Origin of the sequence: Actinoplanes sp. NPDC023936, assembly GCF_040639325.1 — a bacterium.
Lineage (GTDB): Bacteria > Actinomycetota > Actinomycetes > Mycobacteriales > Micromonosporaceae > Actinoplanes.
In genome coordinates this window covers 1-57,671 of record NZ_JBEZZR010000005.1, presented here as the reverse complement: position 1 = coordinate 57,671, position 57,671 = coordinate 1, and the positions used below count along the sequence as shown (strand labels likewise).

36 protein-coding genes (1 of these 36 running past the window's edge) are annotated in these 57,671 nt (G+C 72.6%); 10 read left to right on the top strand and 26 right to left on the bottom strand.

Annotated elements, in window-relative coordinates; translation table 11 throughout:
- The 3 genes from AB0F72_RS08210 to AB0F72_RS08200 form a co-directional block, all read right to left on the bottom strand.
- Positions 1-288 carry the 5' end (the start) of a sugar ABC transporter permease gene (locus tag AB0F72_RS08210; RefSeq protein WP_360427164.1) on the bottom strand. The gene continues 630 nt to the left of window position 1, outside the view, so the window shows 288 of its 918 coding nt (coding positions 1-288); the start codon lies at positions 286-288; the stop codon falls past the left edge of the window.
- Complete coding sequence (locus tag AB0F72_RS08205) at positions 285-1,595, bottom strand: ABC transporter substrate-binding protein (protein WP_360427160.1); 1,311 nt, start codon at positions 1,593-1,595, stop codon at positions 285-287. Before AB0F72_RS08205 ends, AB0F72_RS08210 begins: the two co-directional genes overlap by 4 nt.
- 151 nt (positions 1,596-1,746) lie before the next feature.
- The gene (locus AB0F72_RS08200; RefSeq protein WP_360427157.1) at positions 1,747-2,604 is read right to left on the bottom strand and encodes a substrate-binding domain-containing protein; all 858 of its coding nucleotides are present in this window, start codon (positions 2,602-2,604) and stop codon (positions 1,747-1,749) included.
- A gap of 55 nt (positions 2,605-2,659) precedes the next feature.
- On the opposite strand from AB0F72_RS08200, the gene AB0F72_RS08195 reads away from it, so the two are divergent.
- From AB0F72_RS08195 to AB0F72_RS08185, 3 genes are read left to right on the top strand one after another with little or no spacing between them, the layout of a single operon-like run.
- Complete coding sequence (locus AB0F72_RS08195) at positions 2,660-3,805, top strand: ROK family transcriptional regulator (RefSeq protein ID WP_360427154.1); 1,146 nt, start codon at positions 2,660-2,662, stop codon at positions 3,803-3,805.
- A gap of 50 nt (positions 3,806-3,855) precedes the next feature.
- Positions 3,856-4,635 carry a MerR family transcriptional regulator gene (locus AB0F72_RS08190; RefSeq protein ID WP_360427151.1) on the top strand — a complete coding sequence of 260 codons (780 nt, stop codon included), beginning with the start codon at positions 3,856-3,858 and terminating at the stop codon, positions 4,633-4,635.
- Entirely contained in the window at positions 4,635-4,985 is a 351-nt protein-coding gene (locus AB0F72_RS08185; RefSeq protein ID WP_360427148.1) for a VOC family protein, read from the top strand. Before AB0F72_RS08190 ends, AB0F72_RS08185 begins: the two co-directional genes overlap by 1 nt.
- A gap of 772 nt (positions 4,986-5,757) precedes the next feature.
- Here AB0F72_RS08185 and AB0F72_RS08180 read toward each other — a convergent pair.
- The 3 genes from AB0F72_RS08180 to AB0F72_RS08170 all read right to left on the bottom strand — a co-directional run bounded on the left by AB0F72_RS08180 (position 5,758) and on the right by AB0F72_RS08170 (position 8,114).
- Complete coding sequence (locus AB0F72_RS08180) at positions 5,758-6,111, bottom strand: STAS domain-containing protein (protein ID WP_360427145.1); 354 nt, start codon at positions 6,109-6,111, stop codon at positions 5,758-5,760.
- Entirely contained in the window at positions 6,101-7,315 is a 1,215-nt protein-coding gene (locus AB0F72_RS08175; protein ID WP_360427143.1) for a PP2C family protein-serine/threonine phosphatase, read from the bottom strand. Before AB0F72_RS08175 ends, AB0F72_RS08180 begins: the two co-directional genes overlap by 11 nt.
- Before the next feature lie 139 nt (positions 7,316-7,454).
- Positions 7,455-8,114, bottom strand: a complete 660-nt coding sequence (locus tag AB0F72_RS08170; protein ID WP_360427140.1) for a TetR/AcrR family transcriptional regulator C-terminal domain-containing protein — start codon at positions 8,112-8,114, stop codon at positions 7,455-7,457.
- 79 nt (positions 8,115-8,193) lie between these two features.
- Between AB0F72_RS08170 and AB0F72_RS08165 the strand changes: the two genes are divergently transcribed.
- Positions 8,194-9,165 carry an NAD(P)-dependent alcohol dehydrogenase gene (locus tag AB0F72_RS08165; RefSeq protein ID WP_360427136.1) on the top strand — a complete coding sequence of 324 codons (972 nt, stop codon included), beginning with the start codon at positions 8,194-8,196 and terminating at the stop codon, positions 9,163-9,165.
- Here AB0F72_RS08165 and AB0F72_RS08160 read toward each other — a convergent pair.
- Positions 9,149-10,342 (bottom strand): FxsB family cyclophane-forming radical SAM/SPASM peptide maturase, encoded by a 1,194-nt coding sequence (locus AB0F72_RS08160; protein ID WP_360427133.1) that lies wholly within the window; start codon positions 10,340-10,342, stop codon positions 9,149-9,151. The genes AB0F72_RS08165 and AB0F72_RS08160 overlap by 17 nt on opposite strands.
- Positions 10,343-10,455: 113 nt before the next feature.
- On the opposite strand from AB0F72_RS08160, the gene AB0F72_RS08155 reads away from it, so the two are divergent.
- A complete protein-coding gene (locus AB0F72_RS08155) occupies positions 10,456-12,894 on the top strand; it encodes a transglycosylase domain-containing protein (RefSeq protein ID WP_360427130.1) in 2,439 nt (812 codons plus the stop codon).
- Positions 12,895-12,989: 95 nt separating this feature from the next.
- Complete coding sequence (locus tag AB0F72_RS08150) at positions 12,990-14,573, top strand: peptide chain release factor 3 (protein WP_360427127.1); 1,584 nt, start codon at positions 12,990-12,992, stop codon at positions 14,571-14,573.
- Positions 14,574-14,666: 93 nt separating this feature from the next.
- On the opposite strand, the gene AB0F72_RS08145 is transcribed toward AB0F72_RS08150, so the two are convergent.
- The gene (locus tag AB0F72_RS08145; protein WP_360428368.1) at positions 14,667-16,010 is read right to left on the bottom strand and encodes a M1 family metallopeptidase; all 1,344 of its coding nucleotides are present in this window, start codon (positions 16,008-16,010) and stop codon (positions 14,667-14,669) included.
- Complete coding sequence (locus AB0F72_RS08140) at positions 16,007-19,906, bottom strand: Pls/PosA family non-ribosomal peptide synthetase (protein ID WP_360428366.1); 3,900 nt, start codon at positions 19,904-19,906, stop codon at positions 16,007-16,009. The genes AB0F72_RS08145 and AB0F72_RS08140 overlap by 4 nt, the downstream gene beginning before the upstream one ends.
- Positions 19,907-20,072: 166 nt before the next feature.
- Between AB0F72_RS08140 and AB0F72_RS08135 the strand changes: the two genes are divergently transcribed.
- Positions 20,073-20,738 (top strand): 4'-phosphopantetheinyl transferase superfamily protein, encoded by a 666-nt coding sequence (locus tag AB0F72_RS08135; RefSeq protein ID WP_360427124.1) that lies wholly within the window; start codon positions 20,073-20,075, stop codon positions 20,736-20,738.
- Here the strand turns inward: AB0F72_RS08135 and AB0F72_RS08130 are convergent, their stop codons facing one another.
- The 11 genes from AB0F72_RS08130 to AB0F72_RS08080 form a co-directional block, all read right to left on the bottom strand.
- Entirely contained in the window at positions 20,739-21,350 is a 612-nt protein-coding gene (locus AB0F72_RS08130; RefSeq protein ID WP_360427122.1) for an ATP-dependent Clp protease proteolytic subunit, read from the bottom strand.
- An 85-nt stretch (positions 21,351-21,435) separates the two neighbouring features.
- Positions 21,436-23,169 carry a 2-isopropylmalate synthase gene (locus AB0F72_RS08125; protein ID WP_360427118.1) on the bottom strand — a complete coding sequence of 578 codons (1,734 nt, stop codon included), beginning with the start codon at positions 23,167-23,169 and terminating at the stop codon, positions 21,436-21,438.
- Positions 23,170-23,190: 21 nt separating this feature from the next.
- Positions 23,191-23,808: a disulfide bond formation protein DsbA gene (locus AB0F72_RS08120; protein ID WP_360427116.1), complete on the bottom strand. Its 618-nt coding sequence runs from the start codon at positions 23,806-23,808 to the stop codon at positions 23,191-23,193.
- Positions 23,809-23,823: 15 nt separating this feature from the next.
- Positions 23,824-25,206 (bottom strand): DHA2 family efflux MFS transporter permease subunit, encoded by a 1,383-nt coding sequence (locus AB0F72_RS08115; RefSeq protein ID WP_360427112.1) that lies wholly within the window; start codon positions 25,204-25,206, stop codon positions 23,824-23,826.
- 63 nt (positions 25,207-25,269) lie between these two features.
- Entirely contained in the window at positions 25,270-26,436 is a 1,167-nt protein-coding gene (locus tag AB0F72_RS08110; protein WP_360427109.1) for an AMP-binding protein, read from the bottom strand.
- Positions 26,433-27,428, bottom strand: a complete 996-nt coding sequence (locus AB0F72_RS08105) for a hypothetical protein (protein WP_360427106.1) — start codon at positions 27,426-27,428, stop codon at positions 26,433-26,435. The genes AB0F72_RS08110 and AB0F72_RS08105 overlap by 4 nt, the downstream gene beginning before the upstream one ends.
- Positions 27,425-28,186 carry an alpha/beta hydrolase gene (locus tag AB0F72_RS08100; RefSeq protein WP_360427103.1) on the bottom strand — a complete coding sequence of 254 codons (762 nt, stop codon included), beginning with the start codon at positions 28,184-28,186 and terminating at the stop codon, positions 27,425-27,427. Before AB0F72_RS08100 ends, AB0F72_RS08105 begins: the two co-directional genes overlap by 4 nt.
- 32 nt (positions 28,187-28,218) lie before the next feature.
- Positions 28,219-29,667 carry a class I adenylate-forming enzyme family protein gene (locus tag AB0F72_RS08095; protein ID WP_360427100.1) on the bottom strand — a complete coding sequence of 483 codons (1,449 nt, stop codon included), beginning with the start codon at positions 29,665-29,667 and terminating at the stop codon, positions 28,219-28,221.
- Positions 29,667-30,344 carry a methyltransferase domain-containing protein gene (locus AB0F72_RS08090; RefSeq protein WP_360427098.1) on the bottom strand — a complete coding sequence of 226 codons (678 nt, stop codon included), beginning with the start codon at positions 30,342-30,344 and terminating at the stop codon, positions 29,667-29,669. Before AB0F72_RS08090 ends, AB0F72_RS08095 begins: the two co-directional genes overlap by 1 nt.
- A gap of 36 nt (positions 30,345-30,380) precedes the next feature.
- Complete coding sequence (locus AB0F72_RS08085; protein ID WP_360427095.1) at positions 30,381-34,529, bottom strand: amino acid adenylation domain-containing protein; 4,149 nt, start codon at positions 34,527-34,529, stop codon at positions 30,381-30,383.
- A 193-nt stretch (positions 34,530-34,722) separates the two neighbouring features.
- The gene (locus tag AB0F72_RS08080) at positions 34,723-35,667 is read right to left on the bottom strand and encodes a ParB/RepB/Spo0J family partition protein (protein WP_360427092.1); all 945 of its coding nucleotides are present in this window, start codon (positions 35,665-35,667) and stop codon (positions 34,723-34,725) included.
- A 464-nt stretch (positions 35,668-36,131) separates the two neighbouring features.
- Between AB0F72_RS08080 and AB0F72_RS08075 the strand changes: the two genes are divergently transcribed.
- Positions 36,132-36,323 (top strand): MbtH family NRPS accessory protein, encoded by a 192-nt coding sequence (locus tag AB0F72_RS08075; RefSeq protein ID WP_360427089.1) that lies wholly within the window; start codon positions 36,132-36,134, stop codon positions 36,321-36,323.
- On the opposite strand, the gene AB0F72_RS08070 is transcribed toward AB0F72_RS08075, so the two are convergent.
- Positions 36,320-36,934, bottom strand: a complete 615-nt coding sequence (locus AB0F72_RS08070) for a TetR/AcrR family transcriptional regulator (protein WP_360427086.1) — start codon at positions 36,932-36,934, stop codon at positions 36,320-36,322. The two genes, AB0F72_RS08075 and AB0F72_RS08070, sit on opposite strands and share 4 nt — an antisense overlap.
- 89 nt (positions 36,935-37,023) lie before the next feature.
- On the opposite strand from AB0F72_RS08070, the gene AB0F72_RS08065 reads away from it, so the two are divergent.
- Complete coding sequence (locus AB0F72_RS08065; RefSeq protein WP_360427083.1) at positions 37,024-37,959, top strand: ABC transporter ATP-binding protein; 936 nt, start codon at positions 37,024-37,026, stop codon at positions 37,957-37,959.
- Positions 37,943-38,677 (top strand): ABC transporter permease, encoded by a 735-nt coding sequence (locus AB0F72_RS08060; RefSeq protein ID WP_360427080.1) that lies wholly within the window; start codon positions 37,943-37,945, stop codon positions 38,675-38,677. The genes AB0F72_RS08065 and AB0F72_RS08060 overlap by 17 nt, the downstream gene beginning before the upstream one ends.
- Before the next feature lie 43 nt (positions 38,678-38,720).
- On the opposite strand, the gene AB0F72_RS08055 is transcribed toward AB0F72_RS08060, so the two are convergent.
- The 5 genes from AB0F72_RS08055 to AB0F72_RS08035 all read right to left on the bottom strand — a co-directional run.
- Positions 38,721-39,872, bottom strand: coding sequence for a hypothetical protein (locus AB0F72_RS08055; protein WP_360427077.1), 1,152 nt, complete (start codon positions 39,870-39,872; stop codon positions 38,721-38,723).
- Complete coding sequence (locus tag AB0F72_RS08050) at positions 39,835-43,080, bottom strand: amino acid adenylation domain-containing protein (RefSeq protein ID WP_360427074.1); 3,246 nt, start codon at positions 43,078-43,080, stop codon at positions 39,835-39,837. Before AB0F72_RS08050 ends, AB0F72_RS08055 begins: the two co-directional genes overlap by 38 nt.
- Before the next feature lie 5 nt (positions 43,081-43,085).
- On the bottom strand, positions 43,086-50,240 hold the full coding sequence (locus AB0F72_RS08045) for an acyltransferase domain-containing protein (RefSeq protein WP_360427071.1): 7,155 nt from the start codon (positions 50,238-50,240) through the stop codon (positions 43,086-43,088).
- An 11-nt stretch (positions 50,241-50,251) separates the two neighbouring features.
- Complete coding sequence (locus AB0F72_RS08040; RefSeq protein ID WP_360427068.1) at positions 50,252-56,083, bottom strand: amino acid adenylation domain-containing protein; 5,832 nt, start codon at positions 56,081-56,083, stop codon at positions 50,252-50,254.
- Positions 56,080-57,671 (bottom strand): acyltransferase domain-containing protein (locus AB0F72_RS08035; protein ID WP_360427065.1); only part of this gene is annotated, 1,592 nt, incomplete at its 5' end. The genes AB0F72_RS08040 and AB0F72_RS08035, both read right to left, overlap by 4 nt.

Below are 57,671 nucleotides of genomic sequence, written 5' to 3'. Positions count from 1 at the left end.
CTGCGCGAACGACGCCACGAAGTAGTACCCGCTGATCAGGAAGACCCGCCAGTACCGCTCGTCGGTGAAGACCCGCACGTAGTTGTCCAGGCCGACCGGCTCCATCGTGGCGTCCAGGCCGTCCCACGAGGTGAAGCTGTAGTACACCATGTTGCCGACCGGCACGTAGGTGAAGGCGACCAGCAGGCCGAGCGCGGGAGCCAGGTAGAGCCAGGGAAGCCATCGCCGGGTTTTCCGGGGCGCCACCGGCGGCGCTGTCACCGCCGGTCGCTGCATCGTCGTCGTCACTTCATGACCTGCGACTGGGCCTCGCCCCACCGCTTGTTCAGCTCGGCGAAGTACGACTCCTTGTCGCCCTTGGCCGCGCCGCGGGCGATGTCGATCAGCTTCTGGCGGTAGATGTTGCCGGCCAGGTCGATCTCGGAGACCTTGATGATCTCGTCCTCCTTGCCGGCGTTCCCGACCGCGGCCGGCAGCTCCATCAGCTCGACGCCGGTGCTCTGGAAGTCCTTGAGCACGGCCGGCAGCTCCTGGCCGATCGGCGTCGGGATGGACTGCTGGTCGGCGGCGAACCCGGACTCGTTGACGAACCACTCCAGCCACGCCTTCGCGGTCGCCTTGTTCTCGCTGGTCTTGCTGACCGCGCCCTTGTAGTCGCCCTCGATCCGGGCGTGGAACGTGCCGCCGGTCTGGTAGGGGAACGGCCAGAACACGATGTCGTCGGGGTTCGCGCCGGCGGCCTTCGCGGCGTCCTTCATCTGCGGCACCGCCCAGGAGCCGAGCAGCATGGCCGCGACCTTGCCGGTGCCGATCATCGGCTTGCTCCCCTCCCAGTTGGTGGTGAGCGGGTCCGGCTCGCTGAGCTTGCTCTTGACGATGTCGAAGAGCAGCCCGTCGGTGATGTGCTGGATCTTGCCGGGCTGCCACGGGCTGGGTTCGGCCGGGAACGTCTCGTTCGCGGCCGGGTCGCCGAGGATCGCCCGCTGGCTGTTGAAGAAGCTCAGCGGCCAGCCGTCCTTGTAGTTGGTGTAGAACGGGATCGCGTCGGTCTTGGCGTCGATCGCCGCCAGGCCGGCGAGGAAGTCCTCGGGCGTCTTCGGCGGCGCGGTGATCCCGGCCTGCTGCCAGACCCGCTTGTTGACCACGAAACCGTTCGCGACGCCGCCCAGCGAGAGGCCGTAGACCTGGCCGCCGAAGGCCTTCTCGTCGGCGAACCGGTACTTCGCCTTCAGCTCGTCGAGCGAGCCGAGCGGCTCGAAGAACTGCCCGAGCTGGTCGACCTTGACGGTGTTGGGGATGAGCAGCACGTCGCCGTACTCGCCGGAGCTGAGCTGAGTGGTGACGTCGCCCTCGTAGTTCGTGACCGGCTCGAACGTGACGGTGGTGCCGGGGTACTTCTCCTGGAACTTCTTGGCGTACGCCGGCAGGGCGGTGGTCGCCAGGTCGGTGCGGTTGGTCAGCACCGTGATCGCGCCGGTGATCTCGCCGGAGAAATCGGCCGCCGCCTCCTCCTCGTTCGCGCCGCCGGTGCACCCGGTGACCACGGCCAGCACGGCGGCCGCGCCGAGTGAGAGGAAGGTCCTTCTATCCGCCATGTCGCTCGTCCGTTCGTGAGGGATTTATCCGAGCGGATGCGATGACCGCCCGATGAGGGCACAGCATGGTCGGGTCGCAGCGATGTCGTCAAGGTTAAATTAATAATTTATGTAGTCTGAGGATGACGTTCGGCCGTTGCCGGATCCCGGCTCACCGAAGGGGGTGGGTGCTGTCCCGAACCACGATGTGCGCCGGCGGGGCCTGGTAGACCGCGGCCGGCTCCCCCGCCATGGCCGCCAGCATCGCCCGGCCCGCCAGCTCCCCGATCCGCTCCACGTCGTGGCTCATCGCCGACAGGGCCGGCACGGCCAGCTGGCACTGCGCCGAGTCGTCCCACGCCACCATCGAGAGGTCGGCCGGCACCTTCCGGTCCAGCTCGGACGCTGCGGCCAGACCACCGAGCGCCATCACGTCGTTGTCGAAGACGATCGCCGTGGGACCCTTCGCCAGCAGCTCGGACGTCGCCGCGCGGCCGCCCTCGAACGAGTAGTCGCCCTCGGCCACCAGCAGCGTCAGCCCCCGGGCGTCCACCTCCGCCGCCAGCCCGCGCTGCCGCAGCTGCGTGTGCGCGAACTGCGGCGGACCCGTCACGTGCCCGATCACCCGATGCCCGAGCCCGGCCAGATAGCCGACCGCCTCGGTGGCGAACCCGGCGTCGTCGGTCCACACCGTCGGCAGGCCCTGCGCCGTCGACGGGTCCCCGATCACCACGGCCGGCAGACCGAGACCGGTCACCAGCGGCACCCGGTCGTCCACCATCCCGAGATCGACAAGGATCACCCCGTCCACCCGGCGCTGATCCGCCCACCGCTCATAGGTGGCGTTCTCCGCGGCGCGGTCGGTGACCACCTGGACCAGCACCGACACCCCGGCCGGGGTGAGCACGCGCTCCAGGCCTTCGAGGAACTCGTGGTAGTACGGCTCCTCGCCCAGCACCTGCGCGGCCCGCGCCAGCACCAGCCCGACCCGCCGCGGCACCTGACTCACCGGTTCCTCCGGGTCACTCACACGTCCCTCCAGGTAGGGTGTCGCTGTCCGTTCGAGACCCGGAGACACTACCGCGATGGCACGTCGTGAAGCGCCCGCTGCGGGCCCCGGCAGCCGGGCACTCGTCGTCGACGTCATCCGCTCCGCGGCGGCGATCTCCCGCGTCGAACTCGCCGACCTCACCGGGCTCACCCAGCCCTCGATCTCCAACATCGTCCGCGAGCTGATCACCGACGGCATCATCCATGAGATCGGCTCCGCCGACTCGGTGCGTGGCAAACCCCGCAAGCTCATCGCGATCAAACCGGCGAACCGGTTCGGCATCGGATTCCACCTCGGCCCGGACACGCTCACCTGCGTCGCGGTGGACCTGACCGGCGGCGTGGTGGGGCGCGAGGTCGTGCCCCGGCCACCGGTCGAGCGGCTGGCCGGGCAGTTCGAGGACTTCACGGCCGGGCTGGACCTGCCCCGTGGGCGCATCGAGGGGCTGGCGATCGTGACGCCTACGCCGTACCCGGGCAATTCCTCGGCCCGGCACGAGCCGGCGGCGATGCGCGCTGATCTGGCCGATCGGATCGGCCTGCCGGTGATGGTGGAGAACGACGCGGCGGCCGCCGCGCTCGGTGAGTTCTGGAGCCGCCGGGTCTCCCGCGAGCAGGCCTTCGGGTGCATCTATCTGGGTACCGGCATCGGCGCCGGCTTCGTCTTCGGCGGCGCCCTGTTCCGCGGCGCCAGCTTCGACGCCGGCGAACTCGGCCACATGTCGATCGATTACGACGGGCGGCCGTGCCCGTGCGGCAACCGCGGCTGCGTGGAACGGTACGCCTCGATGGCCGCCGTGGTCGCCGACTCCGGCCTCGCCTTCGCCGGCGGGGCCACCACGTCGAGCGCCTACGACGCTATCGCGCGGGCCGCCGTCAACGGTGACGCCGACGCGTTCGCGCTGCTCGACCGGGCCGCCGGGCACCTCGCGGCCGCCGCCACCTCCATGGTCAACCTGCTCGACCTGGGCCGCGTCGTCCTCACCGGACCCGGCGCCGCCCTGGCCGGCTCGATCTACGCCCGCCGGCTGCGCGCCCACCTGGAACGCACCGCACACGCCCGCCAGCGCCACCCGGTCCTGGTGGAACTCTCCGCACAGCCCCGCGACGCCGCCAGCATCGGCGCGGCGGCGCTGGTCGTCCAGGCCGCCGTCGCCCCCGGCCACACCCCGGGCGCCTGAGCACCGGGCCGCGTTGACCTTCGCCCCGGGTGAAGGTCGAGACTGGGTGGGTGAACGGTCTTCTGCCGATCAGCGCGTTCTCCCGCGCGTCGCTGATCTCGGCCAACACGCTGCGGGCCTATCACGAGTCGGGTCTGCTGGAGCCGGCCTCGGTGGACCCGCGCACCGGCTACCGCGGGTACCGGGCCGCCCAGCTCGCGGACGCCGCGGTGATCCGGCAGCTGCGGGACCTGGACGTGCCGCTCGCGCGGATCCGGGAGGTGCTCGCCGCCCGCGATCCCCGGGTGACGCGGCGGGTTCTGGCCGAGCACCGGGAGCGGATGCTGGCCGAGCAGGACCGGCTGGATCGGATCCTGCGGGCCACCGACGACCTGCTCGCCGAGCCGGCGCCGGTCACCCCGGCGGCGGTGACCGAGCGGACGATCGGGCCGGTCCGGGTCTTCAGCGTGACAGCGGCGGTGCGCCAGGACCAGTTCGCCGGGTTCCTGGACGAGGCGTTCGCCCGGCTGACGGCGACCGGGGAGGCCGCCGGGCCGCCGGGCGCGCTCTATCCGGCCGAGTACCACGACGAGGCCGTGCCGGTCACCGCCTACCTGCCCGCCGCGGGTGGCACCGACGAGTTGCCCGGCGGGCGGTTCGCGGTCGCCGAGTTCGTCGGGCCGTACCACGACATGTCGGCCGGTTACCGGGCGCTCGGCGCCTGGCTGGCCGGCAGCGGGCTCACCATCGGCGGTCCGGTCCGGGAGAACTACCTGGCCGGGCCGGGCGAGGTGCCCGAGGACCACTATCGCACCGAGATCTGCTGGCCCGTTCAGCTCCTGGAGGACTGATGCTCGACCTCGCCCACATCACGTTCGACTGCTCGGACGCCGCCGAACTGGCCGGTTTCTGGGCGGAAGCGCTGGGCCGGCCCGTCGACGACGGCGCCGGCCCGCACGTCGCGACCATCGGCGCCGGGCAGGCCGGGCCGACGCTCATGTTCCTGCGGGTCGACGAGCCGAAGACGGCCAAGAACCGCTGCCATCTCGACCTGACCGCCGACGACCGGGACGCGGAGGTGAAACGCCTGGTTCGGCTCGGCGCCACCTACCGCTCCACCCACGACGAGTGGGGGCACAGCTGGGTGGTGCTGCACGACCCGGCCGGCAACGAGTTCTGCGTCGCCCAGCGCACGCCCTGACGAACCCGGCCCCGGCAGCGTGTTGACTTCGGGTGCGGAGCGCGCCCGAACTCAACACACGCCAACGGAAACGCCGCTGCGTGGGGATTTCGGGTGCGGAGTGCGCCCCCATTCAACACACACACCGCCAGCACTGGCAGCCAGCTCAACAGCACTCAGCACCAGCTCGCCACACCCGGCTGGTCGTCAGTGCCGACCTTGCTGGCTGATCGAGGAGCCGTCGTCCGGTAGGGACGTGAGGTGGCGCCGCCCGGTTGTCGATCGTGGAGCGGTGCGGGCGGGCTGGCGCGCAGTGCTCTCGGAACAGGCCTCCGGCAGCACTGGTGACCAGCTCGTGTTGCCCGGCTGGCTGTCGGTGTTCTCGCCGGCCCGGCGGGACAGCACCGAGCGCCAGCCGGACCGCGCGCTTCCACGATCCACCAGCCGAGAACAGCACTGCCGACCAGCCGGACCAGCCGGACCAGCCGGACCAGCCGGACCAGCCGGACCAGCTGGTCGTCGGTGCGCTCGGTCGCGGCAATGTTCCCGAGGTGCGGCATCACCGCCTGCAGGGCCAGCCGAAGCCGGGGCCGGACCGTCCGTCAGCACGAACCGTTGTCACCCAGCGTGCCGGCATCCGCGGTAAACGCGGCGCTGCACGGAAACCCGCGGACGCCCCACGCCCTGCGGAATGACGCAAACCCCACGGCGCTCCACCGTCACCGCCCCAATTCAACACACACCAACGGAAACGCCACCGCGTGGGGACTTCGGGTGCGGAGCGCGCCTGAACTCAACACGCGGATAGGGCGGTCACTGCCTCGTCGACCGTGGTGTGCAGGGGGAACAGGCGGTCCAGGCTGGCCACCCGCAGCGTGCGCAGCACGAAGTCGCGGGCGCCGGCGACCGCCAGCGAACCGCCCCGGCCGGCCAGCTGGTGGTGCAGCTGGACCAGGTAGTTCAGCCCGCTCGAATCGCAGAACGTCACGCCGGTCAGGTCGGCGACGATCCACCGCCCGGTGTGCTCGCGCACCGACTCGGCGAGCACCCTCGTGCTGTCCCGGTCGATCTCGCCGACGGCGATGAGCACGGTGACTTCGTCGGTGACCGCCTCGGTGGTCGCCGTCAGGAAATGATCAGTCATCATCGGCTTTCGTGGTGGGGACGGTGTCGAGCGCGGCCTGGGCCGACCACTGCACCAGCAGCAGGGTGGCGTCGTCGTCGGGTGGGCCGCCCTGGTGGTCGAGAACGGCGTGGGACAGCCGGCGCAGGGTCTCCGGCGCGGGCAGGCGGGTGGCCGCGGAGCGCTCGACGAGGTTCACCAGGCGGTCCACGCCGAAGAACTCGCCCTCCGGGGTACGAGCCTCGGTCACCCCGTCGGTGTAGAGCAGCAGCCGGTCGTCCGGTTCCAGCGCCTCCTCGCCGGGCTGCGCCCTCGGGTCGGCCAGCCCGAGGGGCAGGCGCCGGCCGGCGTCGAGCTCCCGGACCAGCCGGCCGGAGCGCAGCAGCAGCGGCGCCGGGTGGCCGGCGTTGAGATAGCGGATCCGGCCGGTGTCGAGCCGCAGCTCGGCGAGGACCGCGGTGACGAAGCGCAACTCCGCGAAATGCTCGATGAGCGCCTCGTCGGCGGCGCGGGCCTGCTCGGCGAGCCCGCCGCCGGCACGGCGGGCCGCGCGGATCGCGGCGAGCGCGACAGCGCAGGCCACCCCGGCGGTCACCCCTTTGCCGACGGCGTCGAGGATCGCCACGTACGCCGTGTCGCCGTCCAGCGCGTAGTCGAAACCGTCCCCGCCCACCTCGTAGCAGGGTTGCAGCACCGCGCTGATCACCGCACGCGGGCAGCTCACGGTGAGCGGCGGCAGCATCCGCCAGAGCAGCTCGGAGGCGGTGGACATCGGCTGGGAACGGCGCACCAGGTCGAGGTGGTCGCCGCGGGGCGTGGCGGTGGTGATCAGGTGCCCGATCAGGCCGGCGAGCAGCTCGCACTTGCTCACGAAGTCCGCGTCCTGATCGTCCTCGGCTTCAAATTCCATGACGCCGATCCGGTCGGTGCCGTTCACCATCGGCACCCACCACCGGAAGCCGTCGCCGCGCAGCGGGCTGACCCGGGTGAACACCCGCCCGGCCAGGGAGCCGCTGATCGGCAGCGGCTCCGGGGTGTCCCGGCCGGGTTCCGGCAGGGCCCGCAGCGCCACCTGCTCGTAGTCGATCAGCCAGATGGTGGTGCGCAGCCCCAGCGGGGACACCGCCGCGCCGACCCGGCCGGCGACGTCGCCGGGTTGCCACAGGTGTGAGTCGCCCAGCACGGCCTGGAGTGCCTCGAACCACCGCATGTCGCCTGTCCCGGTCACGGCGACACCCTATGCCCGTTGCGTTGCGGCAGGGAAACGCCGCCCGGAACGGCCGGGACGATGACCACTGACGTGTCCCGGCGGCCGCGCTGCGGCAGGGTGCACGCAGGTGGTCGCGCGGATGCCACGGTGCTCTTTTTCAGCCGTACCGGATCGGGGTTGATGTCCAATTCTGATCTTTGAGGCGTTCGAATCCGTCGAGCAGGACGTCGAGGGCGAACTCGAACTCGAACTGGTCGTCGCAGCCGCCGCCGACGATCGAGTCGTTCTCGTGCGCCGCCGCCATGGCGATCTCCAGGACGTGCGGGAAAGGCGTCATGTCCGGTGCTTCCCGGGCGTCGCCGGGGGTGTAGAGCTCCTGGGTGAAGCCGAGGACGCGGCTGCCGAGCGCGTGCATGACGTGGTGGGTGAGGTTCGCGGAGAGGCCGCCGGCGCGGAGGATCCCGATCACCGAGTTCAGGTACGCGAGGATGGCCGGCGTCGGAGCCTGTCGCATTTCGATCGCTCGTGAGGCCCACCGGTGCCGCAGCATCGCCCGGCGCGCCGAGAGGATGCGCTGCCGGACGGCCGGTTTCCACTCGGCGCCGGGGCCGGGCGGGTCGATCTCCGTGACGATCATGTCGAGCATGCCGTCGATCAGCTCGTCCTTGTTCGCCACGTGCTTGTAGAGGGCCATCGGCACCACGTCGAGCTCCTGCGCGAGCCGCCGCATGCTGAGCTGCTCCAGGCCGATCTCGTCGGCGAGCTCGATCGCGGCGCGGAGCACCCGGTCCCGGTTCAGGCGCAGCGTTTTCACCACGGTGGCACGATAGCCCGCTTGACAGGTGTACGTCGTACACCTCACAGTGGGTGTACGACGTACACCTTGGAGGTGCTCGATGAAAGCGCTCGTGCAGGAAAAGTACGGAGAATGCTCGTTCGCCGATGTTCCGATGCCCGTCGCCGGCCCGGACCAGGTGCTGGTGCGAGTCCGCGCGGCATCGGTCAACGCCTACGACTGGCACGTCCTGCGCGGCGATCCCCGGCTGGCGCGGCTCAGCATGGGCCTCACCCGGCCCCGCGCCCGGATCCGGGGCCGGGACTTCGCCGGCCAGGTCGTCTCCGCCGGATCGTCGGTCACCCGGTTCCGGGCCGGCGACGAGGTGTTCGGCGACACCGGGACGGCCGACGGGACGTTCGCCGAGTTCGTGGCGGTCCCGCAGGACCTGGTGGCGCATCGGCCCGCGGGAGTGCCGCCCGAGGCCGCGGCCGCCCTGCCCCTGGCCGGCGTCACCGCCCTGCAGGCGTTGCGCGACGTGCGGCCCGGCCACCGGGTGCTGATCAACGGGGCGTCGGGCGGGGTGGGCACCTTCGCCGTGCAGCTGGCGGTGGCGTCCGGCGCGACGGTGACAGCGGTGTGCAGCGCCCGCAACGCCGAGCTGGTCCGGTCGCTCGGCGCGTCAGCTGTGATCGACTACCGGCAGGCCGACTTCACCGCCGGCGGCGAGCGTTACGACATCGTTCTCGACCTGGTCGGCAACCGGTCGCTGGCCGCGCTCCGCGCGCTGCTGACGCCCGGCGGGACGCTGGTGCTCTCCGGCGGCGGGGTCTACCAGGGCGGCAGCGTTCTCGGGCCGATGCGCCTGATCCTCCGGGCCCAGCTGGCGTCCCGGTTCGCCCGGCAGCGGATCACGGTGCTGACGGCGACGACCAGCCGGGAGTCGCTGACGGCTCTCGCCGAGATGGCCGAGACCGGCCGGATCACGGTGGCGATCGACCGGACGTTCCCGCTGTCGGCCGCCGCCGACGCGATCCGCTATCTGGAGACCGAGCACGCCCGCGCCAAGGTCGTCGTCACTGCCGAGCGGTGAGCGGCGCCAGGTCGGCGGCGACCCGGTCGCTGACGTGCCGGACGAACACCCGCAGGTCCGCGCAGTGCACCGACGGCGACCGGAAACCGGTACCGGGCCGGTACCGGTGGGCGTAGTGGCCACCGCCGCAGACCGCCACCGCGGGACAGCCGAGGCACTCGTCGCCGAGGGCGGCCCGGCCGATCTGGCGGGCCACGATGCCGGGGTGGTCCAGCGCCTCGTCGAAGTCGTCGCGCAGCACGGTCAGGCCGGTGGCGCAGGCGCCGGGATAGGCGGTCTTCAGCGCGTCGGTCTGCTCGATCGCGCCGTCCGACTCCACCACGACCGTCGCGGACGGGCTCAGGCCCAGCTGCTCGCCGCGGGCGGCGCCACCGAGCACCAGGCTCAGCGCGTCGTCGAAGAGCCGGATCCGGACCGGGGAGCGGGCGGCGTACCACCTGTCGAAGACGGCGATCAGCCAGCCGGCGTAGGGCGTCGCCGTGCCGCCGGGACGCCACGGCGGGTGTTCCCAGGTCGCGTGCGGCAGCAGCAGGTCGATCGCCGGCGGGTCGAAGGCAAGCAGCTGCGCGTAGGTGGCGATCGGGTCGGTGGCCGGGTTCACGGTGCAGAGCAGTCCCCCGTACACCGGCCGGTTCTCCGGTCTGCGCAGCAGCCGCAGGGCGCGTTCGACGGCGGCGAAACTGCCGTGCCCGCCGGGGGTGCGGCGATGCCGGTCGTGGTCGGCGGCCGTGCCGTCCACGCTGACGCCCGCCGTGATGCCGTGCTCACGCAGAACGGCCACCGCCGGCTCGTCGAGCAGCACGCCGTTCGTCTGCATCGCGAACTCCACCCGGCAGCTCGCCGGCAGGGCCGCCCGCGCGGCGCGGACCAGCTCCGCGAGCCGGGCCGTGCCGTAGAGCAGCGGCTCACCGCCGTGCAGCACGATGCGCACGGCGGGGAGGCGGTGCCGCCCCGCGTGGGCGGCCAGCCGCGCGAACGCCGCGTCCCGGACCTCGTCGGACATCGTCCGGGGGCGCTCTTTCCAGCTCTGGTCGGCGTGCTCGTACATGTAGCAGTAGTCGCAGGCGAGATTGCAGCGCTGATGGATCTTCAGGACGAATTCCCGGAACGGTACGGGCCGGTGGCCGCCCGCTCGCAGCGCGGCGACGTCGAGTTCCGAGTACGGCCAGTGATTCATCGTTCCTCCGCCTGAATCCTCGCAGGCTTCCCCGGATTGACATCATGGGGTGTGATAGACGCTGATCGCATTGATGGTCACCGGTTGTCGATGGGCACAGGTGGGTGGTGCATGTGAGCTCCTGGATACGGCGACGGGATCACAACCTCGTCGTGAACGCGTTCGTCCTGCTCGTGTGCGGCCTGGTCGCCGGCGTCGTGGTGGCCGCGGCCGTGTTCCCCTACGCGGCGATGTCCGGGCTCACCCTGCGCGCCGGTGAGGAGGCGTTCGCGAGCCTGCCCAGCGAGCTCAAAGCCTTCAAGTCGCCGCAGATCACCCGCGTCTACGCGTCCGACAACAAGACCGCGATCACCCAGTTCTACGACGAGTTCCGCAGCGACGTCCCGCTGACGGACATCTCGAAGCACCTGCGCGACGCGATCGTGGCCGCCGAGGACCGGGAGTTCTACAAGCACAACGGCGTCGACATCAAGGGCGTGGCCCGCGCGCTGGTCAACAACAACCAGGGCGGCCAGAAACAGGGCGCCTCGACGATCACCATGCAGTGGGTGCGGATGTCGCTGGCGTACTCGGCGACCAGCCCCAACGACGTGGTCGAGGCCACCAAGGACACCCCGAAACGCAAGCTCACCGAGATGAAGTACGCGCTGGAGCTGGAGAAACAGCTCTCCAAGGACCAGATCCTCGAGCGTTACCTCAACATCGTGCCGTTCGGGAAGCAGACCTACGGGGTCTTCGCGGCCAGCCGGGTCTACTTCAACAAGTCGCCGAAGGACCTCACGATCGGCGAGGCCGCAATGCTCGCCGGCATCGTGCGGGCACCCTCCGGTTACGACCCGACGACCTCCGACGGGTATCAGGAGATCAAGCAGCGCCGGAACAACTACGTCATCCCGGGCATGGTGGAGATGGGCGCCATCACCGCGGCCCAGGCGAACGAGGCGATCAAGGCGCCGATCCCGAAGAAGGTCCGGCCGGCCAGCAACGGCTGCGTCTCGGTGGCGAAGAACAACTGGGGCTTCTTCTGCGACTATTTCTACCGGTGGTGGATGGACCGGCAGGAATTCGGACCCACCGCGTACGACCGGGAGCGTCGCCTGAAGAGCGGCGGATACCGGATCACCACGACGCTGGACGTGACCGCGCAGAAACGGGCCCGCGCCCGGATCTCCGACCTGATCTCGGAGAAGAACAAGAACGCGCTGCTGCTCGCCGCCGTGCAGCCCGGCACCGGCAAGGTGCGGCTGCTCGCCGCGAACCGCAAGTACAAGCTGGACGACCCGGCCGATCCGCAGAACAAGATCTCCTCGGATCCGCGGAAGGCGAGCCGGGGCCTCCGCGGCTCGTACCCGAACACGACGAATCCGCTGCTCACCGGCGGCGGCGACATCACCGGTTACCAGGCCGGTTCGGTCATGAAGATCTTCACGCTGGTCGCGGCGCTGGAGAAGAACTATCCCCTCGCCTACACGATCAAGGCGGAGAAGCGCTACAAGTCGAAGTACATCATCGACAGCGGCAACGACGCGGCCTGCGAGGGCACCCACTTCTGGTGCCCGAGCAACTCCGGTGGCGGCGGCGAGGGCGTCTACAACATGTGGTCCGGCTTCGGCAAGTCGATCAACACGTACTTCGTGCCGCTCGAGGAACGGGTCGGCGCGGAGAACGTGGTGGCCGTCGCCAAGCGGTTCGGCATCCAGTTCCGGGCCGCGAACGACGCCACCCTGGCCCAGCCCGGCAACGCGCACCAGTGGGGCGCGTTCACCCTCGGCGTCTCGGCCACCACCCCGCTGGACATGGCGAACGCGTACGCCACCCTGGCCGCCGACGGCATGTACTGCCCGCCCACCCCGATCGAGGGAATCGTCACCCGGGACGGCGCGAAACTCGACGTCGGCCGCTCGCACTGCATCCGCGCCACCGACGTGGACGTGGCCCGCGCCGCCGTGGACGCGGCCCGCTGCCCGGTCGGCGACTCGGCGCGGCTCGGCAGCTGCGACGGCAGCACGGCCGGCGACACCCGGCGGGTGGTCGGCCATCCTGTCTTCGGCAAGACCGGCACCACCGACCGGGACAAGACCGCGTCCCTGGTCGCCGGCACCACGTCGCTGGTGGTGGCGGGTTACCTGGTGAACCCGGACTATCAGAACCACAAGGACCGGCTCCGGCACGAGCAGGTCAATCCGGCCGTCTACCGGACACTCGCCGACTACATGGACGACAAGCCGCGGGTCCAGTTCAAACGCCCGGAGAGCCGGAAGATCGCGTACGGCGAGCGGCGCTCCATCCCCGACGTGGAATGCGACACGCTCGGCCGGGCCAGCGACCGGCTGGAACGGGCCGGTTTCACCGTTGACATCGGCCGGGAGGTCGACTCGAACTGCCCGGAGGGCACCGCGGCCGGCACCGACCCGAGCGGCCGTACCGTGAAGAACGGCGTGGTCACCATCGAGGTCAGCAACGGCAAGAGCACCGACCCACCGGTGATCCCCGGCATACCGCTGCCACCCGCGCCGACCCTGCCGGCCCCGCCGGAGAACCCGCCTCGGTGACGACCTTGTCACGTGGATGGCCCGGTGACACCGGAAAGCACCGGTCGGAGAGATACCCTGCGGCAGGTCGAGTCGTGGTCGTGGGGAGCAGAACAGTGAGTCAGAACGCGCTGGCGTCGTCCGGTGTCGCGGTGCAGGCGGGCCGGAGGCGGACGTTCGCGGTGATCTCGCACCCGGACGCCGGCAAGTCGACGATGACCGAGGCGCTGGCGCTGCACGCGCGCGTCATCGGGCAGGCCGGGGCGGTGCACGGCAAGGGCGACCGCAAGGGCGTGGTCTCCGACTGGATGGCGATGGAGCAGCAGCGCGGCATCTCGATCACCTCGGCGGCGCTGCAGTTCTCGTACCGCGACACCGTGATCAACCTGCTGGACACGCCGGGGCACGCCGACTTCTCCGAGGACACGTACCGGGTGCTGACCGCTGTCGACAGCGCGGTGATGCTGCTGGACGCCGCGAAGGGCCTGGAGCCGCAGACGCTGAAGCTGTTCGAGGTGTGCCGGCAGCGCAGCATCCCGGTGATGACGTTCATCAACAAGTGGGACCGGCCGGGCCACGACGCGCTCGCCCTGATGGACGAGATCGAGCAGCGGATCGGGCTGAAGCCGGCCCCGCTGACCTGGCCGGTCGGCATCGCCGGGCAGTTCCACGGCGTGATCGACCGCCGCACCGGCGTCTTCACCCGGATGCAGCGCTCCCCCGGCGGCGCCGACCTGGCCATCGAGGAGGAGATGAGCGCCGAGGAGGCGGCCGAGCGGTACGGCGCGGACTGGGTCACCGCCAACGAGGAGCTGGAGCTGCTCGCGATGACCGAGGCCGACTACGACGAGAAGGAGTTCCTGGCGGCCAAGAGCACGCCGGTGCTCTTCGGCGCGGCGGTCGCGAACCTCGGCGTGCGCCAGCTGCTGAACCTGCTGCTGGAGCTGGCGCCGCCGCCGTCGGCGCGGCCGACCGTCGCCGGGACCGACCGGCCGGTGGACAGCTCGTTCTCCGGGTTCGTGTTCAAGATGCAGGCGAACATGAACCGCACCCATCGCGACCAGGTCGCGTTCGTCCGGGTCTGCTCCGGCCGCTTCGAGCGCGGCATGATCGTGACGCACGCCGGCACCGGGCGGCCGTTCACCACGAAATACGCCCAGCAGATCTTCGGCCAGGGCCGGGACACGATCGACGAGGCGTACCCGGGTGATGTGATCGGCCTGGTGAACGCGACGGCGCTCGGGATCGGCGACACGCTGTACGCCGGGGACCCGGTGCAGTACCCGCCGCTGCCGTCCTTCCCGCCGGAGCACTTCGCGGTGGTGAGCACGTCCGACACCTCGGCGTTCAAACGGTTCCGGCGCGGCATCGAGCAACTCGACGGCGAGGGCGTCGTCCAGGTGCTGCGCTCGGAGCAGCGCGGCGACCAGTCCCCGGTCCTCGCGGCGGTCGGCCCGATGCAGTTCGAGGTCGCCACCTACCGCCTGGAGACCGAGTTCGGCGTGAAGGTGCAGCTCAACCACCTGCCGTACGAGGTGGCGGCACGGACCGACGCGGCCGGCCGGGAGATCCTGCGCACCGAGTCGAACGTCGAGGTGATGACCCGGGTGCGCGACGACACCCTGCTCGCGCTCTTCCCGCACAAGTGGCGGATGCGCACGGTCGCCGGCCGGCACCCGGAGCTGCGCCTCGACGAGTGAACCCGCCCTGTGCGCGATCTTGGCGAATCCGGCGCCCACGGGCCGCCCGCCCACGGGCCGCCCGCAAGTCGCCAAGATCGCGGCGGGAAGGGGTCAGAGCGTCCAGGGCAGCGCCGGGAGCTCCGGGCGGTCCAGCCAGGCGTCGAACAGGCCGTCCAGGGGGTACGGCGCGAACCGCGCGGCGTGCTCCCGGAACTGCTCGGTCGTCACCGTCCGGTGCCGGTGCTCGGCGACCCACGACCGCAGCAGCGCGAAGAACGCCGCCTCGCCGATCCGGGACCGCAGGGCGTGCAGCGTCAGCGCGCCGCGCTTGTAGACCAGCGGGTCGAACATCCGGTCCACGCCCGGGTCGGCGACGGTGACGACGGCCGGCTGGGCGGCGGCCCAGGCGTGCCACCGGGCCGCGTGCGCCGCCGCCGACGGGCCGCCGGAGACCGCGGACCACAGCCATTCCGCGTACGTCGCGAAGCCCTCGTTGAGCCAGATGTGCCGCCAGTCCGCGACCGTGAGGCTGTTGCCGAACCACTGGTGGGCGAGCTCGTGCACGGCCAGCCGCTCGTGGGTGCGCCGCCCGTCGAGGTGGTTGCGCCCGAAGACGGCCATGCCCTGCGCCTCGATCGGGTCGTCCAGGTCGTCGTCGGCGACCACCACGACGTACTCCCGGAACGGGTACGGGCCGAGCATCCGCTCCAGGGCGATCATGATCTCGCCGTGCCGGCCGAAGTCGTGCCGGAACGTGCCGCGCAGCCGTGGCGGGATCGCGGCCCGCTGGACCACCCGCCCCGCCGCCAGCTCGACCAGCTCGTAGCGTCCGACCTGGACACCCATCAGGTACGGGGCGGTCGGCTCGTCCCGCTCGTACACCCAGGTGGTGCTGCCCGCGCCGCGGCGCTGGACGACCAGGTCGCCGGTGACCAGCACGGTGTACGCGGACGGGGCGGTCACCGTCACCAGGAACGTGGCCTTGTCGCCGGGCCGGTCGTTGCACGGGAACCAGGACGGCGCGCCGATCGGCTGGCTGGCGACGAGCGCCCCGTCGGTCAGCTCGTCCCAGCCGATGTCACCCCAGCGGCCGGAGATCGGAGCGGGACGACCGGCGTACCTGATCTCGATCTTGAAGGTGGCGCCGTACCCGATGGGCTTCTCGGGCTTGATCCTGATCTTGTCCGGACGGTGGGTGAACTTCGCCGGCCGCCCGTCCACCCTCACGTCCTGAACCCGGAACTGACCCAGATCGAGGGTGAACCGGGACAGCGGCTGGACCGCCCGCGCCGTGATGACCGCCTTGCCGGCCAGCCGGTTCGACGTCACCCGGTAATCGAGGTCCAGGTCGTAGTGCAGCACCCGGTACCCGCCGTTGCCGTGCCCGGGCAGGTACGGATCGGTCGACTGCTCGGCGCCCGGCCAGGCGCCGACGGGCAGAGGCGCCGGGGTCATCGCCGCCGGGGAGCCGACGACGGCCAGGTCGCGATCGGGTTGCCGAGCCACCGGCTGTCGTCCGGCACGGCGTCGCCACGGGTGACGAGCGAGCCGGGTCCGACGGTGGTGCGCGCGCCGATGCTCGCGCCGGGCAGCACGATCCCGTGCGGGCCGAGCGTGGCGCCCGCGCCGAGTGTCACCTCATCCATGCTCATAATCCGATCATGGAACAGGTGGGTCTGAACCACGCACCCCCGGTTCACCGTCGCGCCGGCGCCGAGCCGCACCAGGTCGTACTCCGGAAGCCAGTGCGTCTCCAGCCAGACGCCCCGGCCGATGCGCGCGCCCAGCGTCCGCAGCCACATGGTCAGCAGCGGCGTGCCGGTGGCGAAGCGGAACAGCCACGGCGTGGCGAGCACCTCGACGAACGTGTCGGCGAGCTCGTTGCGCCACACGAACGACGTCCACAGCGCCCGCTCGGAGACCCGGAACCGGCCGATCAGCAGCCACTTCGCGGCCGTCGCGGTCAGACCGGCGACGATCGCCGCCGCTAACAGCACCGGACCGGCGGCGAGCGCGGCCGCCCACAGGCCGGCGGCCTGCCAGATCCACCCCAGCGCGGCGAGGACCAGCACGGCCAGCGCGCCGGACAGCATCACCGGGACGATCCGGCACAGCTCGATCGCGGCACGGGCCAGCTTCAGCGGCAGCGGCGGTTCGAAGGTACGGCTGGCGTCGCCCGCCTCGACAGTGCGGCGCAGCGGCATCGGCGGGGCGCCCAGCCACGACGAGCCCTTCTTCGCCTTGTGCGGCGCCGACGAGAGCACACCGACCAGGCCCCGCTTCGGCACCGACCGGCCCGGCGCCGCCATCCCGGAGTTGCCCAGGAACGCCTGCTTGCCGATCCGGGCCGGGGCGACCCGCAGCCAGCCGTGGCTGAGCTCGTAGGTGGCGACCATGGTGTCGTCGGCCAGGAACGCCCCGTCGTCGACCGTCGTCATGGCCGGGAGCGCCAGCACCGTGGACGCCTCCACGTTGCGGCCCACCTTCGCGCCGAGCAGCCGCAGCCACACCGGCGTGAACAGGCTGGAGTAGATCGGGAACAGCGCGACCCGGGCCATCCCCATCAGCCGCTCGGTGGTCCACACCTGCCAGGCCACCCGTCCCTGGACCGGGTGGAAGCCTGCCGTCATCCCGATGCCGAGCGTCCGCACCGCCACCAGGACGAGCGTCGCGTAGGCCAGGACGTAGGCGATCGCGGCCGCCGGCACGGCGAGCAGCACCGCGCCGACCGCCGGGCCGTCCACGACCGCCGCGCCGAGCAGGGCCAGCGCCGGCAGCGCGGCCAGGACCGGCACCAGGCCGAGCATCTGGGCGGTCGCGCTGTAGGCGGCCACCCAGAACCCCCGCCCCAGCGGCGAGCGGGCCGGGCGCTGCGACGGCCAGCCCTCGGCGTCCTTGGTGACGGCCGGGACGGCCGGTGACCCGGCCCAGCGCCGGCCGGCCGGCACCGCGCCGGTCACGGTGGAGCCGGCCGCGATCTTCGCGCCCTTGCCGACCCGCGCGCCGGGCATCAGCGTGCTGCGCGAACCGATCCGGGCGCCGGCGCCGATCCGCACCATGCCGACCCGGACCAGATCGCCGTCGACCCAGTAGCCGGAGAGGTCGGCCTCCGGCTCGACCGCCGCGCCCCGGCCCAGCTTCAGCAGACCGGTGACCGGTGGGGCGGAGTGCAGGTCGACGTCCCGGCCGATCTTCGCGCCGAGCGCCTTCGCGTACGTGATCATCCAGCCCGCGCCGGCCACGCCGTTCGCGCCGGTCAGCTCGGCGAGCCGCTCGGCCGCCCAGATCCGCAGGTGCACGCCGCCGCCGCGCGGGTAGTCGCCCGGCCGCACGCCGCGCAGCAGCAGCCGCGCCCCGGCGGCCGCCACCGCGATCCGCCCGGCCGGGCTGAACAGCACCGCCCAGCCGGCGGCCACCCACCACCAGGAGACGTGCGGCGCCCAGGCGAGCAGGTTGCTCGCCGCCGCGAGCACGACGACCCAGCGGAGACCGACCAGCACGAGCATCGGCAGCATCAGCAGCGCCTGGATCAGGCCGGTCCGCCGGGGCGTGGGCCGGACGTCGCGGCGGACCGTGGCCTCCGCGTCCAGCGCCTCGATCACCGCGACCATCTGCGACAGGCGGGGGTTCTGGTAGACGTCGGCGACCGACACCTGCGGGTGCGCCCGCCGGATCCAGGCCACCAGCTGCGCGGCGTTCAGGCTGCTGCCGCCGCTGCTGAAGAAGTCGGCGTCGGCGTCACCCGGCCGCACACCGAGGATCTCCTCCCAGCCGCCGGCCAGCCACTCCTGCGCCGCCGTCAGCTCGGTCTCCGACCCGTCGGCGCGGACCAGCGGCCACGGCAGGGCCGCCCGGTCCACCTTTCCCGACGTCCGGGTCGGCAGCGCGTCCACCACGGCGAGCAGCGGCACCAGCGCGGCCGGCAGCTGCTCGCGGATCCGCTGCGTCGCGGCCGCCACGTCGAAGCCGGTGATCGGGTCGTGCGGCACCAGGTAACCCACCAGCAGCTGGTTGCCGGCGGCGGTCCGCTTCACCGCGGCGGCCGCGCCGGCCACGCCGGGCAGCGCCTGCAGCGCGGCGTCCACCTCGCCCAGCTCGATCCGGCGCCCGCCGAGTTTCACCTGCTCGTCGCCGCGGCCGAGGAACAGCAGCCCGGCCGGCTCGGCGCGCACGATGTCCCCGCTGCGGTACGCCCGCTGCCAGCCGAGCGACGGCAGCGCGGCGAACTTCTCGGCGTCCTTGGCGGCGTCCAGGTACCGCGCCAGGCCGACGCCGCCGATCACCAGCTCGCCGGTCTCGCCCATCGCGACGGGCTCGCCGTCCGGGCCCACCACGGCGAGTTCCCACCCGGCCAGCGGCAGACCGATCCGCACCGGTCCCTCGCCGGTCAGCCGCGCCGCGCAGGCGACAACCGTCGCCTCGGTCGGGCCGTAGGTGTTCCAGACCTCGCGGCCCTCGACGGCCAGCCGCTCACCCAGCTCCGGCGGGCAGGCCTCGCCACCGAAGATCAGCAGGCGGACGTCCTCGAGCGCCTCGACCGGCCAGAGCGCGGCGAGCGTCGGCACCGTGGACACCACGGTGATCCGCTGCTCGGCCAGCCACGGGCCCAGGTCGACGCCGCTGCGCACCAGCGAGCGCGCGGCCGGCACCAGGCAGGCGCCGTGCCGCCAGGCCAGCCACATCTCCTCGCAGGACGCGTCGAAGGCCACCGACAGGCCGGCCAGGACGCGGTCCTGCGGGCCGAGCGGCTCGGTGCCCTCGTCGGTGAGGAAGAGCTGCGCCTCGGCGTCCACGAACGCGGCCGCGGAGCCGTGCGAGACCGCCACGCCCTTCGGGGTGCCGGTGGAGCCGGAGGTGAAGATGATCCAGGCGTCGTCCGCCGGTCCGGGCCGTCCGGGACGGCCCTCGGGGGTACGGCGCATCGACACGGTCAAGCCGTCACCCAGGACGGCGCACACGCCCGCCTCGGCGAAGACCAGGTCGGCGCGTTCCTCGGGGTCGTCCGCGTCCACCGGCACGTACGCCGCGCCGGCCGCCAGCACACCGAGGATCGCGAGGTAGAGGTCCGCCGACCCGGAGGAGATCCGGACACCCACCCGGTCGCCGACGCCGACGCCGTGCCCGGCCAGCGTCTCGCGCAGCTCCTCGACCTCGTCGGCCAGCTCCCGGTAGGTCAGCGGGGTCACGCCGGCGTCGATCGCGGGGGCGTCGCCGTGGTCGCGCACCGTGGCGTCCAGGATGTCGAGCAGCGTCCGGCGGATCGGGGCGGACCGCGAGCGGAACAGCGCCGGCTGTGCCTCGTGTCCGGAATCGATCTCAGAAAGCTCGATCAGTCGCAGGTCAGTGGTCACGGTCACCGGGCGCGCTCCATCTCCACCACAGGGTTCATCGGCCAGGCGCACGGCGCCGAGCTGCCCGGGGCAGCACTCCAAGCTACGGGAGAAGGAGCGGAAAGAGCGGCTCAACGGCGAATAGGTGTCGACCGACACACCGGCGTCCCGGGTAGTCTCGGCCCTTGTGATAGGGCCACTGCTTCCGCCGGCGGTGGTGGCGGTGGAGACGTTCGGCGATGTGCCGGGCGAGTCGCCGTTCCCCGGCGAGGCGGATCTGATCAGCGGCGCTGTCGAGTCCCGGCGGCGGGAGTTCGTCACGGCCCGCCGGTGCGCCCGGGAGGCGTTGCGGCGGCTGGGTTTCCCGCCCGGCCCGATCCGCAGCGGCCCCCGGCGTGAACCGCTCTGGCCGGCCGGCGTGACCGGCAGCATCACCCACTGCGCCGGGTACCGGGCCGCCGCGGTGGCCCGGCACGCCGACCTGACCGGCCTCGGCATCGACGCCGAACCGCACGAGCCGCTGCCGGCCGACGTGACGGGCATGGTGATCCGCCCCGAGGAGCAGGCGGCACTGGCCCGGTTGACCCGCTCGGCGCCCGGAACCCACTGGGACCGGCTGTTGTTCAGCGCGAAGGAGTCGGTCTACAAGGCGTGGTTCCCGCTGACCGGGCGCTGGCTGGGATTCGAGGAGGCGAGCCTGGAGTTCGACCCGGCGGCCGGCGCCTTCACCGCCCGGCTGCTGGTGCCCGGCACCCGCCTCGACGGCGGACCGCCGCTGCGGGTGCTGCACGGCCGTTACGCCGTCACCGCTGATCTGGTCGCGACCGTCGTGGTGGTGGCGGCCGGGCGGTGATCAGGCCGGGGCGGGCGCCAGCGGGGCCTCCGTGACGCTGCTGATCACGTGGTCGACGATGCCGTAGTCGCGGGCCTCCTCGGCGGTGAACCAGCGGTCCCGGTCGGCGTCCTGCTCGATCTCCTCCGGGGTGCGCCCGGTGTGGAACGCGATCCGCTCGTTCATGTTGCGCTTCATGTAGAGCGTGCTCTGCGCCTGGATGGCGATGTCCGCCGCGGTGCCGCCGATGCCGCCGGAGATCTGGTGCATCATCACCCGGGCGTGCGGCAGCGAGAACCGCTTGCCCGGCGCGCCGGCGCAGAGCAGCAGCTGGCCCATCGACGCGGCCAGGCCGATCGCGATGGTGGACACGTCGTTCTTGACGTACTGCATGGTGTCGTAGAGCGCCATGCCCGCGGTGACCGAGCCACCCGGCGAGTTGATGTAGAGCGCGATGTCCCGCTCGCTGTCCGCCGAGGCCAGCAGCAGCACCTGGGCACAGATCCGGTTGCACACCTCGTCGGTGACCTCGCTGCCCAGAAAGATGATGCGCTCGTGCAACAGCCGGTCGAAGACCTGATCGTCGAAGGAAGAGAACCCGGCGGCCATTCTGAGGGATTTGTCGAACTTCATCTTCTTCGCCTCCCGAGACGCTGGAATATGTTGATTCCTACCAAGCCACAGCGGACAACCGGAAAGAAATCGCCTGTCGGCAGAATCAGCCGGCCAGGACCGGCTGCGCCCGATGCAGCGCGGCGCACAGCCCGCGCAGCGCCGCGGTGTCCGGGTCGGGGTCGAAACCGCAGCCCCAGACGGTACGACCGGCGACCCGGCACTGCACGTACGACAGCGTTCCGGCCTCGTCGTCCGATGTGAACGGCTGCGCCGCGTGGTGCAGCACCTCCGGCGTCACGCCGACGTCGGCGAGGGCCTCGGCGAACGCCGGCAGCACGCCCGCGCCGGAGCCGCTGACCACATAGGGCTCGCCGCGGAACACGACTTCGGCCTTGAGTTCGGCGTCGCCGGCCGCCGTGGTCGTCAGCTTGTGCGACACCAGCTGGACGCCCGTCGTGGCTGGCAGGAACTCGGCCCGGAACGACTCCCACAGCTCCTCCGGGAGGATCTCCCGGTCCTCCTCGTCGGAGACGTGCTGGATCACCACGGACATCTCCCGCTGGAGGCCGCGGGGCAGCTGAAGCCCGTAGTGCGCCTGCAGCACGTAGTCCACGCCGCCCTTGCCGGACTGGCTGTTCAGCCGGATGATCGCCTCGTAGGAGCGGCCGATGTCCTGCGGGTCGATCGGCAGGTACGGCACGTTCCACGGCTCCTCGGCGACCGGACGCCCGTGTTCCTCGGCGCGCTCCTCCAGCGCCCGCAACCCCTTGTTGATCGCGTCCTGGTGCGAGCCGGAGAACGACGTGTGCACCAGCTCCCCGGCGTACGGGTACCGCTCCGGCACTCGCATCCCGGTGCACTCCTCGAACTCCTCCCGCAACGCCGCCACCTCGGAGAAGTCGATCTGCGGATCGACGCCGTGGCTCATCAGGTTGAGTCCCAGGATCAGCAGGCACACGTTGCCGGTCCGCTCGCCGTTGCCGAACAGGCAGCCCTCGACCCGCTGAGCGCCGGCCTGCAGGCCGAGCTCCGCCGCTGCCACACCGGTGCCCCGGTCGTTGTGCGGGTGCAGCGAGAGGCAGACGTTCTCCCGGTACGGCAGGTTCCGGCTCATCCACTCCACCTGGTCGGCGAAGATGCCCGGGCCGGCGCACTCCACCGTGGCCGGCAGGTTGATGACGATCTCCCGGTCCGGCGCCGGCTGCCACACGTCCATCACGGCGGAGCAGATGTCCGCCGCGAAGTCGAGCTCGGTCTGCGAGAACGACTCCGGCGAGTACTCGAAGCCGATCACACCGGGATGCTCGTCGGCCAGCTCACGGCAGAGCCGGGCGTGGTCCACCGCGAGCTGCCGGATCCCGGCGCGGTCCATCCCGAACACCACCCGGCGCTGGATCGCCGAGGTGGAGTTGTAGAGGTGCACGATGGCCCGGGGCGCGCCCGCGAGGGCCTCGAAGGTCCGGCGGATCAGGTCGGCGCGAGCCGGCACGATCGCCTGGATCACCACGTCGTCCGGAATCTCGTCGTTCTCGATCAGCTTGCGGGTGAACGCGAACTCGGTCTCGCTCGCCGCCGGGAAACCGATCTCGATCTCCTTGTAGCCGATCCGGGTCAGCATCCGGAACAGCCGGCTCTTGCGCTCGATGTCCATCGGCCGGGGCAGCGCCTGGTTGCCGTCACGCAGATCGGTGGAGAGCCAGCGCGGCGCCTCGGTGATCCGCCGCGCCGGCCAGGTCCGGTCGGCGAGATCCACCGTGGCCGGCGCCGCGTAACGCGCCACCGGGAGGCTGCTGGACCGCTGGAGCGGCATCCGTACCGGGAATGTGCTTCGTGCCATGATCAGCTCCCTCGTCAACTGTCACTCGAACACGGGCCCACCCATGCGGGATCGTTTGATCTCGTAGAAGCCCGGGGTTGCGGCAAGCAACGCCACGCCGTCCCAGAGCCGGCCGGCCTCCTCCCCGCGCGGCGCCGGGGAGACGACCGGACCGAAGAACGCCGCGCCGCCGGCCTCGTCGAAACGGATCACCGGAGTGCCCGCCTCCGGGCCGGCCGCGGCCACAGCGAGGTCGTGCGTGCGCCGGATGCGCGCGTCGTGCTCGCCGGTCTCCGCTGCCGCGGCGAGACCGGCGTCGAACCCGGCCTCGCGCAGGCCGTCGGCAAGGACCTGCGGCCAGACCTCGCGCCGGTGCCGCAGACCCTGGTTCTGCAGCCGCACGCCGAGCTGGTCGTAAAGCCGGGGAATCGCCTCCGCACCGTACTTCTGCTCGGCCGCGGAGAGCACCCGCAACGGTTTGATCATGTCGCGGACGGTGGCCCGCTGGTCCTCGGTGAGGTCCTGCCCCTCGTACAGATAGGCCTGGCTCATCAGGTCGAAGACCGGCTCGATCTCGCGCACCCGGGCCGCCTCCAGCAGCCAGCGGGAAGAGATCCAGGCCCACGGGCAGAGCGGGTCGAAGAAGAACGTCACACGCATCGGGAGGCTCCGGGTTCAGGAGGCGGCGGGCTTGCGGAGCGCCGCTGCCGCGGCGGGCAGGCAGGCGATGATGCCGACCAGGATGGCCACGGCCGGAAGCACCATGCCGAGGCGCAGCGCGTCGGCGTACGGGCCGTCCGGTGCCGCGCCGTCCGGCCACGCGGCCAGCCGCTGGGCCAGCAGCAACCCGATCAGCGTGATCGCGGCGACCTGGCCGAGCTGGCGGATGGCGTTCATCAGGCCGGACGCCGCACCGGCCAGCGGCGGCTGCACCTCCCGCATCGCCACCGCGGCCATCGGCGCGATCAGCAGGCCGTTGCCGAGCCCGATCACCAGCATCGGGCCGAGGAACGACAACCACTGCGCGTCCAGGTCCATCACCGCGGCCGCCCAGCCCATGCCCACGATCGTCAGCACCAGGCCGGCCAGGAGCAGCAGCCGGCCGTCCAGGCGGTCGGTGAGCTTGCCGGCGAACGGCGCCATCAGGGTGGAGAGTACCGCCGGCGGGGCGAGCGAGAGGCCGGCGGCGAGCGCCGAGAAGCCCAGTACGGACTGGAAGAACAGCGTCATCACCAGCATGAAGCCGATGATTCCGAACGAGACCGACGCCGCCACCAGGACCATCGCCCGGTACGACCGGAGCTCGAACAGCGCGAACGGCACCAGCGGCTCGGCCTCCTGGCGGCGTCCCTGCTGCCAGACGAACGCCGCGCCGAGCACCACGGCCGCGCCCAGCATCGCCAGGATCCACGGCGCCCAGTCGAATCGCTCACCCTCCATCAGCGCGAAGGTGAGGCAGAACAGGGCGGCGGAGGCGAGCGCGATGCCCGCGAAGTCCAGCCGGTGCCGCCGGTCGAACCGCAGGTCCGGCACGACCAGGAAGGTGAGCACCACGGCGGCCACGCCGATCGGGACGTTCACCAGGAAGATCCATCGCCAGTCCAGGGTGGTCACCAGCACACCGCCCAGGGCCGGGCCGGCGATCGCGGCGACACCGCCGACCGCGCCCCAGATGCCCAGAGCAAGACCCCGCCGGGTGGGCGGGAACAGGCTGACGATCATGGACATGGTCTGCGGGAGCAGCAGCGCCGCGCCGAGGCCCTGCAGGGCACGGGCGGCGATCAGCTGCTGCGGGCTCTGCGCCAGGCCGCAGAGCAGGCTGAACACGGTGAAGATCGTGATGCCGACGACGAACAGCCGCCGTGGACCGAAGAGGTCCCCGAGCCGGCCCGCGGTGATCAGCAGCACCGCCACGACCAGCACATAGGCGTTGACCGCCCACAGCACTGTCGGCAGCGAGGCGTCGAACTCACTGCGCAGGTCCGGGATGGCGATGTTGACGATGGAGACGTCCAGCATCGTCAGGAAGAACCCGAGAGCCAGGACGACCAGACTCATCCACGGATTGCGCCGCCATCCCGCACGGGCCTCTGCACCCTGTTCAGCCACATCGGATGTCACCTATTCCCTCCAGACTGCGGGCGCCACCTTGTTGGTGCGCTCCACACGGCTCACCTTGTCCACGCGCTGCGCGGTGATCGCCCCGGGGAATCGGCTGTGCACCGCGGCGAGGTGATAGAAGTGCGCGGTGAGATAGGCGCGGACCGCCTCCGGATCGGCATCACCGGAGTACTCGAGGGTCAGCGCCGTCGCAGCCTTCGGAGACTCCAGGTCGCGGGTCAGCACGAGCCTCGCCTCGTCGACGCCGGCGAAGGTGCGGGCATGCGCCACCACCTCGCCGACGCTGAACAGAGCGCTGCGCAGGCTGACCGCGTCATCGGCTCGGCCGAGAACCCGGAGACCGTCGGGACGTCCACAACGGCATGCGGCGGACGACAATCGGTCACCGAGACGATACCGCACGGCGGGCATCACCCACCCGTCACCGCGCCTGCTGAGCAACGCTCCCGCGTCGTCCAGCTCCAGGACCTGGTCCGGCATCAGATGCAATGTGGACAGATCGCAGTCGGGCGTGTTGGTGGCGATGATGTAGGTCTCCACCGATCCGTAGTTCGCCCAGTACCGGGCGTCCGGGAACGCCTTCTGCACGGTCTGCAGCTTCGCGTCGGTCCACGGCTCGGCCAGCCAGATGATCGTGGTGATGTCCAGCGTCTCGCCGGAGGCGATCAGGCCTTCGGCGAAGTCGGCGAGCGCGCTCGGCGTACCGGTCAGGGTGTCCAGCCCGATCTCGGTGAACATCGGCACCCAGTGCCCGACGTCCTCCGGGGCGAAGCCGCCGGAGGGCAGCACCGTGCTGCGGGACTTCTCGGCCAGCGCCTGGATGTAGTAATGCGAGGCCCAGAGCCGGCCCGGGTTGAACAGGTTGAGGACCACGTTGTCCGGGCCGATCGGTCGCCACTCCCGCAGCACCCGGTCCACCGCCTGGTGGAACGGCACGTAGGTCAGCTTCGGCCGCCCGGTGGTCCCGCCGCTGGACATCAGCGCCGCGCCGGAGCCACGGGACTGCTCGTAGGTCACCGCCCGGATCTCGGCCGGCCCGGCGATCGCCAGGTCGGTGAGCGCGGCGGCGCCGGCCGGCACCGGCGTGCCACCGCGTCCCTCCAGGCCGCGAGCCTGCGTCAGCACGTCCTCGAACGGCAGGCTCCCGATCGTCTCCCCAGCCGTCATGCCGACGCTCCCGCCCGGCTGATCCACTCCGCGTGCGCGGCCAGGTACGCCCGGAACCGGGCCTCGATCACCGGCCGCTGGATCTTCGCGATCTCCTCGGTCTGCGCGTAGCCGACCGCGCCGTCCGGCTCCACCTCGGAGAGCCAGAACTGCTCGCCGTCCCAGAGGAAGTCGGCGGCGAAGTACGGCATCCGCAACCGCTCGGCGATGTAGTCGATCGAGCTCTCCAGTTCCTTCGGCAGCGGCGGGTACTCCAGCCGGCCGCCGTTGACCAGGTTCGCGGTCAGCGAGGCGCCCTGCGGGATCCGCTGCAGCACGGTGTGCGCCTTGCCGTCGATCACGTAGACCCGGAAGTCGTTGACGCCCTTGCCCAGATAGGGCTGCAGCACCAGGGCGGTGTCCGCTCCCCCGGCCAGCCCGACCAGGCCACGCAGCTCGTGCTCGTCGTGTGCCAGGCAGACCCCGATACCCATCCCCCAGTACGCCGGCTTCACCATCAGCGGGTACTCCAGGTTCTCCAGCGCGGGCTCGTAGTGCCGGCTGATCGCGTCCCGGCCGCTGCCGATCCGCACCGTCGGCACCCGCTGGACCGGACAGTCCCGCAGGTAGAGCATGGTCGCCATCTTGTCCGTGGTGATGTACGACATCCGCGGGTGAATCGGCAGATAGAAGCCGGCCTGCTCGACGATCGAGTACGCGAACAGCTGGTTGCACACCTCGCTCACCTGGTGCGGCAGGGACCAGAGCGAGGTGATCAGGATGGTGTCCTGCGGGGTGATCCGCTCGCCGTCCAGGAACACCCGGGGCTCGCCCGGACCGGTCGCGTCGACCGCGAGCGCCTCCGACTTGTGCAGCGACATCGCCAGGCCGCAGTCGGCCGCGATCTCGGTGTAGGTGGTCCAGATGGCGGCGGCCTCGGCGGACCGCTGCCGTACCGTGCCGCGATCGGGGTAGATCCAGCACAGGCGGCTCGCCGGTGTTGACGACGTCATGCCTTCTCCTCGGTTGTCAGGAAGTCACGGAGCACGGTGCTGAAACGCCGGGATTCCTCGAGGAAGCAGAGGTGCCCGGAGTCCTCCAGGAACTCGACGCGGGCGTCCGGCATCGCGCCGGCCAGCCAGGCGCCGACCTGCGGCGGGTAGACCCGGCTGCGACGGCCGTGGATCAGCAGGGTGGGTACGCCGATCGCGCCCACCCGGTCACGCCAGTCCTGCTTCAGCACGTCGGACAGCAGGCCGTGGATCGCTGCCGGGTCTGCCCGGCGCCCCTCCGCGACCAGGCGGCCGAGCAGTGCCGGGTCCGGTTCCGTCCGGTCCGCGAACGAGCTCGTGACCAGGGTCTCGACGAACGCGCCGCAGTCGCGCTCCACGTCGGCGAGCAGAATCTGCGCGCCCTGCTCGTCCAGCGAGCCGAACGCGGCGTACCGCCAGTCCGGGCCGGTGACCAGCCACGGCGTCTGCTCGACGCTGACCAGCCGCCGCACCCGGTCCTCGCCGAACTCGCTCAGGTACGTCCAGGCCACCGTGGCGCCCAGCGACCAGCCGACCAGGCTGACCCGCTCCTCGCCCAGCCCGTCGATCACGCGGCGCAGCTCGGCGGCGCATTCGTGCAGATCCGGCACTCGCTCGGGGGCCGGGCGGTCGCCGTGACCGGGCAGGTCGACGGTGATCACCCGATGGTCGCGGGCCAGGTCGTCCACCAGCGGATCGAAGAACCGCCGGCTGGCGCCCAGGCCGGGAATCAGGATCACGGCAGGTCCGCTGCCGTGCTCGTGCGGCCGCATCACCGGCTCGCCAGGGCGAACAGGCGGCGCAGCGCCGGCTTGTCGACCTTGCCGACCGGTGTGTGCGGGATGTCCTCGACCACGTGCAGGTCGGCCCGCAGCCGGTGCCGGGCGAGGATCTCCTCGACCCGGCCGGTCACCTCCGCGGCCGGCGCCGCGCCGGCGTCGATCACCACGATCACCCGGTCGGACAGCTTTCCCGGCTCGGCCGGCAGGCAGACCACCTCGCTGCCCGGGCAGGCCGCGACGCACTCGGCGTCCAGCAGCGGCGCGGGCAGCGGGCCGGTCGCCGCGGTCAGCACCTCGGAGACCCGGCCGATCACCCGGACCGCGCCGGCGCCGGTCCGCTGAGCGACGTCGCCGGTCCAGAACTCGCCGCCGCGGAAGGTACGGCGGTTCGCCTCGTCGGCGAAGAGGTAGCCCTCGCTGGTGCAGGCCGACTGGAGCACCAGCTCGCCGACGTCCCAGTGCCCGTCGACCAGCGGGGCGATCCGCATGCCGACACCCTGGACCGCGGTCACCGACCCGTCGGTCTGCGGTTCGTCGGCCATGTTGCCGGCCGCGATGCCGAACTCGGTGGAGCCGTAGATCTGCCGGATGTGGATGCCGAGCCGCTCGGCGGCCGCCCGGACCACGGCCGGGCTCAGGTACGCGCCGCCGCACATCGGCAACCGCATCGCCGGCAGATCCACCCGGCCGCCGTCCTGCTCAGCGGCTCGGACCAGCATCTCGTAGTGCGCCGGGAGCGCGCTCATCACGGTGGCCCGGCTGCGCCGCAACCGGCTCAGGTAGGCCGCCGGCGAGTCGGCCGGGTCGGCCAGCACCAGCCGGGCGCCGCTGAGCAGCGCGGCGAACATGTGCAGGTCGGTGGCGTGCGCGACGTCGAGCGGGTGGCGGCAGTAGAAGACGTCGTCGGCGCGGATGCCGACGTCGGCCAGCCACCGCCGCCGCTCGGTGAGGAACTTGTCCTGCCGCCAGACCATCATCTTCGGGAACCCGGTCGAGCCGGAGGTCCACAACTGCCGGAACAGCCCGGTGTACGCCTTCTCCGGCGCGGCCGGGGCGTCGGCCGCGAGCGCCTCCAGCGAGACGACCGGCACCGCTCCGGACGCGACGTGGTGCTCCCGGCCGGCGACCAGCAGCACGGGCGTGCTCTGCTCGATCGCGCGGCGGGTGTCCTCCGGGCCGAAGTTGACCATCAGCGGCACGTAGCGGGCGCCGACCCGGGCCACTGCCAGGATCAAAGCCACGTATCGGGCGCTGTTGGGCAGCGCGAAGGCGACCGTGTCACCCTCGCGGACCCCCTTGGCGTACAGGCCGGCGGCGAGGCGTTCGACGAGCGCGACGAGTTCGCCGTACCGGATCGCGGTGTCGTCGACGTCGACGATCGCGACCTGGTCCGCCCGGCCGGCCGCGACCTCGCGGAACGCCTGGCAGAGAACCGGCATCACTGCGCCACCCAGGCCGCGTACGTGCCGTAACGCCAGTCCTTGGCGAGGCAGTCGACCTGGCCGAACCCGGCCTTGCGCAGCCACTCCAGCTGGTCCTCCAGGGTGGCGCAGATGTCGAGCTTCATCCGCTCCCGGCCGGCCGCCCACTCGTCCGGCGGGCAGTCCATCCGCTGCACGTGGGCCTCGTGCTGGAAGTCGTACATCGCCTCGACGGCCGGGTTGGGGCCGGCCAGCTGCTCGACGTTGACGAACACGCCCTGCGGGGTGAGCACCTCGCGGATGCGCTGGAAGAGGTCCTGCTTGCCCTCGTGGGTGAGGTGGTGGATGGCCAGGCCGGAGACCACCGCGTCGAACGGGCCGGCCGGCAGCGGGTCGCGCATGTCGCCCACCTCGACGGTGACCCTGGGGTTGCCGGCGAAGCGCTCCCGTGCCTTCGCCAGCATCGCGTCGGAGTGGTCGACGAGCACCAGCTCCGCGTCGGGCAACCGGTCCAGGATCGCGCCGCCGAGCAGGCCGGTCCCGGCGCCGAGGTCGAGGATGCGGGCGTTCTCCGGGACGGTCTCGACAACCGCGTGGACTCCACTGGAGTAGATCAGATCGAACGACGGGATGAGCTTGCGGCGCATCACGTCGAACGTGCCGGAGTTCCAGATCTCAGGCTGCTTACCAGGCATCGAGGGGTTCCTTCCAAAAGGTGAGCGGAGAACGGGTCAGCACCAGAGTTTTCCGAGCATGTACTGCAGCTCGGTGGTCAGGACGGAGGCGGCCGGCGACTCCGTCGCGCCGATGTGCGCGGCCACCAGGGCGGCGATCTCGGCCGATCGCTCCGGGGTCATCACGGTGTAGTGGTCGCCGGGCAGCCACTGCGGTTCCGGGGCGCCGGCCAGCACCTCCCGCAGCGGGACCAGCGCCGGGAACGTGTCAGGCCGGGTGTCCTGCGCCTGCAGCAGCATCAGCCGGTCCGGGGCGGGCCCGGGGACGTGCTGCTCCAGGATGACGGAGTTGTGCCGGTAGACGGCGAAGAGCCGGGTCAGGTCCTCCGCGGCGATCCGATCGGTCACCAGGCCGGCACTCAGCAACGACTCCTGGATCGCGCACAGGTCCGCCTCGGTCGCCGTCCGCGGGACGTACCCGGTGACGTCGGCGCCCTGCGCCAGGTCGTGGAAGAAACCGGCGACCCGCTCGGCCGGGGTGACCACTGCGGCGTCCGGGCCGCCGATGAAGGAGTCGATCGCGGTCACCGAGCCGACCCGGCGGTCGCGCCCGGCGAGCAGGCCGGCCAGCTGCGTGGAGATGGTGCCGCCCATCGACCAGCCGACCAGGTGCACGACCGCGGACTCGGGCACCGACCGGCAGATCTCCTCGGCGTACCGCTGCGCCGCAGCGGTCAGGCTCTCCGGGGTGTCCTCGCCCGGCACCAGCCCGAGCGCCCGCAGGCCGTGCACGGTCATCCCGGCCGGGCCGGACCAGTCCGCCAGGGCGTGCACCAGCGGCTGGTAGCAGAGCACGTCACCGCCGACCGGGTGCACCAGGACCAGCACCCGGTGCGGATCGCCGTCCTTGATCCGGACCAGCGGCGAGGCCTCCTGCCGGGGATCGTCCGAGCGGAGCAGGCGGGCCTGCTCGGCCACGGTCCGGCTGCGCATCAGCGAGGAAAGGGGCAGGGTGTGCCCGAGCTCCTCCTTGATCCGGTGGAACAGCCGCACCGCGAGCAGCGAGTTGCCGCCGAGCGTGAAGAAGTCGTCGGTGACGCCACGGACCTCGGGGCCGAGCAGCTCGCGCCACACCGCCAGCAGCCGGGACTCGTCAGTGGTGCGGGGCGGCACACCCGCCGTACCGTCTGCGGGCGCCGGGGTGAGACCGGCGAGCCGGCTCAGGAGGGTCTTGCGGTCCACCTTGCCGTTGGCGCTCAGTGGCAGCTCGTCCATCACCTGGATCACGCCGGGAACCATGTACGACGGCACCTCGGCGGCCAGGTGGTCACGAAGCGCCGCCGGGTCGGGCGCGTGACCGGGCACCGCCGTGACGAAGGCGGCGAGATAGGGCGTACCCCCGGCGTCCGCCACCGCGGCCACCGCGGTCCGCACCGCGTCGTGCGCCAGCAGGCGGGTCTCGATCTCACCGAGCTCGATCCGGTGCCCGCCGACCTTGACCTGGTCGTCCTGGCGGCCGAGGAACTCCAGGATGCCGCCGGGACGGTAGCGGGCCCGGTCGCCGGTCCGATAGCGACGCTCTCCGCTGGCCGGGTCGACGGAGAAGAACGAGGCGGTCAGGTCCGGGGCGTTGCGGTACCCGTCGGCCACCCCGGTCCCGCCGATGTAGAGGTCACCGGGCACCCACTCCGGGGCGTCCGCGAGCCGGCGGTCCAGCACGTGCATGGTCTGGTTCGCCAGCGGCCGGCCGTAGGGAACCGTGGACCAGCCCTCGGGCAGTTCGTCGGCCCAGAAGTAGTTGGACCAGATCGAGGCCTCGGTCGCGCCGCCCATGGCGAGCACCCGGGCGTCCGGCGCCACCTCGGCGACCCGGCCGGGCAGCGGCAGCGGGATCCAGTCGCCGCTGAGCATGGCCAGCCGCAGCGTGCCGAACATCTCCGGGGCCCGGTCGGCGAGGTACTCCAGCGTCATCGCCAGCAGGGCCGGCACCGAGTTCCAGATCGTGACGCCGTGCTCGCGGCACAGCTGTCCCCAGTGGTCCGGCTCCGGCACGTCGCTGTCCCGCGGAATGACCACCGTGCCGCCGGTCCCGAGGATGCCGAAGATGTCGAAGACGGAGAGGTCGAAGGCGAGCGAGGAGACCGAGAGGACCCGGTCGCGCGGGCTCAGGCCGAGGCGTCCGGCCAGGTCGCGCAGCGTGTTGGTGGCCGCTCCGTGCGAGATCACCACGCCCTTCGGCGTGCCGGTCGAGCCGGAGGTGTAGATGACGTAGGCGGTCCGGTCCCGGTCGCCGCCGAGGCCGTCCGGAGCGGACTCCACGGTGACGCCGGCGTCCCCGGACACGGTCAGCGTCGGCAGCTCCGGCATCCCGGCCGGCGGCGTGCCGTCCAGCGTGATCATGGCGACCGCGCCGCTCTGCCGCAGGACCTGGACGATCCGCGACGCGGGCCAGGTCGGGCCGACCGGAAGGTAGGCGCCGCCGGCCCGGAGCACGGCCAGCACCGCGACCGGTTGCGCCCAGGATTTCGGCAGGTGAACCGCGACGAGGCCGGGCCCGGCGGCGTCGCCACCCGCACCGCCATCGGTCGATCCGGCGCCCACGCCGGCCTCGCGCAGGCGGACGGCGAGCGCGGCGGAGAGACGGTCCAGCTCGCCGTAGGTCAGCGTGCGCTCGCCGTCGATGAGCGCGACGGCATCGGGTTGGTCGCGCATGCGGTCGATGACCGCTTCGTGCAGCTCGCCCTCCAGACCCGGCGTCTCGGTCCGGTTCGCGGCACGGCGTGCGGCCAGCTGCGCCTCCGGCAACGGCGCGGGAGAGGTACGGGCCCACGCGCCCGTGCCCTCCGCCAGCTCCTCGAGGCGTTCCCGGTGGTAATCCGCGAGGTCGTCGATCATGCCGGGCGGGTAGGCCGACCGGTCGTGGTCGAAGTTGCACACCAGGTCGCCGCCGAGCTCGTAGGTCTGGTGGTCGAGCAGCACCTCGGGCGTGGCGATCGCGCCGTGCACCAGTTCGCCGCCGGGAACCGCGAGCCGGAAGCCGTCGGCCAGCCCGGGCACCAGCTCGATCCCGCTGCTGAACACCACCGGCACCGGGTTGCCCACCCCGCCGGTTCTGCGGTTCAGCTCCCGGCCCACCTCGACGCCGGACATCGCGCTCGCGTCCAGGTCGTCGTAGAGCCGTTCCTGCACCGCCCGGCACCGCTCCAGGAAGGAGCCCGGCGCCTCGTCGTAACCGACCAGCACGGTGGAGGCGGCGTTGCCCCACATCCGGTCGGGCACGCCGGCCGTGCCGGACCGGCTGGAGGCGAGCACCGCGACAGTGCCCGGGCGTCCGCCGGTCCACCGCAGCAGGCACTCGACGTAGAGCGTCAGCAGCGCGAGACCGGGCGATACCCCGTGTTCGGCGGCGTGATGCCGGAAGCTCTTCCAGCGGTCGCCGGGCAGCCGGTGGGCGGACCGGTGCAGCGGCACGTCGGGGTGGCCGGCGCCGTCGGCCGCCCGGGGCAGGTCCGGCGCGGGCGCCATCGTGTCCAGCCGGGACTGCCAGTAGCGCTCGGCGGCCCGGTACTCCGGCGTGGTGCGGCGGCGTTCCAGGCGGGTCAGGAAGTCCAGGTACGACTCGTCGCCGGCCGGCCGGTACGCCGGATCGGCGTAGCACCGCGCGAGTTCGGCGAAGAGCAGCTGGATGGTGACCCCGTCGAAGACCGCGAGCCGGAGCGCGACCTGCAGGTGGACGACGCCGCCGGGCAGCCGCACGAAGCGGAACAGGAACGGGCGGCCGGCGGCGTTGTCCGGAACGTCCTCGGGGAGCGACGCGCGCAGCACCGCGAGCTCGGCGTCAATCTTGTCGGCCCGCACGGCGGTGCGATCCACGATCTGGATCAGCTCCGCCGGGTTGTCATTATCGGACACTCGACCGAAGAACTGGTGGGCGTCCGCGGTGATCCGGGTCCGCATCACGGGATACCCGCGCCGGACCCGCGCCACCGCGTCCGCGAAACCGGCGAGATCCAGGTGAGCGGAGGCGGGGAACGCGTACTCCTGGATGTAGAGAGCCGGCGACGCGTTCCGGGCGACGCCCTGTTCGCCGATGAGGTAAGCCTGTTGTAAATCGGTCAGCGGAAACGGTCCCGCCTCGGGTTCCGGTCCCGGTTCCATCCCGGTGAGCAACGCCGTCAGATCGGCGATGCATTTCTGGATTATCACCCGGGATTGTTCGTTCAACGTTCGGGAAACGGGCACCTCGTCCTGTTGCGGAAACGAAGGCATTGCGAATCCTCCCCCATGGATTTTTTGATCCGCCGGGACGGTAGCACGAAATGGAAAGTAATCAGTTGAACGCATTGATCCGTTGAATGGGCACCTGGGACAGCGTTCAACCGCTGCAATTACTCGCCGATCAGCAGGTGTGCTTGTGTTCCAGTTCGTCGGCGAGCTCGGACCAGGCCGCGGCGCATTCCCGGGCGATCTTTGCGAGCATGCCCGCGCTGTGCGGCGGGACCATCTCGGCGACCTCCGCGCACTGCTTGGAGTTGACCATGCGAACGCTGAGCCAGCGCAACATGCCGCGGCCGCGCTCGGTGTAGCGGATCGAGGGATCCCGGCGCAGGATTTTGATCAGTGCGCCGACGTCGGCGCGCTCCCGCTCGCGATCCGGCGGCGGGGCCGGGTCCGCCGCCGGCGCGGGCCGGGCCGTGGCGCGAAGCAGCGGATCGTCACCCGATCGCAGCCGATGCCGCACGTCACGTGCGGTGCCGAGGGAGATCCCGGCCTCCCGCGCGACCTGCCGCAGCGAGCAGTCCGGGCGCTCGGCGAGCACCTGAACAGCGCGTTTCCGGCCGTCGATCGCGGACAGCGGGCGGGTCCGGCCGTCCCGGCCGATCCGGATCGTGGCCCGGCCGCCGTCGACGCCGCGGCGGATGTCCGCCACGGTCCGGGTCGACAGACCGACATCCTCGGCGATCGCCCGGTCGGAGAGCATCGGGTGGGACCGGACGATCCGCTCCGCCGCGGCGCGCCGCTCGGACCGGCTCAGCGGGCGGCCGTACCGGATGTTCGCCCGCACTCCGACCCGGAATCCCTCTTCCAGGGCACCCGGGAAAAGAACCGCGTCGACGCTCGACTCACCACGCAGCAATGCCGCTCTCAGACGGTGCGCCCCATCAATGAGACGCATTGTCCCGGCGTGCACCAGGATCGGCGGTAACGCCGTTGCCTGACTCGCCAGCCGGCGCACATGATCTTCATCGATTCCACCGTTGCGTGGTGAATCCGGTGGACCGATGTCTTTGATCGACAATCGAATAACTCGCTGCGCTGATGAACGCCTCGAAGTCACCTGCATACGCCCCCGTACTGCAGCCGTGGTTCTATTCGCCGAATCACACGCGGTGGCCACAGTAACACCGCCCACTGTGACCAACGACGCGGTAGGCATCGATCATCGGCATCGTATGATCGCGATTCAAGCGGGGCGGCATCAGTTGAACAGGTCCTCAGCTGCCACCTGTACCGGCATTTCTCCACCGGGACGCTTATTCCTACATATCGAGAAAGGCGGGTGCCGGCAAATCGCCAGCGGCGCCACTCCGGCGGGACTGAACGGGCGATTAGGCGTACTCCATTGATCCGGTATGTTTTATGGGTTAGGCACCTTGACCGAGATGACTATGATCCACCTCACAATCCCGCCGCGATCGATGGCGCGAGAGCGTTTGCCGCCGCCGCCGGACCGCCCTAGGCTCGACCGAGCGACACCCATGGATGCCCGACGAGATTCGCCGACCACACCACAGGGAGACGCCGGAAATGAGCTTCGCCGCACCGCAGCACGTCGTCGTGCTCAACGACGAGGAGCAGTACTCGATCTGGCCCGCCGACCGGCCGCTGCCGGAGGGCTGGAGATCCGCCGGGGTGACCGGCAGCCGCGAGGAGTGCCTGGCCCACATCGACGAGGTGTGGACCGACATGCGCCCGCTGAGCCTGCGCGACCAGAACTAGCTCGCGTCCGCACCTTCTCCGGCGGACCCGATCAGCATCCGGAAGGCGTCGGCGTACCACGACTCCGGGACCGACTCGGGGTCGATCAAACGCTGGATGCTCAGCCCGATGTCCAGGCCGAGCAGCAGGGTGGCCGTGCGCCGCAGCGTCTCCGGGTCCGGGCCGGCCTGATCGGCGATCTGGTCGGCGACCCGGGCGCGGGTGCGCCGCAGCGCGTCGATGTAGCGCGGGCGAACCTGCTCGTCCCGCATCGCGGCCAGCCAGAACTCCAGCATCAGCATGGCGAACTCCGCGTTCGCCGGGGCCCGCCCGGCCGCCGAGTTGTCCTCGCTGAGCGCCGTGAACGCGCGCACCGTGCCGTCGCCGTCAGCAGCGGGAACACTGTCCGCCAGCTCGGCGCTGGCGGCGCCCAGCTGGCGGTCCAGCAACGCCATCAGGATGTCCTCCTTGCTGGCGAAACTCGAGTAGACGGCGCCCTTGGTCAGCCCCGCGTCGCGGGCGATCTCGTCCAGCGACGCGGACCAGCCGCGCTGGGCGAGCAGCCTCTGCGCCGCGTCGAGCAGACGGGCCCGGTTGTACTGCTGGCGTTCCCGCCGCCCCATGCGCTCCATCGCGCCCCTCTCCCGTGTTCGGCTTGACCGGCTCACCGGCAAGTCAGATACTGGCCGGTATCCGAATACCGATTAGTATCGGAGTCGACATGGACCTTCGCATAGACCATGTTCGCAAGGAGTATCCCCGCGGCGTTCTCGCGAACGACGACATCAGCATCACGGTTGCCGCAGGCGAGGTCTACGGCCTGCTCGGGCACAACGGAGCCGGCAAGACCACCCTGGTCAGGCAGGTCGCCGGCGCGATCCGGCCGACCAGTGGGACGATCCGGATCGGCGACGGCGACCCGGTGGCCGACCCCGGCTTCGCCCGGCGGGTCTGCTCGGTGCAGCCCCAGGCGCAGGTCCCCCTCATGGGGGTGACACCACGCCAGGCGATCTCCCTGGTCGCCCGGATGCGCGGCGCCTCCCGGGCGGAGGCCGCCGGCGCCACGCAGACGTTGATGGAGGCCCTGGACATCACCGAATGGGCCGACACGCCCGGAGAGCGGCTGTCCGGCGGCGTGCGGCGGCTCGCCGCGTACGGGCTGGCCGCCGTCCGCCCCGGCCGGGTGGTCATCCTCGACGAGCCGAGCAACGACGTCGACCCGGTACGCCGCCGCCTGCTCTGGCAACACGTCCGGGCACTCGCCGACGCGGGCGCCGCCGTCGTCCTGGTCACCCACAACCTCACCGAGGTCGAGGGCATCCTGGACCGCCTGTCGGTGCTCGCGCACGGACGGGTGGTGGTCGACGGCACGGTCGCCGAGCTGCGCGCCGAGGCCGGCCCGCCGGTCCGGCTGGAGATCGCCGTCACGCCCGGCCGCGAGGAGCCGTCCCCGCCGCCGCCGTTCCGTTCCCCGCCGCCACGGCGCGAGCGGCACCGGCTGGTGTACCGGCTGGACACCGGGGACTCCGCGACCGCCGCCGAGTGGGCCGCGCGGCTGCAGGCGGCCGGCGCCATCAGCGAGTTCACCCTCTCGCCGGTCCGGGTCGAGGACATCTACCTGGCCCTGGAGGAGGAACACGATGTCGTGGCTTCGTAGCTATGCCCTGCTGGTCCGCTGGAACGCCCTGCGCCTGCGCTTCCTGCTGCCGCTGTTCGCCCTGGTCTCGACCGGGCTGTCGGTGGGCATCATCGTCGGCTTCGCCTACCTGATGCCCACCGTGGACACCACCAGCGCGGCGTTCCTGGCCACCGGTGGGCCCACCCTCGGCCTGATCACGGTCGGGCTGGTGATGGCGCCGAACATGGTGGCGCAGAGCAAACTGCAGGGCAGCTTCGAGTTCGACCAGACGCTGCCGGTGCCGCCGATGGCCTCGGTCGCCGCCGGCCTGACCATCTGGATCGTCGGCGCGCTGCCCAGCCTGGTCCTGTCCGTGCTGGTCGCGGCGTTCCGCTTCGACCTCGACCTGCAGGTGCACGGGCTGCTGGTCCCGGCCGCGTTGCTGGTGGCGCTGACCGCCACGGCGCTCGGTTACGGAATGGCGCACGCGCTGCCGGCCGCAGCGGTGGGCCTGGTGGCGCAGCTCATCGTCTTCGTCACGCTGATGTTCTCCCCGGTGAACTTCCCGGCCGACCGGCTGCCGGGCTGGCTCCAGGCGATCCACGTCGTCCTGCCGTTCCAGTACATGGCACAGGTCATCCGGGAGACGCTCACACCGGCGGCCGGCGGCATCTCGGTCACTCCGTACGCCGTGCTGGCAGCCTGGTGCGTGGTGGGCTTGGCCGCGACCTACCGGCTGATGACCCGCCGCGGGTAGGTGGTGGCACCGCGCTCGGCCCGGAGCGCGGTGCCACCACGATTCACGCGTTGACCTCGTACAACGGGAAGTAGCTGTCGAAGACGTCCCGCGAGTACGCGTCCGCGAGCTGCGGTATCGCGTCGAACGAGGCGACCGGCTCGGTGATCTCGGGCAGCCAGCCGGTGCTCTCCTGCACGTCGCGGATCCGGCGGCAGTCCTGGAAACGCCAGGCGTGGGTGTGCACGTGGATGTGCCGGCCGATGCACTCCACGGCCCGCATGTTCGACAGCCGCATCCCGTGCTTCCATCCCACCGTGGACAGCACCGACTCGCGGGCCAGCGACCGCAGCGTCACCCGGTGCAGGCCGCCACCCAGGTTGTCCAGGAAGATCGATGCGCCGCGGCCGCCGCTGAGCTCCCGTACCCGCTCGACGAACCGGTCCCGGGAGTCGGCATAGCGATCCAGCGCGTCCGGGTCACCGGACGCCTTCGCCGCGTCGTGGTCCAGGTCCGGGAACTCCCGGCGATCGATCGGCGTGGCGCCGGACGCGGCGATGCCGGCCAGCCGGCTGTCCCGCCCGGAGACCATGGCGGTCCGAAAGCCCGCCCGGCGGGCCAGCTCCAGCTGTGCGAACACCACGCCGCCGCCCCAGCCGAGCACCAGGGGCGGCTCGTCCCAGTGGTCGTCGCCCTGCGCCTGCCAGCAGCGCAGCGCCACCCGCCAGTTGTCCCAGGCGGTGAAGTACCGGGCGAACGGCGCCCAGCGCTCGGCCGGGTACCGGGAGTCCTCCGGCAGCGGCAGCAACAGCCGGGCCGCTGTCACGAAGCGGCCGGAGAGCAGCCCCGGTGAGCCCGGGGCGTCGTACGCCGCGATCCGCTCCGCGTATCCGTTCTCATCGATCGCGCCGAACGGGATCCAGAGGCACTCCTGCCCCTCCCGCAGACCGCTCACGCCGGACCCGGTCGCCAGCACCCGGACCACGCCGCAGGTGCCCAGCACGATCCGGTCCTCGCCGCGCTGCCGTGCCACATCCACCGGGTGCCGGGCGATGGCGTGTTCCATGTTCGCCTCCCAGCATCCGATCCGGGGTTCCACCAGCACCTCGCCGGCCTCCGGCCGGCGCAGCGGAATCTGCTCGAGCGTCAGCTGGCCCCGGGTCGCCTCCGCCCGCGGATCAGCCGCGTGCAGCACCCACGCCTTGGTCGTCGCCATCGCGCACCTCCTGCTCGTCCTCGTCGATCTCGTCCGCCAGCACCCGTTCGAGCTCCGCCGCGAACGCGGACACCGTCCGGTTCTCGAAGACCGCCCGGATCGGCATGTCCACCTGCCACGCGCGGCGCGCCCGGGAGACCACCTGGGTGGCCTTGATCGAGGTGCCGCCGAGCGTGAAGAAGTCGCTGTCCGCGCCGACGTCGTCGACCCGCAGCACCTGCCGCCAGAGGTCGGCGACCGCCTGCTCGGTCACGGTCATCGGCTGCTCCGGCCCGCCGCCGGGCGCCGCCTGGCGCGGCGACGGCAGCGCCCGGACGTCGAGCTTCCCGGCGCTGGTCAGCGGCAGCCGGTCCAGCGACACGAACGCGCCGGGCAGCATGTACTCCGGCAACACCTCGGCACAGTGCCGGCGCAGCTCGTCGGCGCTCACCGGACCGGCGGCCGGGACCACGTACGCGACGAGCGTGTCCGGTGGGCCGTCCCGGTCCTCGGCGTCGCGCGCCACCACCGCGCAGGCGGCCACCCCGGCGTGCCGGCGCAGCACCTCCTCGACCTCACCGGTCTCGATGCGCAGCCCGCGCACCTTCACCTGCCGGTCGGTGCGCCCGACGAACCGCAGCGAGCCGTCCGCCGTCCAGCTGACCAGGTCACCGGTGCGGTACAGCCGGCTGCCCGGCGGACCGTCCGGATCGGGCACGAACTGCTGCGCGGTCAGTGCCGCCCGTCCCGCGTAGCCCCGGGCCAGGCCGGCCCCGCCGACGTGCAGCTCCCCCGGCATGCCGATACCGGCCGCGCGGCCGTCCCGGTCCAGCACCCGAACCCGCACGTTGGGGATCGGCACGCCGATCGGCGGCGGCCCCTCCCCCGGGCCGCACTCCGCGGTGCTCACCCAGATCGTCGCCTCGGTCGGGCCGTAGGCGTTGAACACCCGGCGCCCCGGCGACCACGCCCGCACCAGCTCCGCCGCGAGCGCCTCACCGGCGAGCACCAGGGTGCGCAGCTCCGGGAGCCGCGCGGCGGGCGTCGCCGCGAGCGCCGAGGGCGTGATGGTGAGCTGGGTGATCCGCTCGGTGACCAGCAGGTCGCGCAGGTCCGGACCGGGCGCCAGCCGCTCGGCCGGCGCCAGGTGCAGCGCGGCGCCGGCGCCGAACGCCATCGCCAGGTCGAAGACCGACGCGTCGAACGTCGGCGAGGCCCACTGCAGCACCCGGTCTTCGGCCGTCAGGCCGAACAGCCGCCGCTGCGCCGCGACGACGTTGGCGAGGCCCCGGTGGGTGACCAGCACGCCCTTGGGCCGGCCGGTGGAGCCGGAGGTGTAGATCGAGTAGGCCAGATGGTCCGGTCCGGAACGCGGCGGCAGGCGATCCTCGGACAGCCCGGCGATGGCCGCCCGGTGCTGGTCCAGCAGCACGGCCGGCACCCCGTCGCGCGGCAGCGGAGAGCGGTGCGCCCGGTCGGTGACCACGACCGCGATGCCCGCGTCGGCCACGATGTCCCGCAGCCGGGCGGGCGGGTGTGCCGGGTCCAGCGCCACGAAATAGCCGCCGGCTTTCTGCGCGGCCAGGGCCGCGACAACCCACTCGGGGGTACGGCCGAGGCACACGCCCACCGCGACATCGGCGCACACACCCTGCTCCCGCAGGTGCCGGGCCAATTGGTTCGCCTGCCTGTCGACCTCGGCGTACGTCAGCTCCATGCCGCCGCAGCGCACCGCCACCGCGTCGCCGTCCGCGTCCGCCCGCTCCTCGAAGAGCTGCGGGAAGGTGGCGGCCGGGTAGGGCTCGTCCTCGCCGGCCCAGCCGCCCACGCGAGCCTGCTCGGACGCCGGGATCACCGGTACGTCCCGGACCGCGGCGCCCGGCTCCCGGGCGACCGCGCCGACCACCGTCGCGAAGTGGCCGAGCAACCGGGTGACGGCGTCGTGGCCGACCCGGCCGGGGTCGTATCCGAACCGGACCGCCAGCCGGTCGCCGTCCGGGATCACCAGCACCGAGAGCGGATAGTTGGTGCGGTACCGGTACTGCCCGTCGGAGATCTCCACGGCGCCCCGGCGGCGGCGGAGCACACCCACGCCGGGCACGTTCAGGACGGTCATGATGGTGTCGAAGAGGGGCACGCCCGGCGGTACGTCGCTCCAGCGCTGCACCTGTTCGAGCGGGCTGAAGTCGTACCGGCGCAGTGTGGCCTGCCGGTGTTGCAGGGTGCCGGCGGCGTCCAGGACCGGGACGGACGGGTTCAGGCGCACCCGCACCGGGAGCGTGTTGATGAAGAGGCCGGCGCTCTCCTCGACACCGGGCACGTCCGCCGGCCGGCTCGACAGCGTCCCGCCGAACACCACGTCGTCCCGCCCGGTGTGCGCCCGCAGCACCAGCGCCCAGCAGGTCTGCAGCAGCGCGCCGAAGGCGACCTGCCCGGTGCGGCAGACCTCGCGGAGAGCGGTGACCGTCTCCGCCGGGATGTGCAGCACCTGCTCCGGGTTGTCCTTCTCCTCCGGGTAGCCCTTCTTCTCCGGGTAGCCCTTCTCCTCCGGCTCGTTCGTCGCCGGAGGCGCCGCCACCGGGCGGATCCAGGGCAGCGTGCTCGGCTCGGTCACGCCGCGCAGTTCGTCGCGCCAGGTCTTCTCGGCCTGGTTCAGGTCCTGGGCGCGGACCCAGGCCACGTAGTCGGCGAACGGGGTCGCCGGCCGGGCCTGCGGCGTCCGGCCGGCGGCCAGCTCGTCGTACCCGGCGAACGCCTCTTCCAGCACCATCAGCGCCGACCAGGCGTCGAGCAGCAGATGGTGGTAGCGCAGGACGAAGACGTACTCCTGCTCGCCGAGCCGGATCAGGGTGAGCCGGATCAGCGGCGGCCGGTCCACGTCGAAGCCTTCCAGCCGGTCCGCTCGCAACCGCTGTTCCAGGCGTCCGGCCAGCTCGTCCGCCGGCTGGTCGCGCCAGTCCAGCTCCTCCAGCGGCACCTCGACCCGGTCCCGTACCACCTGGACGGGCTGCTTGATGTCCTCCCAATGGAAGGAGGTGCGCAGCACCGCGTGCCGCTCGGTCAGCTTCTGCCAGGCCGCCACCAGCAGCGCCGCGTCGACCGGTCCGTGCAGCCGGTACTCGACCTGGTCGACGTAGAAGGCCGCCTGGGGGTCGGCCACGCTGTGGAAGAGCAGTCCCTCCTGCATGTAGGACAGCCGGTAGATGTCGTGCACTCCGGGTACGGTCACGTTCGCTACTCCCTCAGCTGCGCGGCCAGTGCGGCCAGGTCGGCGTCGTCGAGTCCCGCGTCGGCGAAGGCGGACAGGTCGGGCGGGCGGTCGCCGGCCGGCTCGTGGCCGTTGCCGCTTGTGTCGGCGCTGCTGGTGCTGCTGGTGCTGCTGGTGCTGCTGGTGCTGCTGGTACCGGCGCTGCTGGTGCTGCTGGTACCGGCGCTGCGTTCGCTGCCGGCGGCTGCGGCCAGGGCGGCCAGCGTGGGATGTTCGAAGACGTCGGACTCGTGCAGCCGCAACCCTGCCCGGCGGGCCGCTCCGACCAGCCGCAGGCTGAGGATGGAGTCGCCGCCGAGGGCGAAGAAGTTGTCCGACAGACCGACCCGGTCCAGGCCGAACAGGTCCTCCCAGATCCCGGCGAGCAGGCGTTCCGGCCCGCTTCCGGGCGCCCGGAAGCCGTCGCCGGTAGCGCCGTCGCCGTCGCCGTTCCGCGCGCGCCGGGGACGGGCCGGGGCCGCGTCGCCGCCGAGTTCGGCGAGCAGGCCGGAGCGGCGCCGGTGCGGCGCCCCGGTGGCGACCCGGGTCCAGTCCGCGTCCGCTGCCAGCAGGAACGGCTCGGATCCGGCGTGGCCGAGAACCTCCAGCCCGGCCGCCGGCTCCAGCGGGTGAAGGCCGGCGGCGACCAGGCGGTCCCGCTCCCGCCGATCCATCCGCGCGGCCATGCCGGACCGTGCCCACGGCCCCCAGGCGATGCTCGTCGCCGGTCGTCCGATCGCTGCCCGATGTGCGGCAAGCGCGTCGAGGAAGGCGTTTCCCGCCGCGTACCCGGCCTGTCCTGCCGTGCCCAGCACGCCGGCGACCGAGGAGAACAGCAGGAAGAAGTCGAGCGGGTCGTCGAGCGTGCTCAGATGCAGGTCCCAGGCGGCCAGCTTGGGGCCGAGCGGCACATCCAGCCGGGCCGGGGACTGCGCCGCGAGCGGGGCGTCGTCGAGCGCCCCGGCCGCGTGCACCACACCGCGCAGGGGCGGCCCGGCGGCCCGGATCGTGGCGAGCGCCGCAGCGAGGTCGTCCGGGTCGGCCACATCCGCCGCCAGGGTCCGCACCCGCTCGTCGTCCCCGATCGCCGGGTCCTGCCGGGCGCCCGTGCGGGACAGCAGCCAGACCCGGCCGGCGCCCTGCTCCAGCAGCCATCCGGCGACCCGCGTGCCGAGCGCTCCGGTGCCGCCGGTGACCAGATAGCTGCCGCCGGCCCGGACGGTGAGCGGCGCCCGCCGCCGCGCCGGGGCGGGCACCAGCCGGGGCACCAGGGTTCCGGCGCCCCGGACCGCGCGCTCCGGCGCCGGCTCGCTCTCGGTGAGCGCTGTCAGCAGCGCCTCCGCCGCGGTGTGCCCGGCGGCCGGGCCGCTGGCCGGCGGCAGGTCGACCAGCAGGACGTCGAGGTCCGGGCGTTCCGTCATCGCCACCCGGCCCAGGCCCCACACGGCGGCGTGCGCCGGGTCGACCGGCTCGCCGTCGCCGGTCTGCTGGCAGCCTCGGGTGGCCAGCACCAGCCGGACACCGGGCTCTGCTTCGGCCAGGCCGTGGATCAGCGCCAGGGTGGCGTACGCACCGGATTCCCGGCCGGTCCGCGGATGATCTTGTGCCGTGTCGAGCGGCCAGAGCAACGCCACTCCGCGAAGCCCGCTGCGCGGCGCCCGAACAGCGGCGTCCCGGGCGGTCGCGTCCCGGGCGGTCGCGTCCCGGGCGGCCGCGTCCCGGGCGGCCGCGTCCCGGGCGGCGGCGTTCTCGGCGGCGGCGTCCTGGACAGCTGCTCGGATCCGGTCCGGGTCGCCGGTCGGCTCCAGCAGCCGGCAGGTGCCGCCGCGAGCCTGGATCAACGCGGCCAGCGCCGAGGCCACCCCGGTCCGGTCGGCGAGCAGCAGCCAGGTGCCGGTCAGGTCCGCGGTGGGCTCGGCCGGTCCGGCGGGTCGCCAGGTGAGCCGATGCCGCAACCGGTCGGCGCCGTCCGCGTGCCGGAGCAGCGCGTCCCGGTTCACCCGGCGCAGGCGCAGGCCGTCGACGAGGAGCCACAGCCGCCCGGCGGTGTCCCGCAGTTCGGCATCCAGCACCAGATCCCGGCCGTCAGCCCCGGCCGGGCGGAGGCCGGCCTGAGCAGCGCGTTCCTGCTCGCCGGGGCGCAGGGTGGCGCGGCAGTGGAGGACCTCGTCGGCAGCCGGGGCCTCGGGCGGGAACCAGAGCACTCGCTCGGCGCCGACCGGCACCACCAGGCCCGAGGCCTCGCCCTCGATCGGAAGCGCGCCGGGGGCGAGCACCAGGACCAGGCGCAGGCAGGAGTCGATCATGCCGGGGTGCGGGTGGGCCGAGCCGCTCAGGACACGGGGACGCCGGAGCACCGCCGCGGCCTGCCCCTCCTGCACGGTGACCGATTCGAGCCACCGATATCCCGGGCCCAGGTGGTAACCGGCGGCCCGCATCCGCTCCTCGACATCGGCGATCGAGACCGGGGAGGCGACGTCCGGTGCCGCCGACGGCGGTTCCAGGGGATGCCGCGAGGACTCGTGGAGGCGCAGCTCCGCCGCCGCGTGCAGGCGCCACTGCTTCGCGCCGTCATCGGTCGTGCTGACCACCTCGGCGCTGCGCCGGCCGTCGTCGCCCGGCGGGCCGAGCAGGACCTGCGCCCGGGTCCGGCGCCCGGCGGCCACGATCAGCGGCTCCGGAAAGGTGATCCCGGTCAGCTCCGCTGCCGGGCCACCGCCGCCGGACGCGGCCGCCGGAAGGCCGCCAGCAGGCGTGGCTGACCGGAGACCGCCGTGGGGCGCCGCGGCCGGGGCGTTCTCGGTGGAGGCCGCGGTCAGGACGGCGGCCAGATGGTTGGCGGCGGAGACGACGGTGGCGCCGAAGAGGCCGTGGTCGGTCAGGTGGTCGGGCAGGTCCGGCCCCACCACCAGGTCGAAGGCGGCTCCGCTGAGCGCCGGGGAGTACAGCCGCTCCCCCACCAGCGCGTCGCCGCCGCGGCGGAGTGCCGGGCCGCGGGTGTCCCGCCAGTAGCGCCGCCGCTGGAACGGGTATCCGGGCAGCGGCACCCGCCGGGCGCCCGGATGCACGTTCTCCCAGTTCACCGGGGCGCCCGCGCAGAACGCCCCGGCCAGCGCCTCCGCCGTCACGGCCGGATCGGGCCGGCCCCGGCGCAGCGACGGCACCCACCGGACCCGCTCCGCCAGCCCGTCGCGCCGGGCCAGCTGTCCCAGCACCGGGTCCGGGCCGGCCTCGACGACCAGGCCGGGACCCCGGTCCAGCAGCCGTCGCAGCGCCTGCGCGAAACGGACCGGCTCACGGGCGTTGCGGCGCCAGTAGGCGGCGTTCATCGGCTCGTCCAGCAGATCGCCGGTCACCGTCGAGATCAGTTCGATCCGCGGAGCGGCCGGTGTGGTCCGGGCCGCCGCCGCCGACAGCTCGTCCAGCATCGGGTCCATCAGCGCGGAGTGGAACGCGTGCGAGACGCGCAGGTCACGGTGCCGGATGCCGCCCTCGTCGAGGGTCTCGGCCAGGCCGGCCAGCGCACCGGCCGGGCCGGACACCACGGTCTCCGCCTCGCCGTTGCAGGCGGCCACCGACAGCGCGGGGTGCCCGGCCAGCACCTTCGCGACGGTGTCCGGGTCGGCCGCGACCGCCGTCATCCCGCCCCCGGCGGGCAGCGCGTCCATCAGCCGGGACCGTACCGCCACCAGCGACACCGCGTCGGCCAGCGGCAGCACCCCGGCCGCCCAGGCCGCGGTGAACTCGCCGACGCTGTGCCCGAGCACCAGGTCCGGCTCGATGCCGCGGGACTGCCAGAGCCGGGTGAGCGCGTATTCGACGGCGAAGACGGCGGGCTGCGTCCATCCGGTACGGCTGAGCTCCGCCCCGTCGCCGAGCAGCACATCCATCAGGTTGCCGCCGAGGTGGTCGCCGAGCAGTCCGGAGCACTCGTCGAGCGCCGCCCGGAAGACCGGCTCCGTGTCGTGCAGTCGCCGGCCCATCCCCGGGTACTGGCATCCCTGCCCGCCGTAGACGAACGCGATCCGGGGTGCGGCGCCGCCGGCCGTACCGGTGGTCAGCTCGTCACCGGAACCGCCGCGCGCGTAGCGGTCCAGGTGGGAGCGGAGGTCGGCGGGCGCGGCGACCACCGCGGCGCGGTGCCGCAGCGGGCTGCGGAAGACCGCGGCGGCCGCGGCCACGTCGGCCGGCGCCAGCTCCGGATGCCGATCGAGGTGTACGGCGTACCGCCGCGCCAGCGCACGCAGTCCCGCGGGGGACGCGGCGGAGAGCGGCAGGACCACCGGATCCCGCCCTCCGATCGCCGGCGCCGGCTGGCCCGCCGCGACCGCCGGCTCCGGCACGTACTCGCTGACCAGGACGTGTGCGTTAGTGCCACCGATGCCGAACGAGCTGATGCCGGCGGTGCGCGGCCGGTCCGTGCCGGGCTGCGCCCACGGGCCGCCGGCGGTGGTGACCGAGATCGGCAGGGCGGCCCACGGGATGCGCGGGTTGGGGTCGCGGAAGTGCAGGTGCGGCGGGATCCAGCGGTGCCGGAGCGCGAGCACCGCCTTGATCAGTCCGGACACGCCGGCGGCGGCCTCCAGGTGACCGATGTTGGTCTTGACCGAGCCGATCAGCAGCGGCTCCGACCGGCCGGCGCCGAACACGGCCGCGGCGGCCCGCACCTCGATCGGGTCGCCGAGCGGTGTGCCGGTGCCGTGCGCCTCCAGGTAGTCGACGTCGGCGGGAGCGAGCCGGGCGGAGTGCAGAGCGGCCCGCAGCAGCTCCTGCTGGGCGACGCCGTTCGGCACGGTGAGGCCGCTGCTCGCGCCGTCGTGGTTCACCGCGGAACCGGGCAGCACCGCGTGGATGTCGTCGCCGTCGGCGATCGCGTCGGACAACCGCTTGAGGACCACCATGCCGGCGCCCTCGCCACGGGAGTACCCGTCGGCGGAGGCGTCGAAGGTCTTGCACCGGCCGTCCGGGGCCAGCGCGCCGGCCCGGCACAGGAAGAGCGTGATGTCCGGGGCGAGCATCAGGTGCACACCGCCGGCCAGGGCCAGGTCGCACTCCCCGGAGCGCAGCGCCTGCATCGCGAGGTGCACGGTGACCAGCGAGGACGAGCAGCCGGTGTCCACCGCAAGGGACGGGCCGCGCAGCCCGAGCACGTAGGAGAGACGACCGGCCGCGACACAGAACAGGTTGCCGGTGCCGGTGTAGCCGTCGATCCGTACCGGATCGGTGATCTGCAGGCCCTTGTAATCGTCGATGGAGATCCCGGCGAAGACCCCGCCGCGGCTGCCCCGCAGCCGGTCGGCCCGGATGCCGGCGTGCTCGAGGGCCTCCCAGGCGACTTCGAGCAGCAGGCGCTGCTGCGGGTCCATGCTCTCCGCCTCGGCCGCGGCGATACCGAAGAAGTCCGCGTCGAAGGTGTCGACGGACGGCAGGAAGCCGCCGCGGCGGGCGTAGATGGTGCCCGGTTCGAGCGGGTCGTCGCCGTGCAACGCATCGGTGTCCCAGCGATCGGCGGGCACCGGTGAGGTGGCGTCCACACCGTCGCGGAGCAGCCGCCAGAACTCGTCCGGCGAGTCCGCGCCGGGGACCCGGCAGGCCATGCCGACCACCGCGATCGGCTCGTTGCGCACCGGGCCGGCCGGAAGCACCCCCTGATCGGCGGGACGACCGGCCGGACCGGCGGCGGGCGGCACGGCCGGGGCAGCTTCCGGACCGCCGAGCTCGGCAGCCAGCCAGTCGGCCAGCTCGTCGACGGTGGGATGGTCGAAGGCCGCGGTGGCCGGGACGGTCACTCGCGGGTCCAGATCGGCGGCGAGCCGTTCGGCCAGCCGGACCGCGGTCAGCGAGTCGATGCCGAGGGCGAACAGGCCGGTGTCCGGCGGCACGTCGGCCGGTCGGCATTCCAGCAGGTCAGCTACGTGCGCGGTGAGGTACTCGCGCAACCGGCCGGGCAGCCCGCTCGCCGGTCCGGCCGTCAGCCGATCCGCCACCGAGACGCGGCCCGTGGCCGCCCCGGCCGCAGCGGAAGCGCCGGTCGCGGTGGCAGGACCGGTCGCGGTGGCAGGACCCGTCGCGGGGGCGGGAACGGCCGGCGGGGACGCCGGTTGCGGGGCGGAGGCCTCCGGGATCGCGGACCAGTCCACCGGCCGGCCGCCGGCGGAGAGCTCGGTGGCGACCGCGCGCAGGGACGCCACGGCGTCCTGACCCTGGCGCATCGTGCCGAGCACGCTCACCCCGTGACGGCCGGCGAGGCACTGCATCAGCGCGGTGCGCAGCACCGGTGTGGGGCTCACCTCGAGGTGGACGTCGGCGCCCGCCCGCAGGATCGCGTCCCGGAAGCGCACCGGCCGGCGGGACAGCAGGCCCCAGTGGTCCGGTCCGAGCCGCTCACCGGCGATCGGCTCACCGGTCACCGTGGAGATCATCTCCGTGCCGGCCGGGCCGTTCCGGAGAATCGGTCGCAGGTCGGCGACCAGCTCACCGGTGTACGGCTCCATCTGCGGGCTGTGGAAGGCGTAGCCGATGCCGAGGTCACGGTGGAAGACCCGGTCGGCGGCGAGGCGCTCGGCGGCGGCCGCGAGTGCCGACCGGGTTCCGGAGAGGACCACGCTGGAGGGCCCGTTGACGGCGGCGAGCGTCAGGTCACCGCCCAGCTCGGTGAGCAGATCGGTGGCCCGGCCGGGTGGCAGGCCGACGGCCAGCATGCCGCCACCACCGGAGGCCCGCTGCAGCATCCGCCCCTGGTGGAAGGCGACCGCCATGGCGCTCTCCAGGTTCAGGGCGCCGGCCGCGTAGGCGGCGGTGATCTCACCAAGGCTGTGCCCGACCACCACGTCCGGGCGGATGCCGGCCGAGCGCAGCAGCGCCAGCAGGCCGATCTCGACCGCCACGATGGCCGGCTGGGCCACGGCGGTGTCCCGCAACCGGCTCTCACCCGCCGGACGGGCGATCTCCTCGGTGATCGACCAGCCGCCGAGGGCGCGCACCGCGGCGTCGCACCGCCCGAGGGCCTCGGCGTAGGGCCGGAATCCGAGCAGGCCGGTGCCCATCAGCGGCCACTGGGTGCCCTCGCCGGAGAAGACCAGCGCCAGCCGGGGAGCAGGGCGGTGGTTCCCCCGTACCCTCGCAAGCTCTTGATCTTGCATGGCTGCCTTTCTCATCGGTCGGCGCCGGGGAACGGCGTGTCCTTGATCTGGCCGGACCGCAGCTCACCCTCGATGAGCAGGGCTTTCTCGCCGGTCGGCACCGGTGGCGGGCGCAGGGCCTCGGCGATCGGGCGGTCCGGATCCGCGATGATCGCGGCGAGCGTCGCCACCATGTCGCCCAGCACCGTCGCGGCGGCGTCGTCGGTGAGCAGGTCGCGGTGGTACGACAGGATCAGCCCCAGTTCGACGCCGGGCATCACGTCCAGCCGGAACGGCTCGGCCATCCGGGTGAAGAACGTGGGCACCCGCTCCGTTGAGCCGAACAGCAGCGGATCGAGGTTCTGGAAGACCAGGTAGGCATCGAACATCGGGGTCCGCTCCGGCCGGCCGGCCCAGTGGGCGATCTGCCCGGGCGCCACGTGCTGGTGGTGGGCGGCGTCCGCGCCGGCCGTCATGACCAGCCGCAACAGCTCGGAAACCGGGCGGTCCGGCTCGGGCAGCCGGATGCGCAGCGGAAGGACGTTCATGGTGGGACCGGTCAGGTCCTCGACACCGGGCAGGTCTGCCGGCCGGCCGTTCAGGAAGACACCGATGGTCGCCTCGTCCCGGTTCGCGTAGCGGGCCAGCAGCAGCGCCCAGGCGGCCTGGACCAGCGTGTTCGGCGGCATCCGCAGGTGCTGGCCGGTGACTTTCAGGCCGTCGCTGAGCGCCGCGTCGACCTGGAGGTGCCGGCGGGCGTACCCGGTCTGTGTGCCCGGACGGTTGCCGGGCGCCGATGCGGCCAGCAGGGTCGGCCCGGTCCCGCCGCGGAACATCCGTTGCCAGAACGCGGCGGTGTCCGCTGGGACGCCCCGGCGGCGCAGCCAGCCGACGTACCGGCTGAACGGCACCTCCGGCGGCCCCTCGGCGACGGGTTCACCGGCGCGGATCCGGTGGTACTCGCCGATCACGTCGCTGAGGAAGACACTCAGGCTCCAGCCCTCCATCCGCAGGTAGCTGAAGCTGAAGACGGTGCGATAGGCCTCGTCGCCGACCCGGGCCAGGAAGAGGCGGATGCCGGCGGGGTCGTCCGGGGTGCAGCCGATTCGCTGGTCCTCGCGGAGGAACTCGGCCAGCCGGTCGTCGCGTTCCGGCGTGGAGAGCGAGCGCCAGTCCTCGTACCGGGAGGGCAGTTCGACGTCCCGGTGCACCACCTGCAGCGGCTCGTCCAAACCGTCCGTGACGAACGCGGTGCGCAGCATGGCATAGCGGCGGGCCAGGCCGGCCCAGCAGCGGCGCAGCAGCGGCACGTCGATCGGGCCGCACAGGGTGTCGATCCGCTGCACCAGGTATTCGCCGGGGCGCGGCTCGCCGCCGGTCAGCCGGCCCAGCATGTACGCCTGGTAGGGCGCGAGCGGGAAGGCGTCCTCGACGTCCGGATCGGCGAGCAGCTCGGCCCGGCGTTTCTCGTCGGAGCCGGAGAGACCCCACCCGGTGTGCTCGTCCTCGGCCGGCGCCGAGCCGGCCCGCCCGTCGGCGACCTCGGCCAGCTCCCGCACGGTGGGGTGGGCGAACAGGTCGCGGGGCTGCAGGGCCAGGCCCTCCCGGTTGGCCCGGGCCATCACCCGGATGCCCCGGATCGAGTCGCCGCCCAGCTCGAAGTAGTTGGCGGTGGCGCTGACCCGCTCCAGTCCCAGGACCGAGGCCCAGACCTCGGCGAGGAGGCGTTCGGTGCCGGGGGCGGGCGGGACGTACTCGCCGGTGTCGCGGGCGGCGGCCGGGGGCGGCGCGGGCAGGGCCGACCAGTCCGCCTTGCCGTTGGCGCTCAGCGGGATGGCCGGCACCGGGACGAAGGCCGCCGGCACCGCGTACTCGGGGATGCGTTCCCGCAGGTGCTTGCGCCAGGCCGGGCCCAGCTCGGCCATCAGGCGGGCCTGGCGCGGCCAGTTGGCCAGTCGGCCCTGGCCGGCACGGTGCGTCCGGCCTCGGGACACGCCGGAGCGGGACAGGATCGCGTCGAACCTGGTCGGATCGGCGGGATCCGGGGTGAGCACGGCGGTCATCCCGGCGGCTCCGGCCAGGTCATGGAGGTGCTCGGGGTCGACGCCGGACGGCTCGGCGCCGGTCAGCGCGCGCAGCTCGGCGACGGTCGCGGCGGTGGCGGCCTCGGGGCGGCGCACCGCTCTGACCTGGGAAAGCCGGGCGTTCGGGATGCCGGTCAGGATGATGTCATGCCTCAGCGGGATGCCCTCCCGCCACGGGACCATCTCCAGTGGAACCTCTTCGGGGCGGCCCTCCGGGCGCAGGATCACGTCGTACCGGAACCGGCTCAGCTCGTTGTCGTAGCCGCCGCGTTTGAGGCGTATCTCGACGTCGGTGATGTCCGGCAGGCCGGTGAAGAACGCCGGGTCGAGCGCGAGCTCCTCCTCCTGCCAGGTCCGGGTCGCGGCTCGGCCGCGGACCACGGCGGCCGGCTCCTCCGGCGCGGCCCGGTCCAGCTCGACGGTGAGGTGGAAGTCGCCGAGCAGCGGCAGGCTCCGCACGTCACCGACGACGATCCGGCCGCCGGGAGCGAGCAGCCGGCGGGCCTGGGCGAGCACGTCGCGCAGGTAGCCGGCGTCCGGGAAGTACTGCACCACGGAGTTGAGCAGCACGGTGTCGAAGGAGGCGGCGGGCAGGTCGCCGAGCCGGTGCGCCGGGCGCTGTTCGACTGTCACGTTCGCCAGGCCGCAGGACTTCACCTCGGCGCTGAGCTGCGCCACCGCGAACGCGGAGACGTCGGTGCCGTGGTACGCCGTCGCGTGCGGTCCGATCCGCAGCAGGAGCAGGCCCAGGCCGCAGCCGACCTCCAGCACCCGGCCCGGTGGCTCCGCGAGCACCAGGTCGCTGGTCCGGTCCGCCCATTCCCGCATCTGCTCCGCCGGGATCGGCGCGCCGGTGTAGCTGCTGTTCCAGCTGGAGAAGTTCAGTTCGGCGGGGCCGGCCGGGGCCTGGTACGCGTCGTCGAAGACCTCGCCCCACTGCTCGACGGGCTGCTCGGTGGCCGGGAGCCGCGGGACCACGTACGCGGTCACCTGCCCACCCTCCTCGCGGCCGACCGTGACCAGCACGTCTGCGACTGCCGGGTGCTCCCGCAGCGCCGCCTCGATCTCGGCCAGCTCGAAGCGGATCCCGCCGAGTTTGACCTGGAGGTCCTCGCGCCCGAGATAGGCGAGCACGCCACCCGGCCGCCAGCGCACGATGTCGCCGGTGCGGTACATCCGCGCGCCGGGCCGGCCGGCGAAGGGGTCCGGCACGAACCGGTCAGCGGTCATGCCCGGCCGGCCGGCGTATCCGCGGGCCACCTGGACACCGCCGATGCACAACTCACCCGGCACCCCGATCGGCGCCGGGTGGCCGGCCCGGTCGAGCACGTAGATCCGGGTGTTGTCGACCGGCGTGCCGATCGGCACGTCACCGGTCTCGCCGGGCAGGCACTCGTGCGCGGTCACGTCCACCGCAGCCTCGGTCGGCCCGTACAGGTTGTCCAGGCGCGCCGCCGGGAGCGTCCGGTGGAACCGGGCGGCCAGATCCCGCGAGAGCGCCTCGCCGCTGCACACCACCTGCCGCAGCCCGGTGCAGGTGGCGGCGCTCGGCTCGTCGAGGAAGAGCCGCAGCATCGACGGCACGAAGTGCACGATCGACACGCCACTGCGGTTGATCAGGCCGGCGAGATAACCCGGGTCGCGGTGCCCGTCCGGGCGGGCCAGGGTGACGGCGCCGCCGCACAGCAGCGGCCAGAAGAACTCCCAGACCGACACGTCGAAGCCGGCCGGCGTCTTCTGCAGCACCTTCTCGCCGGGGGCGAGCCGGAACCGGCGCTGCATCCAGCGCAGCCGGTTCACCACCCCACGATGGCCGTTCACCACGCCTTTGGGCCGGCCGGTGGACCCGGAGGTGTAGATGACGTAGGCCGGGTGGTCCGGGCTCACCCGCGTGACCGGCGGGTCGCCGGGCTCGTCGTCGCACCGGTCGGCGCCGAGGTCGATCACCGTCCGCGCCCCCGGCGGGGTACCGCCCGCGGCGGTCAGCACGACGTCGGCGCCGCAGTCGTCGAGCAGGTACGCCAGCCGGGCCGGCGGGTGCTCGGCGTCCAGGGGCACGTAGCAGCCGCCCGCCTTGAGCGTGCCGAGCAGGGCCACCATCAGTTCCGGCGAGCGGTCCAGGAAGATGGCGACGCGGCTCTCCGGGCCGATGCCGTGGCGGCGCAGACGGTGGGCCAGGCGGTTGGCCCAGCCGTCCAGCTCCGCGTAGGTGAGCGTGCGGTCCTCGAACTCGACGGCGATCGCGTCCGGGGTGGCCGCCGCCTGCTGCCGGATCAGCTCGTGGATCAGCCGCGGCTCCGGCTCGGCGGCCGCCGTGTCGTTCCACTGCCGCAGCACCAGGTCGCGCTGCCCCGCGTCCATCAGGTCGAGCCGGGAGATCGGCAGATCAGGGTCCGCGACGACCTGCTCCAGGACGCGCCGGAACCCGGTCAGGAACCGCTCGGCGGTGCCGGTGTCGAACAGGTCGGTGGCGAACTCCAGGCCGCCGGGCAGGGTCTGCCCGGCGTCCGCGAGGGACAGCCACAGGTCGAACTTGGCCGCGCCGGTGTCGCCCTCGATCAGCCCGGCCAGATGCGTGTCCGGCGTGAGTTCGACGGTGGGCGGTGGGGTGTTGTTCAGCGCCAGCATCACCTGGAAGATCGGGTTGTGGCTGGTGCTGCGCTCCGGCTGCAGCTCCTCGACGAGCTTCTCGAACGGCAGATCCTGGTGTGCGAAGTCGGCGATCACCGCGGGGCCGGCCCGGCTCACCAGGTCCCGGAAACTGGGGTCGCCGTCGAGGGTGGTCCGCAGCGCGAGCGTGTTGGCGAAGAATCCGAACACGTCCTCCAGCTCGGGCCGGCCACGGTTGGCCACCGGCGTGCCGATCACCACGTCCGGCCGGCCGGACCAGCGGGAGAGGACCACGGCGTACGCCGACAGCAGCACCGTGAACAGGGTGGCGTCGGTGTCCGCGCAGAGCTGCCGGACGCGGGCGGTGAGTTCGGCGTCCACGGTGAACCGCAGGGTGTCGCCGCGGAAGCTCTGCACCACCGGACGGGGACGATCGCTGGGCAGCTCGAGCACCGCTGGGATCCCGGCCAGCCGGTCACGCCAGTACCGGACCTGCCGTTCCAGTTCGGGGCCGCGCAGTCGGTCACGCTGCCAGACCGCGAAGTCCGCGTACTGCAGCTTCAGCTCGGGCAGCCGGGGCGGGCGGCCGGCGACGTACGCGGCGTAGCACTCGGCCAGCTCACGGGAGAAGATCCGGCCGGACCAGCCGTCGGCGATCAGGTGACTCCAGTTCACCAGGAAGACGTGCCGCTCCGCGCTCAGTCGCAGCAGGCCGAACCGGACAAGTGGCCCGACCGGCAGGTCGAAGATCCGCGCCGCCTCCTCCTGGAGCAGGTCGCGCACCCGGCGATCGTGGCCGGCCTCCGGCAGCCCGGTCAGGTCGGTGACCGGCAGGTCGACCGGCGCGGGCGGCCTGACGATCTGCACTGGCTCGCCGTCGGACTCGGCGATCACGGTACGCAGCGCCTCGTGCCGGTCGACGATGCGTTGCACCGCGAACCGCAGCGCGCCGGTGTCCAGCGGCCCGCGCAGCTCGACGGCCATCGGGGTGTTGTAGGCCGGGCTGTCCGGCACCATCCGCTCCAGGAACCAGAGCCGCTGCTGGGAGAAGGAGAGCGGGGCCGGGCCGTCGTCGCCGCGACGCGGGATCTCCACCCGGCCGGACCGCTGGCCCCGCGCCCAGGACGCCAGCAGGCGCTGCTTGGCGGCGGAGAGTCCGTCGACGGTCATCGGGGCTCACCGGCCCGCAGCGTGCGGATCACCTCGGCCTGCGCGGCGACGGTGTGCGCCTTGAACAGCTCCTCCAGCGGCAGGTCCACGTCGAACCGTTCCCGCAGCCGGGTGACCAAGCGGGTGGTGAGCAGCGAGCTGCCGCCGAGGGCGAAGAAGTTGTCCTGGACGCCGACGGTCTCGAAGCCCAGCAGTTCCCGCCAGGCGGCCGCCACCGACTCCTCCAGGTCGTCGCGCGGGGCGACGTACTCGGTGACCAGGTGGGGACGCTGGTGCAGGGTGGTGCCGAGGTTGACGTCCAGGCTCCGCGGTTCGGCCGGCGCCGGCCGGGCCACCGTCGTCGCGTCCTGCACCGTCACGGTCTCCGGGCCGTCGATCCAGTAACGGCGACGCTCGAACGGATAGGTCGGCAGGGTGATCCGGCGACGCTGTTCGCCGGCCGCGAACGCGGACCAGTCGACGTCCACACCGGACTCCCAGAGCGCCGCCAGGGTGCCCAGCAGGAACGCCTGGTCGGGCTGGTCGTCACGGGGGTGGCGAAGCGACGGCCGGGCACCGGCCGGCTCCCCGGTGATCGCGCCGACCAGCGCGCCCAGGGTGGTGCCCGGCCCGACCTCGACGAGCGCCGCGCCGGCGTGACCGGCCAGCAGGGTGCGGACCCCGTCGGCGAACCGGACGGTGCCGCGCAGCTGCCGGACCCAGTAGTCCGGGTCGGTGGCGTCCTCGGCGGTCATCCAGGTGCCGGTGACGTTGGAGAGGAACGGGCGGGCCGGCGGGTTCAGCGGCACGCCGGCGACGTGGGCGCGGAACTCGTCCAGCACCGGGTCCATGGCGACCGAGTGGCCGAGCTTGGTGACGTGCAGGCGGCGGAAGTCCACACCCTCGGTGGCCAGCCGGTCGGCCAGCTCCTGGATCGGCTCGACCAGTCCGGAGACGGTGCACTGGGCGGGCCCGTTCACCGCGGCGAGCGACAGGCGCGGGCCGAGCAGCGGGATCAGCTCGTCCTCGGGCAGGGCCACCGCGAGCATGGCGCCGTCGGGCAGGCCGTCGATGAGCCGGCCCCGGACGGCCACGGTGTTGATGGCGTCGCCGAGGTCGAAGACTCCGGCGAGGCAGGCGGCGACGTACTCGCCGCTGCTGTGCCCGATCATCGCCTGCGGCTGGACGCCCCACGACTCCCAGAGCTTGGCGAGGGCGTACTCGACCGCGAACAGCGCCGTCATCAGGCCGGCCGAGGTGTTGAGGAAGGCGGTCGCGGCCGGGTCGCCGGTGTCCGCCCGGACGACGTCGCGCAGGTCGTATCCGATCCGGCCGGCGACCAGGTCGGCGCACCGGCCGAGGTGCTCGGCGAAGACCGGCTCGTCCCGCAGCAGCGCGCGGCCCATACCGACGTACTGGCTGCCGCCGCCGGGGAAGAGGAACGCGGTCTGGCGTCCGGGACGGGACTCCACCACGGATGACGGCGAGATGCTCAGCGCGGCCGAGGCCTGGGTGGTGTCGCGGCAGACCACCGCGCGCCGGCACGCGAAATGCCGGCGGCCGACCTGCAACGTATGGGCGGCGTCCGCCAGATCCACATCCGCCAGCG

What these genes read in the sequence shown, in the direction of transcription:
- AB0F72_RS08205 (WP_360427160.1), bottom strand. Translation starts at nt 1,595, where the DNA reads ATGGCGGATAGAAGGACCTTCCTCTCACTCGGCGCGGCCGCCGTGCTG.
- AB0F72_RS08195 (WP_360427154.1), top strand. Translation starts at nt 2,660, where the DNA reads ATGGCACGTCGTGAAGCGCCCGCTGCGGGCCCCGGCAGCCGGGCACTC.
- AB0F72_RS08185 (WP_360427148.1), top strand. Translation starts at nt 4,635, where the DNA reads ATGCTCGACCTCGCCCACATCACGTTCGACTGCTCGGACGCCGCCGAA.
- AB0F72_RS08180 (WP_360427145.1), bottom strand. Translation starts at nt 6,111, where the DNA reads ATGATGACTGATCATTTCCTGACGGCGACCACCGAGGCGGTCACCGAC.
- AB0F72_RS08165 (WP_360427136.1), top strand. Translation starts at nt 8,194, where the DNA reads ATGAAAGCGCTCGTGCAGGAAAAGTACGGAGAATGCTCGTTCGCCGAT.
- AB0F72_RS08160 (WP_360427133.1), bottom strand. Translation starts at nt 10,342, where the DNA reads ATGAATCACTGGCCGTACTCGGAACTCGACGTCGCCGCGCTGCGAGCG.
- AB0F72_RS08145 (WP_360428368.1), bottom strand. Translation starts at nt 16,010, where the DNA reads ATGACCCCGGCGCCTCTGCCCGTCGGCGCCTGGCCGGGCGCCGAGCAG.
- AB0F72_RS08130 (WP_360427122.1), bottom strand. Translation starts at nt 21,350, where the DNA reads ATGAAGTTCGACAAATCCCTCAGAATGGCCGCCGGGTTCTCTTCCTTC.
- AB0F72_RS08125 (WP_360427118.1), bottom strand. Translation starts at nt 23,169, where the DNA reads ATGGCACGAAGCACATTCCCGGTACGGATGCCGCTCCAGCGGTCCAGC.
- AB0F72_RS08120 (WP_360427116.1), bottom strand. Translation starts at nt 23,808, where the DNA reads ATGCGTGTGACGTTCTTCTTCGACCCGCTCTGCCCGTGGGCCTGGATC.
- AB0F72_RS08115 (WP_360427112.1), bottom strand. Translation starts at nt 25,206, where the DNA reads ATGAGTCTGGTCGTCCTGGCTCTCGGGTTCTTCCTGACGATGCTGGAC.
- AB0F72_RS08110 (WP_360427109.1), bottom strand. Translation starts at nt 26,436, where the DNA reads ATGACGGCTGGGGAGACGATCGGGAGCCTGCCGTTCGAGGACGTGCTG.
- AB0F72_RS08105 (WP_360427106.1), bottom strand. Translation starts at nt 27,428, where the DNA reads ATGACGTCGTCAACACCGGCGAGCCGCCTGTGCTGGATCTACCCCGAT.
- AB0F72_RS08095 (WP_360427100.1), bottom strand. Translation starts at nt 29,667, where the DNA reads ATGCCGGTTCTCTGCCAGGCGTTCCGCGAGGTCGCGGCCGGCCGGGCG.
- AB0F72_RS08090 (WP_360427098.1), bottom strand. Translation starts at nt 30,344, where the DNA reads ATGCCTGGTAAGCAGCCTGAGATCTGGAACTCCGGCACGTTCGACGTG.
- AB0F72_RS08080 (WP_360427092.1), bottom strand. Translation starts at nt 35,667, where the DNA reads ATGCAGGTGACTTCGAGGCGTTCATCAGCGCAGCGAGTTATTCGATTG.
- AB0F72_RS08075 (WP_360427089.1), top strand. Translation starts at nt 36,132, where the DNA reads ATGAGCTTCGCCGCACCGCAGCACGTCGTCGTGCTCAACGACGAGGAG.
- AB0F72_RS08070 (WP_360427086.1), bottom strand. Translation starts at nt 36,934, where the DNA reads ATGGAGCGCATGGGGCGGCGGGAACGCCAGCAGTACAACCGGGCCCGT.
- AB0F72_RS08065 (WP_360427083.1), top strand. Translation starts at nt 37,024, where the DNA reads ATGGACCTTCGCATAGACCATGTTCGCAAGGAGTATCCCCGCGGCGTT.
- AB0F72_RS08060 (WP_360427080.1), top strand. Translation starts at nt 37,943, where the DNA reads ATGTCGTGGCTTCGTAGCTATGCCCTGCTGGTCCGCTGGAACGCCCTG.
- AB0F72_RS08055 (WP_360427077.1), bottom strand. Translation starts at nt 39,872, where the DNA reads ATGGCGACGACCAAGGCGTGGGTGCTGCACGCGGCTGATCCGCGGGCG.
- AB0F72_RS08045 (WP_360427071.1), bottom strand. Translation starts at nt 50,240, where the DNA reads ATGCAAGATCAAGAGCTTGCGAGGGTACGGGGGAACCACCGCCCTGCT.
- AB0F72_RS08040 (WP_360427068.1), bottom strand. Translation starts at nt 56,083, where the DNA reads ATGACCGTCGACGGACTCTCCGCCGCCAAGCAGCGCCTGCTGGCGTCC.